Origin of the sequence: Stenotrophomonas sp. (assembly GCF_032056425.1) — a bacterium.
Taxonomy (GTDB): Bacteria; Pseudomonadota; Gammaproteobacteria; order Xanthomonadales; family Xanthomonadaceae; genus Stenotrophomonas.
This window is the reverse complement of the sequence record NZ_DAMBCN010000024.1, coordinates 1-56031: the sequence shown is the minus strand read 5'-3', so window position 1 is coordinate 56031 and position 56031 is coordinate 1. Positions and strand designations below refer to the sequence as shown.

Sequence of the window (56031 nt, the reverse complement as noted above, 5' to 3'; positions counted from 1 at the left end):
GTCCAATACCTTTGCCGCATCAGAGCGCTGCAGCAGCTGCAGCGCAGGTTGCCGCCGGTCGGGCAGGGCGGCCGTGGCCTCCCACGCAATGACGGTTTCGTACTCGCGGGAATTGGCATCCAACGCTGTGGCGAGCACGCAGGAATCCAGCGCCATTCCGGCGAGTACCACGCGGCGAACCTGCAGCTTGGCCAGCAACACCGGCAGCGGCGTCGCCAGAAACGCGGAATGCTTGGGCTTCAGAATGAAGTAATGGGACGGCTCCGGGGAAAGGGTCGAGGCAATCTGCGCGGCCGCGCCGCCTTGCTTGCGGCAGGCCGCCACAAGGCCGGGAAAATCACGCTTCCAATCACCGAAATTATCGTTCGCATGGATCACCGGCAAGCCGCGCTGGTCAAATGCAGCGCGCAGGGCAGACGCCTTCGCGGCAGCCTGTACGGCCAGCGGCGCCATCCGCCGCCCTTGCGGGAAGTCGAACAGGCTGAACAGGTCGATGATGATCAGCGCGCTGCGTGAGCTCATGGCGCCACCTCATTGCGGGGTAGGTTTCCACGTCGTTGCCGCCGGCGCCGCGCCATGACCTGGCCAACAAGCGCCGTGATCAACAGCAGCGCGTTGGTTACCACGAAAACGGTAGCGCCCAGCAGGGCACTGTAAATCGTGAAGAGCATCGAAGCGGTAATCTGGCCGAGGAACAGCCACTTCGAGACCGTTTCCGGGTGGGGTGATTGCCACTGCTTCACCATCTGGCGGATCAGCGTAGCCATCAGCACCGCGGTCGCCGCCCAGCCCAGTACATCCGGATACATGCAGATCTCCCTGGGGCGTAAGTCAGGCGCCGCCTTCAGCGGCGGCGCCGTGGAACGGAGGCAGCGTGCTCAGGCCGCCTGCGCCGCCTTGGCGTTGCCGCCCCCCTTGGCGAGCAGGGTCAGCTTTTCGTCGGTGGCCTTTTCCTCCTCCAGCGTTTCCAGCAGCAGCGGCAGGGCCTGCTTGTAACCCAGCTGCTTGGCCAAGGCCGCGATCGTGCCGTAGGAAGCAATTTCGTAATGCTCGACCTTCTGCGCGCCGCCAATCAGCGCAGCATCGCGCACCGGCCCTTTGTCGATGGCATCGATTACTTCCTTGCCTTCTTCCACCAGACCTTCCATGGCCGCGCACTTGATGCGCTTCAGGCGGATGCCCAGCACGTCCACCACCTGATCGATGCGCTCGATCTGGCCTTGGGTTTCCTCCAGATGCGTTTCGAAGGCCGCGGCCAGGTCGGGGTTCTCCGCCGCGCGGGCCAAGCGGGGCAGCGCCTTGGTCAGCTGCTTCTCGGCGCTGTAGATATCAGAGAGTTCGTGGATGAACAGGTCTTCTGCGGTCTTGATCGCCACGGGTGCGCTCCATCGTTGAGTGAGTGGCCAGCCTAGAAGGCCGACGGACAAACCGGTTCAAAGACCCAGTGAAGAAGCCATCCAGACTCTGCGCTTACCTCATCGCATGGGCTTAGCAACTACGTTAGCCCATCTCGCATTGAACACGCCCGTAGAGTCGAGCTTGCTCGACTGACCGCCTCTCGGCACACCCATCCCATTCTGGGCATTGGCAGCGTTCGCCCTTGCTTCACACAAACATCGCCCATCCCTTCACGCATGCGTCGCCCGGGCACCATGCCGCCGCCGATACGGGGTTCACCAACACGAAAGCGAGTGGAGCCATGGCGGAATTGAAAGAGAACCTGTTGGACTGGCTGCGCGATGCACATGCAATGGAGCAGCAGGCAGAGACAATGCTCAAGGGGCAGGCGTCCCGCATCGAGCACTATCCGGTCCTGAAGGCGCGCATTGAAGAACACGTTGAAGAGACGATCGGCCAGCGGGAACTGCTGGAGCGCTGTATCAAGCGCTTGGGCGGATCACCGTCCACTCTCAAGGACGTGATGGGCAAGATGACTGCGTGCGGATCGCGGGTATCAAAGCGGCCGTAGCGATGACTGGCGCAAGACCAAGCAGCTTGCCAGCGACGAATTCGCGGTGGTTGGTTACACAGCCCCAGAGGCAGCCGCAGCGGCTTTGGCTCGTTGCTGCTGGCCAAGCCAGACCCGACCCATGGTTGGCTCTACGTCGGGCGGGTGGGTACCGGATTTTCCGACACGCTGATCAAGGCGATCAGCAGAAAGATCCAGGGTGGGGGAACAACGCCCACGGCTCACGTCCCCGCCGAGGACACGGATCTGCGCACTGCGAAGTGGTTCGCACCGCGGTTCGTGGTGGAAGTGTTCTATCGGGGAAAAGGGGGCCAGCAGCTCCTGCGTCAAGCATCGCTGAAGGCCGTCCGGGCCGACAAGGACGTGGACGATCTGATCGACCCTGATCATGCCACCCAGGGAAATGACCCGCGCGGAAAGCGGTCGCGCGCGGCGCTTGCGGACTACAGCGCCGTAGCGTCCGAGGCCAGTCGTGCGCCCCCCCAGGCTGTCGTCTCCCAGCAAGGTGTTGTTCCCTGGCGACGGTTACACCAAGCAGGAGGTCTGGGACTATTATTCGGCAGTCATGGATCATCTGCTGCCCGAGGTGATCGACCGGCCCCTGTCGATCATTCGCTGCCCGGCCGGCGCGGGCAAACCCTGCTTCTTCCAGAAGCACCACACCGCTCGCCTGGAACGGGTGGACGCGGTCAAGTTGAAGGAGGAGCGCGGCATCCACGCCCACTACCTGGTGGTTCGCGATGCCGCCAGCGTTCTGGAACTGGTCCAGTTCAACGCGCTGGAGTTTCATCCCTGGGGCAGCCACGCCGAGGAGCCCGACTGGGCCGACCGGATGGTGTTCGACCTGGATCCGGGCCCGGACGTGCCCTTTGCTGAAATCAAAAGGGTCGCCACGGATATACGGAAACTTCTGGCCCAGCTGGAGCTGGAGTCGTTCCTGCGCGTGTCAGGCGGCAAAGGCCTGCACGTGGTAGTACCCCTCAATCCCGGCTGCGATTGGAGTCTGACAAAGCGCTTTGCCAAGGGCTTTGCACACGCGCTGGCGCAGTCGCAGCCACAACGGTTCCTGGCCACCGCCACAGAATCCCTGCGGAACAGGCGCATCTTTGTCGACTCCCTGCGCAACGGTCGGGGTGCCACGGCAGTGGCTTCGTATTCGCTGCGGGGCAGGGCTGGCGCACCGGTCGCCATGCCGCTGGCATGGAGCGACCTGGGCAAGCTGAGGCGCGCCGATGCATTCACGATCAAGAATGTGCCGGCCAAGCTGAAACGACGCCGCAGGGATCCTTGGGAAGGAATTGATGCCTTACGCCAGAACCTGGCCCGATGGGCTCGGGACGAGTGATGTTCCGAAGGCTGATGCTGACTGGTTAAGCCGGCGCAGTATCGTGGACGACCCGGCAGGCGATAGCCTGATGCCTGGTGAGGGAAGTCGGCAAGGATCGATGCGGTGTAGAGAGGATGGACAGTTGGACGCATTGTGCAGCGCCCTGGACGGGTTGCAGACAGAAGCCGAGCTTGCAGCGTTGACCGCCGAGAAGGGACTTCAGTGTGTCCCTTCGATTGAGGGGCCGTTGCGGATCTGGAAAGGTCGCTCGAAGGGAGCCGTCGTGGAGATCGCCATTGCGCCGTCTTCCTGCGCCCCTGGGAGGTGGGAGCTGCGCGTCCTGGTGACGTCCGGCCCGCGGGTTGAACATGTGCGGCGACGGCCGTGGAAGGTCTGACTGCCACACCGCAGAAAGCGCCCGCACGCCTTGCGGCCTGCGGGCGCTTGTGGGAAGGCCTCACATTGCGCAGCTGGCTGCGTTACGACTGTACTTCAGCGCGGAAGGCGATTTCGATCAGCTGTTCGGGGAAGGCGAGCGCGGAAACCCCGATCAGATTGCTGGCAACCTGTGGAATCCCCTGGCCGTAGACCGCGGGCCTGACCTTCCCACTGGCGGCAAAGGCAGCGGGCACATCAATGACGAACAGGGTTTCCTCCACCACATCCGCCAGCGATCCGCCCAGCTCAGCCAACAAGATCTGCGCGTTCTCATAGGTGCGCTTCATCTGCGCTTCCATGGTGTCGAAGTTGGCAGGCTTTCCATCTTCACCCAGCGCGGCCGGCGCAACCAGCTGCCCCTCCGGGGTGTGTGACAACTGACCCGATACAAAGATCGATTTGTTCACGCGTACCGCCTGTACATAGCCATAGGCCGATTCCCACGGCACGCCAAAGCTGGCCGTCTTGCGGTTGGATGTGCTCACTGCAGGTTCCTCTCCAAAGGTGAAGACCCCAGTGTGCCGCTAGGCGTGGCTGCCGGCCTGCCCCAAATGGGTAGGGCAGGCGGCAATCCCTACCGATCCTGCCTCAGCCACGCCACCAGCGCCGCAAACGCAGGCGAGGGCTGCCGGCGGTTGGGGTAGTACAGGTGGTAACCGGGGAAAGGAATCCACCACTTGTCCAGCGCGGCCACCAGCCTTCCCTGCGCGATGTGCTCGGCCACCATCGGCTCTGGCGCGTACGCCAGGCCCAGCCCGTCCAGTGCGGCATTGATGACGTGGATCATGCTGTTGAAGACCAGGGGTCCGTCGCCGCGCACGGTGAACTCTTTGCCCTTTTCCTCGAACTCCCAGGCATAGATGACACCGTTGGGCCGATGCCGGATATGCACGCAACGCTGCCGGGTGATGTCGGCAGGCTTGCGCGGCTTGGGATGTTTCCTGAAGTACTCCGGCGACCCGACCACCACCAGGCGCCAATCCGGCCCGACCCTGACAGCGATCATGTCCTTGCTCAGCGCCTCACCCAGCCTTATGCCTGCATCGAAGCGCTGCTCCACCACATTGGTGAAGCCGTAATCGACGTAGAACTCAAGTGTGATGTCCGGGTACTCGGCAAGGAACCCGGCAAGCCGCGGGCGGATGACGGTCTCCATCGAATCATCCGTACAGGAGATCCGCAGCGTTCCGGCCGGGCGGTCGCGCAGATCGCCCAGCGCTTCCACGCTGGCGCCGATGGTCTCGAAGTGCGGCGCAATGGAGCGCATCAGGCGCTCGCCGGCTTCGGTGGGGGAGACGTTGCGCGTGGTCCGCGCCAGCAGGCGGATGCCCAGCCGCTCTTCCAGCAGCCGCATGGAATCCCTCAGCGCCGAGGGTGTGACCCCGAGGCGAACGGCCGCCTTGGTGAAACTCTGCTCCTGCGCCACCACCAGGAACGCCTGCAGATCATGGGTCTTTACGGACCTGCGCACCCACCTCTTCGGCGACATCTTCGAGCGCGACAATCTGGACTAGAAGAGCCGCGAGCTGGGAACCGTCAGCATGCTGGCCGCCATGTCGGGGGTGGAATCCCAGTTGATGTCCCACATTGGCATCAGCATGAACACTGGCCTGCGGCGCGAGCAGCTGCCCAGGCTGGCCGACGTCCTCGAAGCCCGCGTCAGCCGGAAGGCGGTCGAACGTGTTCGCGCCGCCGTCCACCCGTAGATCCGAGCTTGCTCGACTGAACCACCTACCGAAGCGCAGCATCAAACAGCGATCGGGCCTCCTCGATCGCTGCCCGGTGCGTACCTGCCTTATCCGCCTTCACCTCACATAACGCTCCTACGACGTTACGCCCCAGTTCTGTGCACTCCGCCAGAAAATCGTAGTGCCCCACCAGGGACAGCACCTGCACTCGCGCGTTGTCATTCGCCTCGGCAATCACCTTGCTGTTCGTGGCCGGCGAGGCAATCGCATCAGCCTCTCCTACCACCACCGATAGCGGCGCGTGCAGCTGCGCGAGCTCAGCCGGTTCGAACGCCTGCACCATCGCCGGCGCCATCAGGAACACCGCACGAACGCCGGGAATACGGCGGTCCGCACCCGACTTGGCCACCCACGGCGTCAGTTCCGGAGTTGCGGCCGCGGCCATCCGCCGCTCAAAGGTCAGCTCCGGGTTCTCCGCCTGTGGCAGGCAGACCCCATCCTTCGGCGACGCCTTGCAGTACGCGGCCAGCCTGGACATGTCCGGCCGCGCGCCGGCCGCCACCAGCGCGGTGAACCCGCCGGCAGAGTAACCCACCAGGCCCACCCGCCCGGCGTCCAGATGCGGCGCCAGCGTAGGGTCGGCCTGCACCGCCGCCCAGGCCACGGCAAGGTCATCGGCGCGGTTCCACATCAGAATGCTGCCGGCCTCGGTCATCGCGTCCACGCCGTTGTTGCCGGGGTGGTCAACCGCCACCACCACGTAGCCCGCGCGCGCCAAGGCCGTGCCGAACCAGCCCATCATTCGGGCACTGCCGCCATTGCCGTGCGACAGCAGCAGCACCGGCCAGCGGCCCGGCCTTGCGGGGGCATCGACGGCGGAAGTTCCGGCCACGAACAGAACCTCACCCGGCGGACCGATGGCCAGCGGCTGATCTTCAACACCGGGTTGCGCTGGATACCATACGGTATACCGCACGGCGTCGCTGTGCCCGGCATCGCGCACTGCAGCGCTGGGGGTGTGCGCCACGCCGTGGGTCTCGCCCACCGCGGGTGATGGCGCCGACGCCCAAGCCTGCGGGGCGAACAAGCACGACAGCAGAAGGCAGGCGTAGGGCAGGGCTCGCACGGAAGAAGTTCCATGGTTCATGTCGGGTCGGACAGCGGCAGCCAGATTTCCACGCCGCCGTTGCCGGTGCGGTCATCGAAGCGGGCGTCGTAGCGTTCGAAGTCCGGGGCGTCGGCCAGGCTCAGGCCGGAGCGGGGCAGGTAGTCGTTCAACAGCCAGTACCAGGTGGAGCGGATGGCCGAAATGTGCCCCGCATGCCACGCCACCAGGTAGTCGCGGGCCGGGATGGAAACGGCCTGCCAGGCCGAAGGCAGCGCGGCGGTCGCGCCGATCTCCATGCCGGCGATGTAGTCGAAAGCACCCTCGCCATCACGATTGCAGCAGACCCCGAAGGCGATGTCCTTGCCCAGTTCGTGGGTCAGCGCCAGCTGCTGCCATTGCGACGGAATGGACGCCACGGTCGCCGCGGTATGACGGGCGCAGACACCGGCCACCCGTAGCGGGCCCTGCCGGCGGCGTACCGGCTCCACCGCGCAGGGCAGGGGTGGGGCGTCGAGCTTGATCGCATCCACCAGCGCCAGGCCATGCAGGCCCTTGCGGCGCACCTGTTCCGGCGGCAGCTGGAACTGCTCGGTGAAGGCATGGGTAAAGGCCGCATGCGAGGCGTAGCCAGCCGCCAGGGCGACATCCAGGATGGGCGCATTGCCCGCAGCCAGGGTGCGGGCCGCTTCGGTCAGCCGGCGCGCGCGCAGGTAGCGCGCCATCGACGTGCCGGTGCTGACCTGGAACAGCCGGGAGAGGTGGAACGGTGAGAGGTCGACCGCCTCGGCAATCTGCGCCAGCGAGGGGTTCTCGGCAAAGTGGCTTTCGATGTACCACAATGCCTTGCGTGCCGCTCCCATGGCGCCTGTTCCGTGTCGGTGACTGGGTGGAAGCGTAGCGCAGGGCGGGGGAGGTCGTTTGCGGAATCTTGCTATGGGTGCGGATGCTTACGCCAACCGCTTGCTCATCAATACCGGCTCGCGCCCCAGTAGAGTCGAGCTTGCTCGACTGGGCCGCCGACACCCCATCCGACGCACCCAGATCGTTGCTTTGGTCAAGCTGTATGCGCGTAGCCGCGCAAAGAAGCGCGCGCAGGCGCGGCAGGAGGCAGTCCCGCCGCGCCGCGCAAGCGGTTACTTCGGCATCAGAACAGTATCCACCACGTGCACCACACCGTTGGACTGCTTTACGTCTGCCGTGGTTACCGATGCCTTGCCGCCCTTGGCATCGATCACCCACACCTTGCCGTCCTGCAGCTTCACGGTCAGCGGCTCACCCTGCACCGTCTTCAGCGTGCTGCTGCCACCGTTACCGCGCGCGGCCGCGGTCAGCTGCGCGGCCGTATAGGTGCCCGATACCACGTGATAGGTCAGCACCTTGGTCAGCTTGGCCTTGTTTTCCGGCTTCAGCAGCGTGTCGACCGTGCCGGCGGGCAGCTTTTCAAACGCCTGGTTGGTGGGCGCAAATACGGTGAACGGACCCTTGCCGCTGAGGGTTTCCACCAGGCCGGCGGCCTTTACCGCAGCTACCAGCGTGCTGAGGTCCTTGGCGGTGGACGCGTTTTCCACGATCGTCTTGTTCGCATACATCGGCACGCCTCCCACCATCGGGTTATCGGCGGCGAACGCGGTGGGTACCGCACAGGCAACTGCAATACCGGCGGCAATGGCAAGACGCTGAATCTGGGTACGCATGTGTGTGTCCTCGCTTGCAGAGGCCATCAGGCCCCTGGATGGGTGCAGGCAATCCTGCGGATCACGCGCCAGAGCGAACAGCCCTGGTGCGTTGTCCACCTGCCTACGTGCCAGTAGCCGAGGTTGGATGCGCCCAACATGAGCTATCTTCTGAATGGTTCAACCACATTGGCATAGCGTGACGAATGGGCGCGGCTCTTCACGGACTGCCGTGCCTCGACCGCGAGCATGCGCGCGGTGCGTGGCCGGAGCGTTCATCCGGCATATCGGCTCAGGTAGCATGAAGCAGAGGGGCGCTCTCTGGTCGATGTGTTCAGAGGAACCTCGACAAATCTTGTCTCCACAATCAGGTCACGCCGGAAATATGAAGAAGATGATGTCTATTTCGGTATACGGTGAGCCGGGAAACAACGCGACCGTGCATTTTCCTGGCCGCAGGAATCCTGCAGTTGCGATGCAGTCAGACACTCTGCAGGGGCTGATTGCCGATCTGAAGCACGCAAGACAGTCGTTGGCCAACGGCAATAGTGCTGAGGCCATGGATGAGCTGGGTGGTGTACTCGAGCGCTTGATGGAGATGCACACAGGCATGATCAATGACGTGCGCCGGGAAGGTGGCCCTGACGGAACCGATTGGCCTGCTGCGTAGGGAAGGGACGGATATCCCAGCGCCGCTTGTTATGGACGTATCCGCCGTGCAAGAAATGACATCCGCATCGCACCCTCCAGGCCTTATCCATGCCGAATAGCTTCCGGGCAGAGATATTTCTCAGCGTCAGCCGTGCACTGATCGGCGAAGTGTTTCCTTCACTTGTGGCGGTATGTGCCCTCGTGACGGGGCCGGACAATTTCACTCTGCACTTTTTCCTGGATCGGGACGTTGACGATCATCTTGAAGATGCTATCTCCTGCATTGAAACCGAGGTGATTGCAGACTTCGCTCGGCAAATCAACATAGAGGCCGAGATCCGAACCGCACAGCGTCCGCAGCTTCCTGAAGAAGACGCATTCTGGATCTTCCATAGAAAGCTGGAATGATTCGTCGCGCCATGAGTAGAGTCGAGCTTGCTCGACTAATCCCCTCAGCACCCCATCACCAGAACCGATTCCGCTCCACCAACGCTCACAACACCGAACGCAGGGTGCGGTACCAGTCAATCAACCGGCCACCAGATGGCGGCGCACACCGCTCATTCCTGGGCACCACGGGCCCGGCCCGCCACCACGGCCGGGCTCGCCCATCGGGAACGCTGACACCCTCAATCTGGTTGAACGCCATCAGCTGCTGCAGATCCAGGTACAGCGCCTCAGTTTCAGGCGCACGCTGGAGAGCGTCTGCCGGCAGACGCAGCGCGACCGTCGGTTTTGTGCGCTCCACCCGCAGCACGGGAAAGCCTTTGCAGCGCACCTGGAAAGAGCGCGCAACGGCATCCGCCGGGTAGATCGTGAAGCCCGTTGCTCGGCGCTCGGAAGCAAATCCGTGCGCACTGCCATAGAGCTTCTCGAACTCCGCGAATCCCACCTTCGGATAGACCCACGTCTCTTCGGCTGCGCTCTGCGGCCAGGGCAACAAGGCAATAGCGGCCAGCCCGGCGATGACCATCAGGCCAGACGAGACGAACGACCTCACTTACGAACCTACGCCGAGCGGCCGCACGCGTTCCTGAATGAAGACATTGAGCGCCAGGCAGGCCATGGCCAGGCCTTCCATTACGCGGTCGCCCACGTCCTGGTCGGGGTCTCCGTTCTGGCGGGCGCGCTCGGCGGCCAGCAGCAATTCCTGCACCACGCGCTGGCCAGCCAGGGCGCAATCGCCGTCGGCCAGCGCAATCTGTCGGCTGCGTAGCGGGTGGCGTTCGGGCCAGGGTTGGCCATCGGCGGCGGCACCAGCACCGATGTTGCGCAGCAACTGCGTAAGGGTGTTGGGGTCTGGTGCAGGATCGGCTGCCGGCGGTTCCTGGATGGAATGCGGGGCAGGGGAGTAGGGTGCGGTCATGGCGGGCTCCTTGCGTGCAGGCAGAAGCCGCCACCGATAAAGGTGGCGGACGATGCGTGGCTCGAAAATCCGGTGTGCAACTAAGCCCGGGCGGGCACGAAGCCCCCACGCACCGCCCGCCATAGCCGGCAGACGGATTGCCAGCCGACACCACGCGCAGGTGGTGCCGACTGGCAAGCGTAAACATCAGTTGCACAACCGGGATTTTCGAGACCCCGACCACCCGTTTTCGGTGGCCCGGCAAGGAATACGCCCGGTTGCGCTCAATGCCAAGGCAGTAGGGCCGATGCCGTCACTGCTTTCAACATTTTCAGAATCGTTGCAAATTTCGCGGCATTGCTGATGCCTTGGCACACAAGGCTTCCGGCGGCATTGGCGGTTCAGGCGAGTGCGTTGTCGCGAACCGACTGCAGCGACCTCGGGCAGGGCAGATGCGACATGCCGATGCTCTCGGCGAGCGGCGGTTATCGGGCCTTCATCGCCACCTTGGTCCGCTCTAGCCACGCGGCATTGTGGCTGCGCGCGTGGCGCGACCAGTGCTTGGCGTCGTCCAGGATGCTGTCGAACAAGCTGCGGGCCTGATCCCGATCGGCCGGCTGCGGCTGTGCCATCAACCATTCGGCATACAGGCAACGTGCGGCGGCATCGTTCCCGCAGTCCACTGCGCGCTCGAATGCCGCGCGGGCGTCGGGCGACTGGGTTTCGGCCAGTGCCTGCGCGTAGAGCAGGGTCTGCACCGGCTTGCGGCGGGTATCCGGGTGGCGGGCGAACAGGCCGTCCAGCGTCTCCACGGCCAGCGCGGCGTGGCCGGAATCCAGGCGAGCGCGGGCCAGGCCGGTCAGGATGTAAGGATCGTCGCCCAGCGGCGAGCTGGCGGCGTGCTCCAGCAGGTCTCGGGCTTCCTCGGCCTGGCCAGCATCGAGCAGCGTCATGCCCAGACGAACCCGGTTCTGCACGGTGGGCGTGCGCGCCAGCTCGGCCCGCGCGTTGCGCAGATCCTGGCCGGGGTTCACCAGCTGCTTGGCAGAGCGGATGGCCTGCCGGGCCCCGCGAGAGTGGCGGGCTTCCGGAAAGTAGATCGCCAGGAAGCAGACGACGCTGCCGAGTAGCGGGAATGAGAAGAGCAGGAGGAGCCAGTAGAGGCTCTGGCCTGAGCGGATGGCGTGGACTGCGAAGAAGATGGCGGCCAGTACGTGGAGTCCGATTCCGATATAGGGCATGTGGGTGCCTGGTCCTTGTGGGGGCAGGCACTATAGTGGGAGTGGGGTGGGGCGCCAATGGGGTGGTGATCGGGCGTGACGCGTCACGTTAATAGGACTGATTCCCGTCGCATGACTCAATGGCCTCCTGCGTCGGCAGGAAAATAGCGCTTGCCCAGCCGCAGCGCGACATGCACCAACAGAATCAGCACCGGCACTTCCACCAAGGGGCCGATAACCGCGGCGAAGGCGACCGGCGAGGCCAGGCCAAACGCGGCGATGGCAACGGCAATGGCCAGCTCGAAGTTGTTGCCTGCTGCAGTGAAAGCGATTGCGGTCGTGCGCGGGTAGTCCTTGGCAATGAACCTGCCCATGAAGAAGCTCAGCACGAACTGGATAATGAAATAGAGCGTGAGCGGGATCGCGATGCGCACTGCATCCATCGGGATGCGCAGCACGTCGCCGCCTTTCAGGCTGAACATGGCAACGATCGTGAACAACAGCGCCGCCAGCGTGATGGGACTGATCGCCGGCAGGAACGTCTCTTCATACCAACGCACGCCCTTGCGCGCCTTGAGCAAACGGCGGGTAACGAACCCTGCCAGGAAGGGGATGCCCAGATAGATCAGCACCGCCTCGGCAATGGTCCAGAAACTGACGTCGATCACGCTGCCCTGCAGCCCGAACACCGGCGGCAGCCACGACAGGAAGAACCACGCATACACACTGAACAGCGCGATCTGGAAGATCGAATTGAATGCCACCAGGCCCGCCACATACTGCCCATCGCCGCGGGCGAGCTGGTTCCAGACCAGCACCATGGCAATGCAGCGTGCCAACCCCATCAGAATCAGGCCGGTCATGTATTCGGGGTAGTCGCGCAGGAACAGCACCGCCAGGCCGAACATCAGGAACGGGCCGAAGATCCAGTTCTGCACCAGCGACAGCATAAGTACACGCTTGTCGGCGAACACCTTGGGTAGCTCTTCGTACTTCACCTTGGCCAGCGGCGGATACATCATCAGGATCAGGCCAATGGCAATCGGGATGTTCGTCGATCCAATCGACAGGCTGTGGAGCGCGCTGGGCACGCCTTCGAACATCGCGCCCACGCCGACGCCCAAGGCCATTGCCAGGAAAATCCAGAGCGTAAGGTGCCGGTCCAGGAAGGACAGGCGGGGCGTATCAGTCGTCATGGCAGGTCTCGCAGGGAGCGGTTAGTCGATCTGTGCGATCTCGAAGGGGCGAAACGTCAGCAACCCGCAGGGCGGTCGCAGGCCTGATCGCCAGCGCAGCAGTTTTCGGTCAGGTAGGCCACCAGCGCGCTCATCGCCTGGAACTCGGCCCGGTAGCAGATGGTGCGACCGCGCTGCTCGGCGGTGGCCAGGCCAGCGGCCAGCAGCTCCTTCAGGTGGAAGGAGAGGGTGGCGCCGGGAAGGGAAAGCGACTGTGCGATGTCACCGGCCAGCTTGCCGCCACTTCCGGCCTGGACCAGGAGGCGGAAGATGGAAAGCCGGGTGGTGTGGCCCAGGGCTGCCAAGGCATGGGTTGCAGTCTTATGTTCCATGTTTCTAGAATAGTCGAATCGAATCCGCCGGACAACCCGCATGCAGCAGCTTCCCAATGTCGTCCCTGGCGCCTTGAGCCCTCCGGCTGCCGAAAAGCTGAGCGCGCCGAATGCATCGCCACACCGGCCCCGCATCCTGATCCTGTACGGCTCCCTGCGCCCGCAGTCCTTCAGCCGCAAGCTGGCGCTGGAGGCGCAGCGGTTGTTGGAGCACTTGGGTGCAGAGACCCGACTGTTCGATCCGCACGACCTGCCGATGCTCGACTCCGTGCCCGCCTCGCACCCCAAGGTGCAGGAGCTGCGCCAGGCCTCGCTGTGGTCTGAAGGGCACGTGTGGGTCAGCCCGGAACGCCACGGCACCCTGACGGCAGTGTTCAAGAACCAGATCGACTGGCTGCCGTTGGAGGAGGGGAGCGTGCGCCCGACCCAAGGTCGCACACTGGCGGTGATGCAGGTCTGCGGAGGCTCCCAGTCCTTCAACGTGGTCAACGCGCTACGCGTTCTTGGTCGCTGGATGCGGATGGTGACGATTCCAAATCAGTCCTCGGTGGCCAAGGCCTGGCAGGAGTTCGATGACGAAGGGCGCATGAAACCGTCTGCGTACTACGATCGCGTCGTGGATGTGATGGAAGAGCTGGTCAAGTTCACCCTGCTGGTGCGTGGTCGCAGTGACTACCTGGTTGACCGCTACAGCGAGCGAAAGGGCGCAGTCGAAGCGGACGCGCTTGCCGCCGCGGCCGGCGTGGTCGAGGCCACGCTGAACGAAAAGGAGAGCGCATGAACGCTGTCATCTACCACAACCCAAAGTGCGGCACGTCGCGAAACACCTTGGCGTTGATTCGTCACGCCGGCATTGAGCCTGAGGTGATTGAGTACCTGGCCAACCCACCCAGCCGAGCGCAGCTGGTCGCGCTGATTGCCGCGGCCGGATTGGATGTTCGCGGCGCGATTCGACAGAAGGGCACGCCGTATCTGGAGCTGGGGCTGGACGATCCCGCGCTGAGCGAGAGCGCACTGCTGGATGCCATGCTGGCCAATCCTGTTCTCATCAATCGGCCCTTCGTGCAGACGGACATGGGCACGCGCCTGTGCCGACCGTCCGAGGTGGTTCTGGATATCCTGCCGGCGGTGCGAGAGCCCTTTACCAAGGAAGATGGCGAAGTGGTGATTGATCAAGATGGCAGGCGCCTCCGTTGACATCGGGCAGTTCTAGAGCATTGCGACCGCCCTCGGTGCATTCGTGGAATGCGGCCTCAAGATGTCGAGATGTCGACCGATCTAGGCCTTTCTACTTTCAGAAGTATGCGCGAATGGGAAAGAGGAAGGCGGCGACGCATCGGCCAAAGAGTGAACCCGCAAGAAATCGAGGCGACAACGCCAGCATCTCAATCGCAGTGAATGCCAGGGATGATGCCTTCCAAAAAGAATTGAGGGACTTCTTGGAGTTGATGAAAGGCCTGACGCTTGGTCTTGCAATCGCTGGAGCAGCGTTCATCGTCATGCGCAGTCCCCTTCCCACGGCCGCGCTCTGGACCGGCCAGACTTCCGTAGACACTCATGAGCCGCTTTGCGCGTAGCGCCTTTCAAACTCTACAGGGGCTAGGCCGCCAGCGGAACCATGCCGGCGGACCGGGTTGTAGAACATCTCGATGTAATTAAACACGTCAGAGTGTGCTTCGTCCCGGGTTGGGTAGATCCGTCGCTTGATCCGCTCCTTCTTGAGCGCACTGAAGAAGCTCTCAGCCACCGCATTGTCGTTGCAGTTTCCTCGCCGGCTCATGCTCGGAACTATGCCGTGCTGCTTCAGCAGCGATAGCCAATCGCTGCTTGTGAACTGACTGCCCTGGTCGGAGTGAATGATCAAGCCCGGACCGGGCTTCCGCTTCCAGATCGCCGATACGAGCGCCCCCAGCACAAGATCGGTGGTCATCTGAGACTGTGTCGCCCAGCCAACCACTTGCCGTGAATAAAGGTCGACGATCACTGCCAGGAACAGCCAGCCTTCATACGTGCGGATGTACGTGATGTCGGTGACCCACACCTTGTTGAGCCCAGAGGGTGAGAAGTCACGATTGACGACGTTTTCAACCACTCCGGGTGGTCCGCCTCGATGCCGCGGCTTCCTTCCGTAGCCAATCTCCGCCCGTATGCCTTCTGCCCTCATCAGGCGTCGAACACGGTGGCGACTGCAGCGCTCGCCACTCTCCCGAAGTTCACGCGTGATCTTGCGGTAGCCATAGACCGTACCGCTCGCCAGCCACGCGTGCTTGATGAGGCCCCGAAGGCGATCATCTTCACGACGCCGCGGCCCGTCTGGATTGCCCGCCCATGCGTAGTACCCGCTGCGGTTAACACCAAGGACTCGACACATTGCGGTCAGCCTGAATTGCTCCAGATGCTCACGCATGAACGCGTACTTCGCCGTTATCCCTTGGCGAAGTACGCCGCGGCTTTTTTTAGTATGTCGCGCTCCTCGGTCAGGCGTTTGACCTCGGCCTTCAAGCGCCGGACCTCGGCTGAATCCTTGGACGATGGGAGCATAGCCCCCTCGGGTGTGCCCGCCAGCGCCTTGCCTTTGGCCTTACGGAGCCATTGGTACAGGCTATGGGAAGAGACCCCAAGCCGCTTGGCAACCTCCGCGACAGCGAAGCCCCTTTCGGTCACCTGCTTGACCGCCTCGGCCTTGAACTCATCCGTGTACTGCTTGCTCGCCATAGACACCTCTCTCGTTACCATTGATTATGGCTCTGAGTTGTCTACGAAATCCTGGCCGGTCCAGAATGCCGGCATGGAGGTATGAGTTCAGTCCTCCATACACGTTTTCCCGGACCCTACCCAGAAGTTGCGACGCTCCCCGCGGACCTGACGTCTCGAGCTTTTTGAGCATCTCTTGAACGCCAGGAAGCTTTTTGGCTTCCTGTTGACTATGTAGACTCAGGGGGCTCAGCAACCGTTCTAGGTCTTGGGGGCTCGCGGCATGAAACACCCAAGTCGCACGAACCAGCGCCTCATATTGTGGCCGGACCAGAGAAATTGCCGACTGCGGCAGGGTGCAGATCAGGGCTTGGACGGCCGAGGCGTGGTCTAGCGACATTTGGCACAATGCCATCGCGGCTCTGCATCGAGGATCCGACCCGGCGGCCACATCTCCCCAGGCACCTCGGATTTCGCTCAACAGTTCTGCCGAGCTCGAAAGCGTTGATGCTAATCCTTCGCCCGCCAGTTCAGACACGAAGCCCCCTCTAAAGGATGATCCAGCCTCAAGAATACAGAGTCCACTGGCTCACCCGTCAGAGAGAACGTCCGCAAAAGCTAGCCGATACGCGCCGCCTTAGGGGTGACGATCTGACTCGGCTCTTGGCCGAGACGAAACGCCACGACGTACAGGCAAGTAGCGCTCATTGGCAGACCCGAACCCATCCGGAGGGCCACCCCCCGTTGACCGTAAGTCAACGACACGCCTAACACCCTCAGCGTGTCGATGTGCCGCTGCAGGTCGTCGTAGATCTCAAGCTTATCGGTTTCAGAGTACAGGTCGTGGCACTCGCGATACTCTCGGTAGTAGTCGACGAGCGAAGCAAACTCGGCTGCCGCCTCGCGCGGTAGCTCGATGGCTGGCTCGGACAGGTCCATCTCGCAGGAGGTGACCAAGCTGGCCAGCTGGCGGCCCGTAGTCAGGGGCGTCACAGCCAGGGTGACGTGGTCACGCTCGAACTGCTCTTGCGCTGCCTTCAGCTCCTCGTCCGTAGGCAATGAGAAGGGCTTGTTAAGCGCATCGATGTCATTGAGCTCAAAGGCACGGGCCAAGGCGCGACGGGTGTCGAAACTGGCCGAATCGCCCTGTTCAACCCGCTGAACAGTCCGCACGTTAAGGCCCGAGATCTCCGCCAGCTGCTCTTGCGACCAATGGCGCATTTGGCGGAACTGACGGATGCAGGCGCCAACCTCATCAGGCGTCAACAGCCGGGGCGGGTTCGCGGTAGTCATGGAAGGTCACTCCGTCAGGGTAGGTAACCCAGAGTAAGAGGGCGGCGGGCTTGGCAACACGACAGTGACACGACAGGTGTCCGACAGGGAGTTAAATGTCCAGATGCTTATCGGGACAGAATTTGCCCTCCTTTTCAGGAAACTGCCGAACGCGAGGCCACATACGCTAATCGGGCAGCCTGAGGAGTGCGCCGCAAGCCATCCATTGCCGCCACGCTGGCTCGCGCCTATGCGCAGACCTCGGATGCATGGGGCAGGGTGCCAAGATCATGGATAAGCCTGGATTTACTGACCAAACGAACACAACGCAGCATCTCGACTGGATACAGATCAAGTCGAACCATTACGTCAGAGCCAAAATCGATGTACACCGGCTTGGTCGCATTCAGCCAAGTGGTATGCGGCCTCATCCAACAGAAATTGCGATAACCGACGTCGGCCGCTTCGAACTTGGCGCGATCATCTACAAAAAAATAGACGCGATGCATGCTGCTGTTGGGCGAGCGCTTTCGGTCCTCCACAACTTCTGAAAGCTTGTGGTACATCCCTTGCGTGGTTCCGCGATGTGTCCGATGGGCGATGGGAAACCACCGGCAGTCCTGGGCCCAGGGTAGGGAGGGATCGGGGAGTATGTGGTGGATGGTGAAGTTCTTCTGGAACCGCCTGCCGTCAATGATCCACACGAGGTTTTGATAGAAGTCCTCGCGTGACTGGCGCTCTGCATCCGTCATCGCAGAATGCTGCACCTCCACGTAAATGCCACTGGGCGTCTTGACATCCGCCCGATGAATCTCGCCATCTGGCGCAACATGATTGATCTCATGGCACTCGACGGGCCAATGGGCCTTCCACTCCCGATGCCACTCTGTCTCATTCTCCCACCACGGATCACAGTTTCGCCGTCCGGCGTGGGCCCAGTGGTGGATGAGCTTTTCGCCACATCTGGCAATCATCGCCGCGCCACATGTGGGACAAGTGCCCCTGAGCCCGACGCTCGGAAGCGTCCGCTGCCCTTGTACCAATGCGATTTCCATTCCCTGATCGCCTCCTACCCAAGCTTCGCCTAGTGTACGGATGAGGCAAGAATATCTGCAATGAACACGCCGTCGGACTCTTGCCGATTCCGGCTGAAACCAATGACTCAGGGTTTGAACTGCGCCCAATTACTCTGGCTGGACCTGCGTCGGCGAATCGCCTTCCAGCAATCGGGCAGCCGGGTTGATTTCTGCCGCGCCCGCATTGTAATAGCCAATCACGCTCACGACCGACCGATGATCGGTCATGGCCATGATCGCCGGAAGTGCGATGCCTTGACGAGCGCCCTCGGTGACGAAACCAGAACGCAGGCTGTGCCCGCCATAGTCACCGGCCAAGCCTGCGGCCTTAGCCCGATTCTGGATGATCGTGGCCACGGACTTTGGCGAGAGTGCGCCGCCGACCCGGCCGTGCGCCAACTGGCGGAAGAGGGGGCCTTGTTGGATACCGGCAGCATGCAGCCAAGCACGCAGCGCCTGAGCGGGCTCGCCAATGATCGGCTTGTCAGGTGAGCCGCCCGTTTTCACGCCATCTTGGAGGGTCTTGCCCACATCCAAGCGGTACAGGTAACCATCCTCAATATGAGTCAGGTTCTCAACCCGGGCACTGGCAGTCTCGCTTCGTCGACGCCCCCCGCTAGCGAACGAGAAAAAGAGCAGGGCACGGTCGCGCATGCCTACAAGGTCTTCATCGCAGGTCTTGATCATGGCCCTAAGTTCGTGCGCGGTAATGGCCGTCTTCTTGCTAGGTCGCTCGCCACGCTTATGCGCCGCGCGCCGAGCTTTGGCCAACAGCTGGCGAACTTCTGTGGTGTCACATGGGTTGGACACCTTGAGCAACTGGTGAGCACTGGAGAGGACCGCCACGCGATGCACGATGGTCGGCAGCTTCAACGGCCCCGGACGTTGCTTGAGCTTGGACGCCACCAGCGCGGCATCCAGGGCCGGCGGCAGCTCCCAGACCAGCGTCTCACCGGAACGCCGGGCCAAATGGTCGACGATGAACTGGATTACGCACGACGGAGGCAGCGGCATCTCGATTGGCTGACCGTAACGCCCCACGTGCCAGCCCGCCCAGTAGCGCAGTGCGGTGGCGTAACTGCGGGTCGTGTTGGCCGACGCCGCTTCAGCGAACACCTCGCGTACGGCGTCCTAGCCAAGTCCACTTGGGCATGGATCAATCAACGCCTGTAGTTCAGATGCAACAAGGCGTGGTGTCACTTTGGCACCACGTCTGCGAGAAACCCAACTAGCTAGCGCCGGATAAGAGCCCTTTCATTGGCAATGCTCCATGTTGGCTGCGTTGCGCTGATGGAAGGACCATCTTCGTTGCACCGGCCAATCATCGCGCCGAAGTGCCTGGGACTACCCGACAACCGTTCACCTACTTGAGTTTCTTTGAATCTTTCATCGATTCTGCACTCAGACATCCACTCATCAGCAGTTGTGGGTGCATCCAGTTCGCTGCATACCGTTGGGAGTGCACCACCTTGCGATGGCGAGATACGCACTCCGTCGCTAAGCCTTCTTGTTGTCCAATCAACCAAGTCCAACGAAGCGTGCTAGGCTCGATTTCCATGATTCCTTGCGATGACTGGTTGAGCTCTTGATCGTTGCGATAGGGTGTTGGCTTCCGGGCTCCGATCGCCATGCACGAGCGCTCTTTGCACCATTGGCAATGTGCCAGAAAAGCTGCATAGGTTAGGCAATGCACCAAGTTCGCTGCAGGCTGTTGTGGATGCACCCGGTTCGCTGCAGATCATTGGCGATGACCGCCTCGGGTGCATGAAATGCTTCAAGTTGCTGCAGGAAGCACCCCAACTACGCTGCGCTCAACACATCCTTGTCTGAGGGCCGCTTTCAATCCTGGGTGGCGGCGGGAACCCGAGGCGAGTCTAGCGGGAATTGGGGAGGTCTAGAGGCTGTTCCGTACCAACATGCCATTGCGCATAATGTATATTATGTTACGAAAGGATATGCCCATACCGCCCGAGCCCTACAGCCGCTCAATCCGCTCCACATAGATCACATCCTCCTTGATCTCCCACCAGATCACGTCGTCCATCCGTGGCCGGAACTGCATGGATCCCGCAATCATCACGCGTTTCCCGAACCAGCGCAGACTGCGCCTCAAAACATGCGTGGGAAGTGCCAGGACCGCCCGGGTAAACCTCCAGCGTGCCGGTGACTTCCATCATGGCGTCGGCCACGGCCGGTTCTGGTTCGGGTTCTGCGGCTGAAACGAATCCCACAGCCCACGCCGTGGTGACCAATCCCAAGACCCAGGCCAGGCTGCAGAGCAATCGATTCGAAGGTGGCACGGTCCAGTTCCTGGGTTGCACATGGCCGGCCCAGACTCTACGCCGGCATCACTGCGCCTGGAACTGGAATGGGGTCGGAGCCTTTCGCGTTGCGAAACGATCCGACCCAATAGCGGGCAGGGGTTCCCTCCCCGGCCCACCCTGCCCCCTTGGTCAGTAGTCGTAGCTCACGCTGACCCGCAGCGATCGCGGCGCCTGCCGCACGGTGGCGGCACCGTACAGCGGGTCTGGCTGGCCGGGGTCCAGTTCCGAGTACGGCGATTTCCACAGCGCGGTCTGGCTGTTGAATACGTTGAACACGTCCAGATTGAAGCCCAGTCGACCCTCTGCAGCCGCTGGGCGGTAGGATACGCCCAGATCAAGCTGCTTCAACCACGGCAGGCGGCCCTGGCTGCCGGGAGGCGCCGGCTGGCCGTTGTAGAAGTGGTAGGCAATGCCGTAGCCGGACGGATCCTCGAAGTTCGGGCCGTAGGAGCCCAGCGCACTGAACGGCGTGCCCGACAGCGCCTTGATGTTCGCCGACACCAGCCATTCCGGGGTGATCTGGTAGTAACCGTGCAGCTTGATCTGATGGGTGTGGTCGTTGCTCTGCGGGCCGTTGGTGTGCTCCATCAACTGCGCGTAATCCCACGCTTGTGTGGTGGATACAGCGGTCTGGCCGATGCCGGACAGCAACTGGCCTTCAGTGGTGCCATAGCTGCGCGACCAGGTGTAATCGGCGCGGGCGTACCAGCGGCCATCGAACGGACGTTCCAGCGACAGGTTCACCGCGTAGTAATTGCGCTTGAAACGCGGGAAGCCCATCTCCGCGTTGCTGAGCGGCACGGACACGTAATTGCCGCTGGTATCGACCAGGTTGAAGGTGTTCGCCCGGCCCGGATTGATCAGCCAGCAGCTGACCGGATTGCTGTCCTTGGTCACGTTGTAGCCCAGGCTGCTGGCCTTGCCCAGTACGGCGTCGATATCGCAGTAGTCATCCACGCCGCTGCGCAGCACGCGGTACGTGGCCTTGGCGCCGTACACCCAGTTCTGGCCCAGTGCCTTGCTGAAGCCCAGGATGAACTCATCCTGGTAGGACGGTTCAATGCCCGAGGTCGCCACGGTCCTTGCATCCGGCAGCAGGCCGTAATTGTTGTTGGACGACACTGCGCCAGAGAACTGGGTCAGATCGGTCGGGTAGCCATTGCTGTCGATGCCGCCGTAGGTGTAGTACGTCGACGTTGCAAGGGTGGCGCCGGCGGCATTGAAGGCAGGGTTCAGTGGCAGCGCCAGGTAGTAGCGGCCCACGTTGCCAAACACCTTGAAGCGTCCGTCCCCGCCCACGTCCCAGCTGAAGCCCAGGCGCGGCGCCCACTGCCCGCTGGTCTGCTTTATGTACGCGTCGCCATCGCGGTTGAAATTGGTGAACTGGTCCAGGCGCAGGCCCAGGTTCAACAGCAGGCGATCAGTCACCTGCCAATTGTCCTCAATGTACTGCGCCCGCTGCGAGGCGCGCACCGAGGCCAGCGCACTGTAGATGTACTGGCGCACGTAATAGCCATCTTCGCCATTGCGGATACCGCTCGTGGCCGGCACGCCCAGGCCCGTATTGATCGCTACGTTCGGGTTGGACTGGCCGTAGATCCAGTAGTAACCATCGGCCGACGCCACCGAGCCACGGTTCAGTGCGCGGGCATTCTGGTTATCGATGCCCACGGTGATGCTGTGGTTGCCCCAGACATAGTTCGCGTCCAGCCGCAGATTGTTGCTGCGGTTGCCACGGGCCGGATTCACCAGCAGCGACGTGGTCTGCGCATTGGTGATCGGCGTTCCGCCGGTGATCGCCGGATTCTGCAGCGAGGCGCTGTTGATGTAAGTCAGGCTGCCGTCGTAGGCCGGATTGCCGATGTAGTCATCGGTCTTCATCTCGCCGTACTGCGCGCTCACCGTCAGGCGGTCGGTCAGGTAGCCGGTGTACTTGGCTGTCCACAGGTCGCCACCGGTCTTGGTGGTGTCTTCCTTGCCGCGCCGCTCGCCCCGGCTCAGCGTGTCGTAGTCATAGGCGAAGATGTCGCCGCGGAACACGTTGCGGCTGGACGCACCGGTCAGTTCAAGCAGGTGGTTGTCGGTGATGTTCCAGTCCAGCTTGGCGTACCAGCGCGGCCGGTTGTACTCATACTTCGAATAGGAATTGGTGGCTTCGACGTTCTTTACATCGGTGCCCTCGCGGCGCTCCAGTTCATAGGAGCCGAAGAAGAACAGCCGGTCTTCAATCAGCGGGACGCCGGCATAGACGCTCTGCGTGGTCACCCACTCGCGGTCCTTGCTTTCCGGGGCGTACAGCGCGCCGTCACCCGGGTAGCGCACGTCGTCCTTGTCCAAGCGCGCCGAGGCCGGCTCCCAGGTCACCTGGCCGCCGAAGTGCCAGTCGTTGGTGCCGCGCTTTCCGACGGCGTTGATCACCCCACCATCGGAACGGCCGTACTTGGCACTGTAGCCGCCGGTGTAGATCTCCTGCTGGTCGATGCTGCCGTACGGCAGTGTCAGGCCGCCCAGGCCGCGCAAGGGGTCTGTCGTGTTGAAGCCGTTGATGTAGTACGCGTTCTCGGCCGCCGACGAACCGCCGAAGCTGACCAGCTGTGCGCCGGTCGGGCCGGCATAGCTGCCGTTGCCGCTGTTGCCGATCACCCCGGGCGCCAGCTGGGCGATGGCCTCGGCCGAGCGCCCCAGCGGCAGACGCTGCAGTTGCTCGGCGGTGATGACCGTGCGCGAATCCACGCTGCTGACATCGATCGCCGCGGCAGCACGATCAGCGCTGACCTGCACGCCATCCAGCCGGGTGATGCTGGCGAAAGACACTTCGGTGCTGGCACCGACGGTCAGTGCCACATCCTGGCGCGACTCCAGCACCTTGCCATCGGCATCGCGCGCTTCCACCGTGTAGCGGCCCAGCGGCAGTTGGCTGACGCTGAAGCGTCCGCGTGCATCGACCGCCACCTCGCGGCTGAGGCCGGTGTCACTGCGAACGAAGATGCGTTGCGTGGACGGTGGCGCCTGGCCGGCAATGGCACCTGTGGTGGACTGCGCATGCAGCGCGGGAGACGCGGTGGCAAGCGCCACTGCCAACGCCAGCAGACGCGGGCGCAGCGAAGAACGAACTGTCGTCATCGTGTATCGGTACGGGTAGTGGGGGAAGCGCTGTCGATGCGCCGCAAGCGACGCGCCAGACATTGCACATTCATTAACCCCGCTCGCGCCCCAATGCAGAAATGCCGAGTCGTTATCTGCTGCTTGCCGATGGCGATAGGGCGCCCTCCCCCTCCCCGCAAGCGCCCCGCTCGCCCGTGACGCGTCACGTTAATTGCGCCGCGCGCCATGCGCGTACGTCCATGACGCGTACGGCGCGAAATAAGAATAATCGTAAAAATCGAACGAATTCGATGCCTGCGCCGATCACAGCGCCAGAATGGGCCCCACGCCCCACCGGCGACGATCACCCTCAGCGCATGAACGGATTCCCTGCACCGCGCCGCTTACGCTTGGCCCTGCTGGATGACCATGACGTCGTCCGCCGCGGCACCGCCCTGCATCTTGGCACCGACTTCCGCTTCCAGATCGTGGCCAGCCATCCGAGCAGTGACGGATTCGCCCGCGCCCTGCAGAAACACCGGGTTGATGTTGCCATTGTTGATATCACGCTGGCGCCAGGTGACCTGAGCGGCGTGGCCCTGATCGAACATCTGCGCGAGCGCGCGCCGCGCACCCCGCTGCTGGCCTTTGCCGGGCAAGCTTCGGCGGCAGCCATCGCCCACCTGCTGGCTGCTGGCATCAGTGGGTATGTGGGCAAGTCAGAGCCGTTGACCGAGTTGGCCGAAGCTGTGGTCAGGGTGTCGCAGGGGCTGTATCGGGTTCCAGTGGCATGCAGGCAGAGGCCAGGGCAGGAGCCGCTCAGCCGGAATGAGCGCGAGGTGCTGCGGCTGCTGCTTGCCGGACTGACCGTGTCCGAGATCGCGCAACGCCGGCACCGCAGCGTCAAGACGGTAAGCACGCAGAAGGTCGCTGCGCTGCGCAAGCTGGGGCTGCGCAACGACGCGGAAATCTACTCCCTGCGCCGCCAGTTGGAGGCGCTATGAGCGGCAGGTTGGCCGTCTGCTTCTGCATTGCCATCGCAACGGTGCTTGGGCTGCTCCCCCGCACCCGCGCGGACGAGACGCAAACTGGGGCATGGGCGCAGGGGCAGCAGGTCAGGGTTGCGACTTATCCGACCCTGCATCCCCTGCCGGATGCGCCCGGAAGCCGCCCGGCGTTGCCCACCATTGCACACGGATACGCCGAGCTGGTGGCGCACCATGCCGGGCTGGCGTTCATCGAAGCGCGCTTCGGGAGCCTGCAGCAGGCACTTGCCGCAGTGTGCGCAGGCGATGCCGACTTGATCCTTGTCCAGGGGGGCGCGGACGACCACCCCACCCCGTGCCCGATGCAGACCAGCCATCGCGGCTTTCCCGGTGCAGCTACAACGCTTGCCGGGCTTCGATGGAAACGTCTGCCGCGGGATGTGGGCCAATTGCATACGGTTTCGCTGGTCGCGATCGAGGGTGATGCCTACCCCGCATGGTTGGCAGAACAGGCGACCTCGATCCAGGTGTTGCCGGTGCCCAATGTGTACGCGGCATTGGCCGCCGTCGAAGCCGGCGCGGCGGACGCCGCCATTGGCATGGATGCTTCGCTGCGACCCATTGCCCGCCGTCATTTTGGCGGCAGCCTGAAGCTGCAGAAGATTCGCTCCGGCTTCCCCGAGCAGTTGCATCTGCTGGTGCGGCACGGTAATCGACCGTTGTTGGCGCACATTGAACACGCGCTGGACAGGATCACCATGGAGGAGCATGCGACGTTGGGCCATCGCTGGGCGGTGCAGACCCTGCCCTCTTCGCTGGCCGATGCGCTTGAAAGGATCGGGGCGCGCGCCGCACCGTGGCTGCTGCCGTTTGCCGCATTGGCGCTGGCGGTGGTGCTACTGCGTCGTCATCTGCTGGCGGCGTGGCATCGCCGCTCGCGCTCACATGCGCAGGCGGTCGGCATGCTCAGTCACGAAGTGCGCAACTCTGCGCAACTGATGCTCTCTTCGCTGGATCTGCTGCGCCAGCTCAGCCTGCCGGGGGCGGCCCGCGAGCTGGTTGCTGCGGCCAATCGCGCTGGCCTGGACCTGCGCACCCGGCTCACCCGCGCGCTCGACTTCTCGCGTTTGGCTACGGGTCATTTCACCCCCACCCTCGCGCCCTGCAATGTGGTTGCGGTGTGCGAGCAGGCATTGCAGGCAATGGAGCCTGCAGCACGCGGCAAAGGGCTCAACCTGCAGCTGCAGGTCCAGCCATCGATGCCAGGCCTGTTGCTGGACCCGCACTGCTTGCGGCAATTGCTGGACAACCTGCTCGGCAATGCCGTGAAGTTCACCGAGCGGGGTGGCATAGAAGTGCGCATTGAGCTGGAGCGCGGCACGGACGCCGTTCATGTGTTGCTGGACGTGATCGACAGCGGCATAGGCATTGCGCCGGCGCAGATGAAGGTGCTGTTTCAGCCATTCCAAGCCAGCACTGAAGGCCAGGCGCGCGGTGGCAGCGGGCTTGGGCTGTCAATCTGCAGCGAGCTGGCGCGCTCCATGGGGGGCGCGCTGGTCGCGCACAGCGTGCACGGCCGCGGCAGTCGCTTCAGCCTGCGCCTGCCAACCCGCGTGGTCGACCTGCCGAACGAGGCCGACGCGCCCTGCGCGCCACCCCTCGGTGAGCCCGTCCTGGCAGGCACGGATATCCTGCTGGTGGAGGATCATGCGCTGTCGCGACGTGCGATGGCGGCACAGTTGCGCCAGCGCGGCGCCGCGGTTCGGGAGGCCTCCAGCGCGGAGCAGGCACTGCTGCACCAGCGCGCCTCGCCGCATGCGGTGGTGCTGCTGGATATCGAGCTCGGCCAAAGCAGTGGCTATGAGTTGGCGCCTCAATTGAGGAGCGCCGGGGATGCACATGCCGCGGATGTATTGATCTTCGCGTTGTCGGCACATACCGGGCCGGCGCACCAGCAGCGCTGCCGACGCGCCGGATTCGACGCGGTGCTGAGCAAGCCCCTGCGCATGGAGGCACTGCTGCAGGTACTGGGTCGCGCACCCGTGGACGCGGGCGGGGTCTCGGGCGTGGATGCCGGGTGGCAGCAGGCGCTGCAGCAGGACCTGCTGCACGAGCTCGCTGCCGTGAACCGGGCGCTCCGCGATCGCGATGCCACGGCGCTGGCCCATCATGCGCACCGCCTGCACGGCGCGCTGCAGATGCAGGGTCGGCAGGTATTGGCGGATGCGGCGGCCGAGCTTGCGGGGTTGGGGCGGCTAGCGGAGCCGGACTGGCATGCTGCGGGGCAACTCGCCGCGCAGCTACGGGCGCTGCACGACCCCGGGGACCCCGAGGCCGTGCAGGCGCCTTGAATCAGGCGGCGCGCGCGACCTGGCGGCGGGTCAGGTCGTTGAAGCGACCCAGCGACATCAGGTGCTGATGGATCAGCGCCAGCCACCCGTTGCGGTGCCACTCAACCACGGTCGCTTCCGGCAGCGCGACGAACTTTTCGACGTCCACGACGTGGAAGCCATTGAGGTTGAACTCACGACCGTCGGGCAGGCGCACATTGGCATTGCGCTCCACCAGCAGATCATTGTCCACCAGCGCCTTGGAGAAGGCCTGGGTCTGATCGTGTTCGCGGGTGAACTGGCCGCAGAAATCCAGCGCCTGCTGCACCAGGTCGGTCGCCTTGCCGTCGGCGAACAGCGGCTGGCCTTCCTCGCCGCCACGCGCAATGCGCGGGCTGTCTTCATCGATGCCCAGCAGGAAGTCGTTGCCTTCGCCGGTGTCGATGAAGATGAAGGGGTGGCGGCGCAGATACGCCGGAATGTACGCTTCTTCCGCCCATGCCCCATCGGTGATGAACAGGTTGTCGGTGGTGAGGCCCACGGCAGCCATCGGCACTGCGGTCGGGCCAGCGAACAGGATCGGGAAGTGGTGCAGCGCCAGCGAGAACTCGCCCAGCACCAGCGGGATGGAGTTGCTGCTCGCTGCGAATTCGAGCTTGCCCGGCAGGATGCGCACGTCGGCATGCTTGTCGGCCTGCAGCGGCACCGGACGGGTGTAGAACAGGGGCGCGTTGCTCGGTGCAGCTTCAGTGGTGGTGTCGCTGGTAGTGGTCATCGTAAAACCATGTCGATCATGCGCGCCTGCCATCCCGGGCGCGCCAGCGGGAACAACCTGAACCCCGCATTATCAACAAGGAGGGTGGCCACGGCCACCCCGACCACGAATTATTTCAGCTGCAGCGGGTAGCGCTGCCACAGCACATGCACCAGGAAGCCGGCCAGTTCGGTGTCGCGTGCGCTGACCGCCGCGCGGATCTTGTCCAGCAGCACCATGTCGCTGCACGAACGCACATCGGCGTGGTTGGCCTGCCCTGCCCTGCGCGCGCGGTAGCGCGCCGCCCGCTGTGCATCGCTCATGGCGTACCCGAACTTGGGCGGCCGACCGCGCTTGCGCGGCAGGGTCAACTCCAGGGTTCCGGGGTCATTGTCATCACGCATGGCGGGTGCGGTCGGCGGCAAATCAACAGGGGGTGCGCAATTTATCGTGAGGCATCACTTTAATCCAGCTTTTTCTTTGGTTTTGTTGCGATGCAGCGAGCAAGTGGACGCACCCACGCCATGCGAGGATGTTCCGCCCATACCCGGGTCGGGCATCCAACAAAAAAAGGGAGCCCGCGAACGAGCTCCCCTGCCTTGCCTGCTATGCCGCGCGCACCGGCTCGTAACCGTGCAGGTGCGCTTCGCTGCTGGCGCGCCCCTGGCTGAGCGAGCGCAGTGCGGTGGTGTAGCCCACCAGGCCGGCCAGCGGCGCAAACCCGCTGACCTCCGCGCGACCGTCCTGGTCGTCGATGCGGGCAATGCGCCCGTGGCGGCGATTCAGATCGCCCACCACGTCACCCACTGCAGCAGACGGCGCGTGCACCGTCACTTCCATCACCGGCTCCAGCACCTGGGTACCCGTGCCGGCCAGGGCCGCGCGCACCGCTTCCAGCCCGGCGCGATGGAAAGCCAGTTCCGAGGAATCCTTGGCGTGGGTCTCACCATCGACCAGGGTCACCTCGACACCGACCACCGGGTAGCCATGCGGGCCATCAGACAGCGCCGCGCGCACACCCTTCTCCACCGCCGCGATGAAGCCGCGGGGCACCACGCCACCAACGATGCGGTCGTTGAAGACGACCTCACCATCCTCGCGCGGCGCCACATCCAGCACCACGTGGGCGAACTGACCCTGCCCGCCATTCTGCTTGGACACCCGCCCCACCACACCCGACACAGGCCGCACGGGTGTTTCCTGGTAGGCCACGCGGGGCGATCCCACGCCCACGTCCACCTTCCATTCGCTGCGCAGGCGCTCGACCATCACTTCCAGGTGCAATTCGCCCATCCCCCAGACCAGGGTTTCACCACTGTCGCGATCCGTTTCCACCCGGAACGACGGGTCTTCCTGGGCCAGGCTGGCCAGGCCCTGCGCGATGCGGATCAGGTCCGTCGCCCGCGCCGGGCTCAACCGCCATGCCAGTACCGGTGCTTGCGCCTGGATGTTTTCCAGTTGCAGCGGTTGCGCCCGGCTGCTCAGCGTTTCACCGCTGACGGCATCCTTCCAGCCCAGCACCGCCACGATGTCGCCGGCCACCGCCTGTTCGATGTCGTGGGTCTGGTCGGCCTGCACCCGTACCAGGCGGCTGACGCGCCGCCCCTGCATATGCTGCGAACTGGCCACGGCATCGCCCACCTTCAAGGTGCCCGAGTACAGCCGCACGAAGCTGAGCGCACCGTGCTGCTGGTGGGTGATCTTGAACAACAGGCCCGCCAGCGGGCCGCCCGGATCCGGCGGCAGCGCGATGTCACCGTGCTCGCTTGCGGCGGTCACGGCAGGGCGATCCAGCGGCGACGGCAGGTAATCGACCACCGCATCCAGCAGCGTTTCGATGCCCTTGTCCTTGAACGCCGCACCGGCCAGCACCGGCACGCCGGCACCGGTCAGGGTGGCCCGGCGCAGCGCGGCACGCAGTTGGTCGGCGTCGATCTCACGCCCTTCCAGCCACGCATCGGCCAGCGCTTCGTCATGGTCGGCCACCGCCTCGATCAACGCCTGGCGATGCGCCTGCCATTGCGTGCGTGCGGCATCGTCCCATGCCGACACCATGGTCGTGCCATCGTCGTGCCACTGCAGCACCCGTTCCTCCACCAGGTCCACCCAGCCGTTGAACGCGCTTTCGCTGCCCAGCGGCACACCCAGCGCCCACGGCCGCGCCTGCAGCTTGTCCTGCATCTGCTCAAGCACACGCCCGAAGTCGGCGCCCACGCGGTCCATCTTGTTCACGAAAGCAATGGACGGCACACCATGCCGGCGCGCCTGGCGCCACACGGTTTCCGACTGCGGCTGCACGCCATCCACGGCCGAGAACACGGCCACGGCGCCGTCGAGCACGCGCAGTGAACGTTCCACTTCAATGGCGAAGTCGATGTGGCCGGGGGTGTCGATCAGCGTCAGCCGGTGCGGCGGCAGATCACGCGGCGCCCATTGCGCCTGCACGGCCGCTGCGCCGATGGTGATGCCACGCTCGCGCTCAATGGCCGAAAAGTCGGTGGTCGCATTGCCGTCGTGCACTTCGCCGACGCGATGGATCTCGCCGCTTTTCCACAGCAGGCGTTCGGTCAACGTGGTCTTGCCGGCGTCGATGTGGGCAATGATGCCCAGGTTGCGGCGACGGGAAAGGGTCTGGGTGTTCATGAGATAGGTTCCTGCAAAGCCAACTTCAGGGGCCGCACGCCCCGGTTGGCGACAGGGCGTGCGGCTAGCGTTCGGTCTCGGCGATCTGGTGCATGGCACGTTCTCCTTGCGGTGGGCCGGCGCGGCCGGCAGCGTTCAAAAGCGGGATGGCAGAAACGAAAAGAGCGCCCCGAAGGGCGCTCTGTGGATGGTCCAGCGACGGCCGCATCAGCGGCGTCGTGGCACTCCAGGCAGACACGCCCGTTCCGCGCTTGCGCGGGTCAGGGTGGAAAACTTCAGGAGCGGCATCCGGTTCATGGTGCGCATTCTAGACCTGTGATTCCTGCGTGCAAGTGGCAATTGCACGCATGGATGGAACGATGAGACCTGGTGGGGCCAGAGCCTTCCGCTGCGCGCAAGGATCCGACCCCGGGGCGGCCAAGGGGTCGGATCCCTTGGCGCAGCCAAGGGCTCTGACCCCAGCAACAGCCGATCACTCGCAGCCGTTGATCCGCCGCGCTTCGCCCACGTTGGCAGCGCTGTCACCGGTCACCGACACCCAGCCCTTCAGCGAATACGCGGGGTCCACTTCGCCACGGCGCGGCGTGGTGTGGAAGGTGACTTCGGTCCAGCTGCCGACGGCGCCCAGCTCACTCAGGCGTGCGTCCTGGTCTTCGTCCGTGCTGAAGATGTCGCCGGGCTTGGAGCGCTTGGCCGTGTTCACCGTGGCGGTCTTGAGCGCACGCACGCGCAGCGCGCCGTTGGGCAGGCGCTGGCTGATCACGTCGTAGCGCTCGGTGCCATACGCCCACGGGCGTTCCGCCTGGCTGCGCACCTCGCTGCCGTCGTCGGCTACGGCCACCGAGCCATCCACCAACTCGGCAATGGCCGCATAGCTGGTGTAGCCCGCCATCATCGCTTGTGCGCCGATCATCTGCCGCTGCTCCAGTGGCAGTTCGCTGGCAGCGGGCTTCATGCCCGGCAGCTTCAGATAGGCGGACTTCTTGCATAGCACCAGCACCTGCTGATCTGCCCACGCCATCATCATCTCGCCGCCCGCGTAGTAGTGCGTGGTGAACAGGTCTGGCGTGGCACCGTTGCCCTTGGCGCTGCGCGTTTCGATCGAGGCGGCCTGATCGGCCGCCTTGCTCAACGACACCGAGGTAGTGCCGGCGGCATGTGCGGCGTACACCGAAGCCACCAGCGAAGCGGCAAGCGCCGTGCGCGCGAACGGGGATTTCATGGGGTCATTCCGTTGAAGAAATACGAACCACCCATGGTACGTCGCGACGCAAGCGGAAGCTTTGCGGCTTGGGGTCAGAGCCTTTCGCTGGGCGAAAGGATCTGACCCCGTGGACTCAGGTCACCACGACCAGCGGGACACCACGCTTCGGGTGCTGCAGCACCACCACCTCCTGTTGGTACACGCGCTGCAGGTTCGCCTCGGTAAGCACCTGCGCAGGCGTGCCGTCAGCGGCCACCTTGCCCTGCTCCAGCAGCACGATGCGATCGGCGTAACCGGCGGCAAGGTTCAGATCGTGCAGCACCACGATCACGCACGCGCCGGCTTCGGCGCAGGCGCGCACGCTGCGCAGTGTGCGCTCCTGGTGGCGCAGGTCGAGCGCTGCGGTGGGTTCGTCCAACAGCAGCAGCGGCGTATCCTGCGCCAGCACGCGGGCGAAGGTGGTACGTGCCGACTCGCCACCGGATAACTGCTGCACTTCGCGCAGGCGCAGCGCCTGCAGTTCGGCCGCATCGATGGAGGCCTCCACCCGCGCATCGTCCACGGCCGGATCCGGCGGATGCGGCAGGCGCCCCATCGCTACCACTTCCTCCACGCTGAAGGCGAACCGCACACCATGTTCCTGCGGCATCACCGCGCGCTCGCGCGCCAGCGGACCGGCCTTGTACGCACGCAGCGGGCGGCCCTTCAATGCGACGTCGCCTGCATCGGCATGCAGGTCCCCGGCGGCCACCGCCAACAAGGTGGATTTGCCGGCACCATTGGGGCCCACCAGCGCCGTCACCGTGCCCGGCGCAAAGTCCAGGCTGATGCCGTGCAGGATCTCGCGCTGCTGGCGGCGCACCACCACGTCGCGCAGGTGCAGCAGGGCGCTCATGCCGCCACCTTGCGACGTTGCTGGAGCACCAGCCACAGGAAGAACGGCGCACCCAGCGCCGCCGAGAACAGGCCCAGCGGAATCTCCGCCGGCGGGTCCAGCGTACGCGCGGCGGTGTCGGCCACCACGATCAACAGCGCACCCAGCAGGCCGGACACCGGCAGCAGCCAACGGTGCCCCGGTCCGACCAGCAGCCGCGCCACATGCGGCACCACCAGGCCCACGAAGCTGATCGATCCGGCAAACGCGACCGCCGCGCCCACCAGCAATGCACTGAAGGCCACCAGGCGACGGCGCGTGCGCGCCACGTCCAGGCCCAGGTGCTGTGCCTGGCGCTCACCCAGTGCCAGCATGTCCAACGGCGTGGCCAGGCGCAGCAGCGCGAACACGCCGATGGCGAACAGCGGCAGCACCGCTGCCACGTCCGACCAGTTGGCGCGCGCCAGCGAACCCATCTGCCAGAACACCAGCGACTGCAGTTCGCTTTCGCTGGCGATGTAGGTCAGGAAGCCGATCAACGCCGAACAGAACGCGGCCATGGCAATGCCCACCAGAAGCAGCGTGGCATTGCCGGTGCCCTTGCCGGGCCGCGCCAGCGCATAGGTCAGGCCGATGGCCGCGGCGCCACCGCCGAAGGCCGCCACGGGCACCAGCCAGCCCGCGGCCCCGGCCGCGCCCAGCACGATGGCCGCCACGGCGCCCAGCGCCGCCCCCTGGCTGACACCGACGATGCCAGGATCTGCCAGCGGGTTGCCGAACAGTCCCTGCAGGCTGGCACCGGCCATGGCCAGTGCAGCACCCACCATCGCGCCCAACAGGGCGCGCGGAATGCGTAGCTGCCACACCACCGCCAGGTCGCGGCTGCTGACCGCCTGCGGATCGACCAGGCCCAACTTCACCGCCAGCGCCTGCAGCACCTCCAGCGGCGGCAGGCGCAGCGGGCCCACGGCGAACGACGCCAGCACTGCCCCCAGCAGCGCCAGCAACGCGACCAGCAACATCACCCGCCCGCGACGGCGGCGCCGATCCGCAGGGCTCATGCCGGCGGCAGCGCCGCGAAGGCCTTGGCCAGCGCCAGCGCGCCCGCACCCGAGCCCACGCTGGTGTACTTCAGCTGCACATCCGGCAGCACCCAGACCCGGTTGGCCGCACCGGCCGGCGTCTGCTTCAGCGTCGGGTAGGCCTTCCACAGGCCATCGGCACCGCCGAACTGCTGCAGGTCGTGTTCAGTCACCAGAATCACCTCCGGCGCCGCGGCAACCACACCCTCGTTGCTCAGCTGCGAATAGTTCTTCACCCCCGCCTCGGTGCCGATGTTCACGCCACCGGCCAGCGCGATCAGCTGCGCCGAAGCGCTGTCGGCGCCCGCCACGGTGGGCAGGCCGCCGGCACCGGTCGCCGACACGTGGATCACGCGGGGCGTAAGGGCCAGGGCCTTGCCGATGGCGGCGGCCTCGTCCAGCTGGCGCTGCACTTGGGTGGCCAGGGTCTGGCCAGCATCAGCCAGGCCGATCGCAGCCGCGATCTTGCGCACCTTGTCCGGCGCCGGCTGCAGGTCGTCCACCACCACGGCCGGCTCGCCCACCTCACGCAGCTTTTTCGACAACTCCGTGTGGCGGCGCAGGCTGTTGCCCAGGAACAGCGAGCCCTGCAGGCTCAACACACCTTCCACGCCGGTAGTGCGGTTGAACAGGAACTGATGCGGCGCTGCCAGGCCGGCCTGGGTGGTGGTGTTGGTGGGCGCGGCAAACACCTGCTTGCCCGCGCCCAGCGCTTCCAGCACCGCAATGACATCGTCGCCACCGGCAATGATCCGGCTGGCATCCTTCACCTCTACCCGGGCACCGTCGTCACTGGCTACCGTGGTCGGCAGCGACGCCTTCAGGTCCTGCAGGGCCGGCACATCCACGCCGGCCACACGCTGCCAGCCGTCCGGCAGTGCCGCTTCATTCGCGGTGGGCGCAGCTGCCGGCGCAGCGGCATCTGTCGCGGCGGGCGGCGCGCTGCCACCGCAGGCGGCCAACACCAGCGAAACGGCCAACGGAAGCGCACACAGGCGCAGGTGGGAAGCGAAGTTCATGCAGATTCTCCTTGCTGGCCGGGCGAAGGCACTGCCCTCGCCCGGCACGGGGGTTACGGCTGGCGCAGGCTGATGCGGGTGATGCGGTCACCCTTGGGGTCTTCGGCGCCACGCGACTTGTTCACGGCAAACACGTTGCCCTTGCCATCGGCGCGCACGTGGTTGGGCAGCGTGCCGCCATCCAGGTTGCCGACAACCTTGCCATCACGGTTGACCGCGGTAACCGTACCGGCACCGCGATTGGTGACGTAAGCCAGGCCGCTCTTGTCATCGAACGCAACGTTCAGCGCACCGGCGCCGACCGGCACATCGTGCACGACCTTGCCGCTGGCCACATCGACGATCAGCAGGTTGTCGGTGCCCTGCGAAGCCACGTACAGGCGGTTCTGCTGCGCATCGAAGGCCACGCCAGAGGCGCTGATCGAATTGCCCAGGTCGATTACCTTGTCCACCTTGCCACTGGCCACGTCGATCACCGCCGCTTCCGGGGTGCCGATGCTGACGGTGAACAGCTTGCCGGCCTTTTCATCCAGCACCAGGCTCATCGGGGTGAACTTGCCTTCGTCCACGCCCGATTCCAGGGTGATCGATTCCAGCGGCTTCAGGGTCTTGGCATCGAACACCGACAGGTGGTCTTCGCCGGTAGCCGAAGCGAACACCTTGCCGTGGGTGCCATCGACCACCACGTCACGTGCGTGCGGCACGGCATCGACCGGGAACTGATGGACCAGCGACAGGTCCTTCTGGCGGTACACGGCCACGGTGTTCTGGCGGGTGTTGGTGACCCACACGTTGCCGTTGGTGTCGTCCACGCCAACGCCGTACACCGCGTAGACGGCGCCGTTGGTACTGCCCGGCACCTGCGCCGGGGTGATCGCCTTGGTCACCTTCAGGCTCTTGGGGTCCAGCTTCAGCAGCTGCGACTGGGTGACCGGCGGGCGGCCCACGGCCGAGGTGACGAACACCGCATTGCTGGCGGCGCTGTAGGCGGACTGGTACAGGCCCGGCACCAGCTTGTTGGACTGGGTGGTGAACTGCTGCTGGCCCGACAGCGGCAGCTGCGGCGAGATGCGCAGTTTAAGCACGGTGGCGGCCGCCGGCTGGCTGGCGCGTACCACCACCGGATGGGTGCCCGGCACCGCATCGGCCGGAATGGCCAGCTGGGTCTTGAAGTTGCCATCGGCATCGACCACCACCGGCTGGCTGTTCAGCACGGTATCGCCGCGCACCAGGCTGATCTGCTGGCCGGGCACGAAGCCGCGACCGGTGACATCAGCAGTGCTGCCCGGCACCACGTTCTCGCCACGCGAGACTACCTGGCCCTTGAAGGTGGCATTGGCCGGCTGGTCGAACACCGGCTGCGCCGATGCGGTAACGGCCAGCAACAGGCCGGCGGCCAGGGAAGAAAGACGGAGGGGCGAACGGGACGACATGGAAGGCTCCTTGCACACGTAGGCCGCGCCGCGTGGCGCGGGATTCATCGGTTGCCTGGGCCGCTGCACATCGACAGCCAAGCCTGGGTAGTGGGGTCGCACGGGTTGGCCGTGCGGGGTTGTCATTCGGTAGCGTTGGCGGCGGCCGGCGCCTTGCCGTCCGCTTCGCTGCGATCGGCCACGCCGTAGAGTTCATGCAGAGCGGCATGGAACGAGGCCGGCAGCATCGGGCCATGGCCCAGCCCCGGGAACTCGCGGTACTGCACCTGCAGCGCCGGCACCTTGGCCAGGCGCGTGGACAGCTGCAGGGCTGCATCCGGGGTGGCACCGCCAATGCGGCGCAGGTGCGCGACCACCCGCGGGTTGTTCATATCGCGCTTGCCGCGGTCACCCACGCGCTCGGCACCGCCCAGCATCAACCAGACCTTGGCCGGCTGGCCGTGCACGTTCTGCACGAACTGCTGCTCCGGGTCGCCCAGCGCGGCGCCCTGCGCCCACCACAGCGACGGACTGGCGGCCAGGAAGTACTGGAAAGCCGCCGGCCGGGTGTACAGCGTGTTGAGCACGAACAGCCCGCCCAGCGAGTGACCCCACAGCGCCTGCTGCTGCGGATCGATATTTGCGCGGCGCTCGACCTCGGGCTTGATGCGGCGTTCGATCACATCCAGGAACGCGGCCGCGCCGCCACCGGTGGCCTGGGTGGTGCCGGCCTCGTCGTCGGCCCGATCGATCCAGGCGGTGTAATCGCGGGTGCGCGACGGCGAATCGATGCGCAGCTCGTTGTCATAACCGATCAGCACCAGCACCGGCGGCGCCTTGCGGGCGGCCAGCTCGTCCAGCAGCGGCTGGTCCAGCACCATCGCCACCGCATTGCCATCGAGCGCGTACAGCACCGGCGCAGGGGTCTTGCCAGTCTTGGCCGGGATCGCCACGTTCACCCGCCAGCGGCGCTGCTGGTCGGGGCTGTCGATCACGAAACGTTCGAACCGGTAGCTGGACGCGGGCTCGTCCAGTACGGTACGGCCCATCAGCTGCTGCGGGTTGCGCTGCTGCGCGTGGGCATAGGGAGCGGCCATCAGGCCCCCCATCATCAGGGCGGCCAGGCAGCCGACGGAGCGTACGGAAAACATCATGGGTGACGGACGCGGCGGGCCGGGCCGCCTCTTCATCAAGGGACCGCAGTCTACAATAAACGCGAATGATTATCACATCGATCAAACGTCACACTGTGTATCGCGCGGGCCAACCAACGCCGCCGGGCATGGCAGAAACTCAGCCGAACTCCGGCGGCACCGGGCCGTAGCGATTCTCCTGCGGCGTGCCTGGCAACAGCGCAAACACCAGGATCACCACGCCGCCACCGGGCACCAGCGCCAGCAGGTACAGCCAGCCGGACTGGTTGCAGTCGTGCAGGCGGCGCACGGTCACGGCAATCAGCGGCACGATGGTGACCAGCCACATCAGGCCGAGCAGCGCCATCAGGCCCATCACGATGGCCGCCAGCGCGCTCTCGTTGGAGTGCATGATGATGGCCAGCACGCCGGCCAGCAGGGATACGGCTGCGGTCGCCAACAGGAGGAACAACTGGAACATCCAGTACTCGCGGCGGTTGGCGCGACCCTCGAACTGGGCGTAGCGCTTCAACGGCAGAATCAGCTGTTCCATGGTATCGGTCCTTGATCAAGAAGCCGCGCAGTGTGCCAAATGCTGGCAGACGCGACAAACGCGGCGGCTTTTGTAGAGTCGAGCCATGCTCGACTGGGGTGCGAAAGCAGTCGAGCGCGCTGTTAAAGGCGGGATGGAAAGCATTGCCACGCGAGTACTCCCAATCCACCTTACTGGGCTTCCCCGAGGTCAACTGTGGCCAAGGGTGGCAGGCGGTCTGCTCATCCGGCTTCCGTAAAGGCGAGCAGGAGTTATTTCTCTGGCTTCATCCCACAGGCACCAACCTGATCCTAATCGGCGCAGATTGACGTATCTGCCACTCTTCGACATGCATCGCGCAATGAGCGCCGACTTCTTTGGGAGTCGAGCATGGCTCGGCTCTAAAGGAGCAGGTCAGCGGCCTTTTGCCGCCCTCGCCGCCTCACGCTCTGCGCGCAGGCGGTCCAGCTTTTCCTTCAACTTGATCTCCAGCCCACGCGGCACCGGGTTGTAGTACACCCGCTCGCCCATCGCATCAGGGAAGCCCGTCTGGTCCAGCGCAATGCCGCCTTCGGCGTCGTGGTCGTACTGATACTCGGCGCCGTAACCCAGCTGCTTCATCAGCTTGGTCGGTGCATTGCGCAGGTGCAGCGGCACTTCTTCGGTGCCGCTCTCGCGCACATCGGCCTTGGCCTGGTTGAAGGCCGCATAGCCGGCGTTCGACTTGGCGGTACTGGCCAGGTACAGCACCAGCTGCGCAAACGCGAGCTCGCCTTCCGGACTGCCCAGCCGCTCGTAGATGTCCCAGGCTTCCAGCGCCATGCTCTGCGCGCGCGGGTCGGCCAGGCCGATATCTTCGATGGCCATGCGGGTCAGGCGCCGCGCCAGGTAGGACGGATCGCAGCCGCCATCGAGCATGCGGGTCAGCCAGTACAGCGCGGCATCGGGGTTGGAGCTGCGCACGGATTTGTGCAGCGCCGAGATCTGGTCGTAGAACTGCTCGCCGCCCTTGTCGAAGCGGCGGGTGCGGTCAGCCAGCACCTGGGTCAGGGTCTGCGGGGTGATGCGACCGCCCTCCCCGCCCGCCAGCTCGGCGGCGATTTCCAGCAGGGTCAGCGCACGCCGCACGTCACCGTCGGCGGCGGTAGCGATTTCCAGCAGCAGCTCGGGGGCGACCTCGATGCGCTCCTCGCCCAGGCCGCGCTCGCGGTCCCCGAGTGCTCGTTCCAGCGCCTCGACAATATCCGTGGGCGACACCGCTTCCAGCACGTGCACGCGGCAGCGCGACAGCAGCGCGGAATTCAGTTCGAACGAAGGATTTTCGGTGGTGGCGCCGACAAACAGGATGGTGCCGCGCTCGATATGCGGCAGGAACGCATCCTGCTGCGCCTTGTTGAAGCGATGCACTTCGTCCACGAACAGCACGGTGCGTCGGCCTTCGGCGAACCGCTGCGCCGCCTCGGCCAGCACCTGGCGCACTTCCGGCAGGCCGGACAGCACGGCGGAGATGGCACGGAATTCGGCGTCGGAGTATTCGGCGAGCAGCAGCGCCAACGTGGTCTTGCCGCAGCCCGGCGGGCCCCACAGGATCATCGAATGCACGCGTCCGGATTCGACCGCACGGCGCAGCGCGCTTTCCGGCGTCAGCAGGCGCTTCTGCCCGACCATTTCGTCGAGGGTGCGCGGGCGCATGCGCTCGGCCAGCGGGCGCAGGTGATCCCGATCAACGCTCAGCAGATCGGGGCCGGGGAAGGAGGTGGAACGATGTCTTGGCACCGGGGCATTGTACCGCGAGAGCGTGCCAACCAAGGTTGGCACCTACCAGAGCGGTTGCCGCCTCAATTGCCGATGACGTCGGTGCCCTTCGGCGGGGTGAAGCTGAAGGTGCCGGCGGCGAAACCGGGGTTGCGCTTCCAGCCGCTGAAGGTGATCACGGTGCGCTGGCCGACGGCATCGGTGATTTCCATCTTGGCCAGGCCCTGGGCGTTGAAGCCCAGTGCGGCGTACTGGAAGCTGGCTTCGGTATCGCGCTTGGGCGACAGCGACAGCCACTGCAGGCCGTCACGCTTGGCCGCTTCTTCGCTCAGGTCGTACTGCTGTTCCAGCAGCGCCGGGTTGATCAGTGCAGTCAGCGGGCTGTTCTGCTCTTCCTTGCCCTGCTCGCGCACGGTAGCCTGCTCCAGGTCCGGCTCGTACATCCAGACCTTCTTGCCGTCGGCCACGATCAGCTGTTCGTGCGGGCGCACGTATTCCCAGCGGAACAGGCGCGGTGCCGACAGCGCAACGCGGCCACTGGTCGATTCCTTCACGTTGCCGCGGCTGTCGAACACCTGCTGGCTGAACTGCCCATCCAGGCCCTTCAGGCCACTGGTGAAGGTCTTCAGGTCATCGCGGGCACCGGCCCAGGCGCTGCCGGCAGCGGCACACGCTACGGCCAGGGTGGTGGTGGCGAGGAAACGACGGAAGCGGATGTTCATGCAGGAATCCTGTGGGCGCACGCGCCAGGAAAGTTGGGAGCCAGTGTGCCCGGGCAAAGATGAATGGGCGATCAGGGCCACATTATGCCGCCCCGTTCGTGCATCGGCGATTCAGCGAGCAGGGTCCGGCAATCTGCCGTACAGGACCTGCCCGCGGAAGCCGCGCCGCACTTCACGGTACAGCGCCCGGAATGCCGGGTAATCCTGTGGCTGGCACAGGGCATCGGCGCCGCGCACGGCATTCTGCTGCAGGCGGTGGTGGACGATCACTTCCTGGTCGTCCCGCGTCCAGTCCACGCGGTAGTCACCTGCCGCATTGCTGAAATGCTGGCTCTGCGGGATGGCGATGATCGGCACGCTGCCCGGAAACTGCAGGCGGTAGGTCTCTTCACGCAGGCTGGCGTTGCAGTAGAACGGCGTCTCATTGGCAGGCGCCGACGCCGTGGCGTACAGCCCACGCACCGATTCACCGCCCGGCGGATCCGGCACGGCCATGCCGCCGGCCACGCTGAAGTCCACATAGTCCTCGGCCTGGAAGGCCATGCGGTAGCCGAACGGATGGGTCAGGTCGACCGGCACGCCCTGCAGCTGCAGCTGGCCGCGCCCGTCGAAACCGGACGCCGCCATGATCGATTCCTCCGCCCGTGCGCGGTTCTGCGCGTTGAGCTGGGCAAACTGCGCGCGCATGCCGATCTCGGCGTTGTCGCCCAACTGGGGGACGGTCTCACCACGCAGGTTGCCCTGCGCATCGAAGGTGAATCGCACATCCATCACCGTGGCGTTGCGCTCCGGGCCGTTCGCCGGCGTGCGCGCCAGGCTGGCCGTGCGCGTGTGCAGCACCGGCGCGCCCAGGTCGCCGTCGGGCAGCTGGCCAAAGCGGGCCCAGGCGCTGGTCGAATCCAGATACAGGTCGAACTCGGGCACGTAGGTGATGGCGTGGTTGAACCGCCCCAGCACCGGAATCTTCGGCAGCGTCGGCCCGCCACCGGCACCGATCAGCACCGGCGAGCTGGCAATGCCCTTGGCCGCCAGCAGTGCTTCCAGGATCGCCACGTGGTCCTTGCAGTCGCCGTAGTGGTTGTCGAGGATGCTCTGCGCGCTGTTGGGCTCCAGCCCGCCATTGCCAAGGTAGACCGCCACGTAGCGGATGTTCTGCGCCACCCAGCGGTACAGCGCATCGGCCTGCGCCTTGCGGTCGCTGATGCCGGCGGTCACTTCGTCGGCCAGCGCCTGGATCTGCGGGGTGACCTGCGCGGCCTCGCCCGCCTTGCGCTGGTAAGCACGCCCCATCTGCGCCCAATCCTTGTAGGTGCTGGCCATGATGTTCGGGCCGAACTCCCACACCGCCGCCGACCAGTTCTGCGCCTGCATCGGCTCGCGCCGCTGGTAGCGCCAGCGCCACTGCGCCTGGCCGTTCTTCACCTGCGGGCGGTCGCTGCCCTGCACGCCCCGGCTGTCCACGTACATGGGCAGGTTGGCCGGCGCGCTCAGGGTCACTTCGGCATCATCGTACTGGGTAAACACATTGAAGGTTTCCCACAGCCCGAAGTAGCCCGGGAAATACGGCGTCAGCTGGGTGCGCCGCACCTGGTAGAGCAGCCGCGTGCCCGGCGCCAGGTTGGGGAACACGATCACCCGCACCTTGCGGTCGGCATACATGGCGGCCGCGGCGCTGGAATAGCTTTCCTGGGTATAGATGCGGTCGGCCGGCACGTCGCGGCGCTGGCCGTCAGCGGTCAGCGTGTAGGCGCTCACCACCTCCAGCGTTTCCATCTTTTCGCTGTAGCTCAGCCGCACCTGGCTGAACTGCTCCACCGCGGCCTTTGTCTTCAACAGGATTTCGTAGGTTTCGGTCTGGATGTTGCCGGCATCGGCGCGCACTTGGTAATCCGCGCGATAGCGCACGAAGCTGAAATTGTTGGCCGCTTCGGCGTCACTGCTGGTGGAAGGCGGCGCCGGCTGCGGTACGCCGGCGTCGGCCAGCACAGGGCCGGCCGCCAGGGTGCAGGCCAGCGCCAGCACGCGGGGAAGAAGTCGATGCATGCGTCGGTTCCTTGGACGTGGTGGCGGTGGCAGGGCTTACTTCGGTGGCGGCGGTGCCAGCACCGTGCGGTCGCCGTTGTGTTCAGGCGCGCTGACCACGCCGGCCGCTTCCATGGCCTCGATCAGGCGGGCCGCGCGGTTGTAACCGATCTTCAGGCGCCGCTGCACACCGGAAATGGAGGCGCGACGGGTTTCGGTCACCACGCGCAGGGCCTCGTCGTACAGCGGGTCGGATTCGTCGCCGGCGGCGCTGGTTTCCGGCAGGCCGGTAGCACCCACCACCACGCCATCACCCAGCGTCTGCACCTCGTCCAGCACGCCGTCGATGTAATCGGCCGGGCCCATCGCCTTCAGGTGCTCGACCACGCGGTGCACTTCATCGTCGGACACGAACGCGCCGTGCACGCGCTCGGGCATGGCCGTGCCCGGCGGCAGGTACAGCATGTCGCCGTGGCCGAGCAGGGTTTCGGCGCCGGACTGGTCCAGGATGGTGCGCGAATCGATCTTCGAGCTGACCTGGAAGGCAATGCGGGTGGGGATGTTGGCCTTGATCAGGCCGGTGATCACGTCCACCGACGGGCGCTGGGTGGCCAGGATCAGGTGGATGCCGGCCGCACGCGCCTTCTGTGCCAGGCGGGCGATCAGCTCTTCCACCTTCTTGCCGACGATCATCATCATGTCGGCGAATTCGTCGATGAAGATGACGATGAACGGCAGCGTTTCCAGCGGGCGCGGCGCCTCGCCCAGTTCCGGGTTGGGCTTGAACAGCGGGTCCATCAACGGCTGGCCGGCGTCCTCGGCGTCCTTCACCTTCTTGTTGAAGCCAGCCAGGTTGCGCACGCCCACTGCGCTCATCAGCTTGTAGCGGCGCTCCATCTCGGCCACGCACCAGCGCAGGCCGTTGGCGGCCTCCTTCATGTCGGTGACCACCGGCGCCAGCAGATGCGGAATGCCCTGGTAGACGCTCAGTTCCAGCATCTTCGGGTCGATCATCAGCATGCGCAGGTCTTTCGGCGAGCCCTTATACAGCAGGCTGAGCACCATGGCGTTGACCGCCACCGACTTGCCCGAGCCGGTGGTACCGGCCACCAGCAGGTGCGGCATGCGCGCCAGGTCGGCTACGGTCGGCCGGCCGGCAATGTCCTTGCCCAGCGCCAGGGTCAGCACGCTGGCCGCCTTGTCGTATTCCTTCGAGCGCAGCAGCTCGGACAGGAAGATCATTTCGCGGGTGACGTTGGGGATTTCCAGGCCGATCACCGACTTGCCCGGAATCACATCGACCACGCGCACCGACTTCACCGACAGGCCGCGGGCGATGTCCTTGTCCAGCGAGCTGATCTGGCTGACCTTGATGCCCGGCGCCGGCTCGATCTCGAAGCGGGTGATGACCGGGCCGGGATAGGCGCCGACCACCTGCGCATCGATGCGGAAGTCCTTCAGCTTGAACTCGATCTGCCGCGACAGGGTTTCCAGCGTTTCCTCGTCGTAGCCCTTGGGCTGCGGCTTGGGATCGTCCAGCAGGGCCAGCGGCGGCAGGTCCGAGCCGTCACCATTGACGCCGCGGAACATCGGAATCTGGTTGTCGCGCTTGGCCCGGTCACTTTTCTCGATCACCGGTTCCGGGCGCGGCTCGATCTTTACCGGCTCGCGCTTGGCACGCACTTCGGCATCGGCCTTGCGCACTTCCTGGCGCTCTTCACGCAGGGCGCGGGTCTGCTTCCATTCGGTCGCCTGCTCCCTCTTGCGTTCCAGCAGCGGCGCCAGTGACATCACGCCACGGCCGATCTTTTCCATGACCGCAAACCAGGACAACCCCGTGGCCAGGGTGATCGAGGCCAACAGCAGCACCAGCACGAACAGATTGGCGCCCAGCGCACCGAAGCCCACGGCGAGCGAATTGCCCACCAGCTTGCCCAGGATGCCGCCGGCACTGGAGACATCGCCACTGAACAGGCGTACATGGAGGAAACCGGTACCGGCAATCAGGAAGCCGACCAGGCCGACCAGGCGCAAGGCAGGGTCCAGATCGTTCTCGCCCTTGGCCTCGCGCTTGAGCCCGAACATGGCGATCCAGGACAACGCGCCCAGCACCACCGGCAGCAGGAAGGCAATGTAGCCAAACAGCTGCAGCAGCACGTCTGCAATCCAGGCGCCGGCACGGCCGCCCATGTTGTGCACGGGGGCCACCACACTGCCGGTATGCGACCAACCGGGATCGCTGGCTGAATACGTAAAGAGACTGGCGGCCAGGTAAAGCAGCGCCGGCGCGATTGCGATCAGCCCCAGGTCACGCCACAGGCGCTGGCGCCGTGGATTGTCGGTCGTTGCCGCGGCCGCCGTGCGACGCGACGCCTTGCTGTCGTCGGACTTGGAGCGTTCGGGCACCTGCTTCGCCACCTTAGACCATACCTTTGGAATGCGCTGTTAGTGTTTGATAATAAACGAGACGGCGTCAGTTTTCAGTCACTGCAGCCGAAAGGGCGTCAGAACGGCGGTCATTCACCCGTGGGCGACCGCGTTCTGTACATCGGCTTGAATCGCCCTGCCCCAGCCGCCACTCTATGACCAGCCAAGGTTGCCGCGCAAACCGTGCCGCGCCTTGTCCCATCTACCTTTTCGCGAGTCTACATGAGCACCAGCCTGCCCTCCCGCCATCAGCGCCTCGTCATCCTCGGTTCCGGCCCGGCCGGTTGGACCGCCGCGGTCTATGCCGCCCGCGCCAACCTGAAGCCGGTGGTCATCACCGGCCTGCAGCAGGGCGGCCAGCTGATGACCACCACCGAAGTAGACAACTGGCCGGGCGACGCCCACGGCCTGATGGGTCCGGACCTGATGGCACGCATGCAGGCCCACGCCGAGCGCTTCGAGACCGAGGTCATTTTCGACCACATCCACACAGCCGACCTGTCGCAGCGCCCGTTCAAGCTGATCGGTGACAGCCACGAGTACACCTGCGATGCGCTGATCATCTCCACCGGCGCGACCGCCAAGTACCTGGGCATTCCGACCGAGGAAACCTTCAAGGGCCGCGGCGTGTCCGCCTGCGCCACCTGCGACGGCTTCTTCTACCGCGACCAGGACGTGGTGGTGGTTGGCGGCGGCAACACCGCCGTGGAAGAGGCCCTGTACCTGTCCAACATCGCCCGCAAGGTCTACCTGGTCCACCGCCGCGACACCCTGAAGGCGGAAAAGATCATGCAGGACAAGCTGTTCGCCAAGGTCGCCGCCGGCAAGATCGAGACCGTCTGGCACCACCAGGTGGAAGAAGTGCTGGGCAACGACGCCGGCGTGACCGGTGTGCGCGTGAAGTCGACCCTGGACGGCAGTACCCGCGACATCGAGGCCCACGGCTTCTTCGTGGCCATCGGCCACCACCCGAACACCCAGCTGTTCGACGGCCAGCTGGCCATGAACAACGGCTACCTGGAAATCCGCTCGGGCCTGGGCGGCAACGCCACCCAGACCTCGGTGGAAGGCGTGTTCGCCGCTGGCGACGTGGCCGACCAGCACTACCGCCAGGCGATCACCTCGGCCGGCTTCGGCTGCATGGCCGCACTGGATGCAGAGCGATACCTGGACGCACAGGGCAAGGCCAGCTGACCGGCCAGGTGTAGAGTCGAGCCATGCTCGACCAAGGAAAACGGGCGCGAAAGCGCCCGTTTTTTTAACCTGCAGTCGCAGCATCAACCCCGGCCGGGACACCGGGACTTGCGACTGCACCACCCGGGCCGCGGACGCACTGAACCCAGTGGCGTACCGGCGGAGACTTGACGCCATCATCGTCGACCACCTGAGTGTTCCAGAAGATGGGCGCGCTTCCCGCGTTCTCGCATCGCAAAGTGACTTGGCTTGGTTTCGCATCCGGGGACTCAATACGAACCCTTCCATCGGTACAGGTCCAGTTTGGCGGACAGCCAACGTTTGTGGTGACCAGTTCGATCGGATATTGAGGGTAGCCTTCAAATACGACATCGACCTGCTGCGAGCCCCCTGCTGAAAGGTGAATGCCGTCGATTGGCTGGGCCTTGAGCGGGACGCAGCCCTTTCCTTGGCGGAACAGCCGATAGCCCTTTTCAACGCCTTTCATGGACGCTGTACGGAAGGCGGGATCCTGCAGGGCTGCGGCGTCCTCGGGATTCGTATGGAAGCCCATTTCGACTATCACCGATGGCATTCTGGACAGGCGATTCTCGCCCTTGTCCTCCTGGAACGGCTCTTCAACCACAGGAAACTCGCCGTATCCCTCTGAGCTTTGTATCAACTCCCTCATGTAGCACAGGACGTTACGCCCCAGAAGCAAATCGTCCCCTCGGCCAGGCTAGACAACGGCACGCGTGCCTGAGACCGCAGCATTGTCCACCCCATTGGTGTGAAGATGGAATGCCACGTCTGCGCCCAAGTGATTTGCCAGGAGCGGACGACTGTTGATGTCCTCATCGTAATCCCTACGGGGATAGATGCGATCACCCTTCGAGTTCCAGATGTCCGGATTCTCCGTGAGCCTTTCCTTGATTGCGTACCGCGCAGCCATTTGCCACCACGGCTGCATGGCTTCTGGATGCTGAATTTCGGTGAGGAGCGACCTTGGGCGGGTCGTCGCTATACTCGGCCCGCGCCGTGCAAGCCACATCTGTAGTTCATCGGCATACCCCGGAGTGATGAGGTCCTCCTGAACGCCGTTATACGCGTCGCGCTGCAGCACCCATCTCTTCCAGCCATGATGGTAGTAATAGCCGTGGGATGCCGATACGAAGGCATGACCATTTCGCGATCTTGCGTCGCGCGCTTTACGAGCATCTTCATCCTCCTGCCTTACTTCAGGGAAATACGCCTCCAACCCGCGACCGTCGTAACGGAATGCTATTCCCTTTACTGATGCGGCCTTTTGCGCGATATGAGTCAATTCATGACGGAAAGCGTCGTGCTGATCTTCGAAGCTGGCGCCGTAGTCGTTCGGCAGCATCCCCGGGCCAAAGTGTACCTGGACTACCCCCACGCTGAAGTCGAAGACAACCCGCACGCGAATGTCCATTGACTGTCCCTCGAGACGATCCATCCGATCCAGAATTTCCTGTGCACGCAGGGTCAATAGGCCGTCAAGCTGTGCATCGCTCTGCACCGCGCCTGTCGTCGCAGTGCGTGAGCCGGCTATCGAACTCGCTGTTGGCACCGCACCTTTTCCGGCCTCGGACGCACGGATGACCGACGCAAAGGTCAGCCCAATGGCAATTGCCAGCACTGCCAGTCTCGTTACCTTCATTTTCTGGTACTCCCTGTAGTTGAGCGCGGACCGCTCATGCGGCCTACGCACACCTTGCTCCGCTGCAGGCATGGAATCCTCCGAGCAGAGAGAAATTCAACTTTCCTCACTCGGCAGCGAGGGTCGACCCGACCAATTCCGTCAATATCACTCGTACTTCGCTTGGCTTACCCTTCCCTCCCATGCCCTCCTCCCGCTTCCTGACCTCCCTGCAGGCCATTCCCGCCACCGATTGGGATGCACTGCACGACGGTCGCAACCCCTTCGTCAGCCATGCCTTCCTGTCCGGACTGGAAGCCCACGGCTGCCTGCGCGAAGACTGGGGCTGGCAGCCGCAGCACTTCACCCTGTGGGATGGCGACACGGTGGTCGGGGCCATTCCCGGCTACCTGAAGACCAACTCGCACGGCGAGTTCGTGTTCGACCATGCCTGGGCCGATGCCTATGACCGGCATGGTCGCGATTACTACCCGAAATGGCTGGGCGCGGTGCCGTACTCCCCTGTGACCGGCCCGCGCCTGCTGGCCCGTCACGATTCGCGGCGCGGCGAACTGCTGGCATCACTGCGCGCGCAGCTGGTGGCACTGGATGTCTCGTCGGCGCATATCAATTTCCACACGGCCAGTGATGAGGCCGCCTTCGGCAACGATTGGCTGCTGCGCGAGGACATCCAGTTCCAATGGCAGAACCCCGGCGACTGGACGACCTTCGAGCAGTTCCTGGGCGCGATGAACCACAAGCACCGCAAGAACATCCGCCAGGAGCGGGCAAAAGTCGTCCGCCAGGGCATCAGCTTCCGGGTGGTGCATGGCGATGAGGCCAGCCGCACCGATCTGCAGGCGATGTACCGCTTCTACCTGCAGACCTTCTTGGAGTACGGCAACGCACCGGCGCTGACCGAGGCGTTCCTGCGTCATCTGGCGATTTCGCTGGGGCGCGGACTGGTGCTGTTCCTGGCCGAGCACGAGGGCGAGCCGATTGCCGGTGCCCTGTGCCTGCGCGGAGGCGACACGCTGTACGGCCGCTACTGGGGCGGCGCCACCCTGCCCGGCCTGCACTTCGAGGCCTGTTACTACCAGGGCATCGAGTACTGCCTGCGCGAGGGACTGGCGCGCTTCGAGCCGGGCGCACAGGGCGAGCACAAACTGGCGCGGGGATTCCTGCCGACGCTGGTGCGCAGCCGGCATTGGGTGGCCGATGCGGATTTTGCCGAGGCACTGCAGGAGTGGTGCCGACAGGAACGGCGCGACGTGCGTCGGTACCGGCAGGAGTTGATGGGGCACAGCCCGTTCCGCGCGGACGGATGACGCGCCAACCAAGGTTGGCATCTACCAAGCGCCCGTCAACCGTGGCATTCGTGCGGGGCCGCGACGACTACAATGCCCGCATGACCCGCCAGCTGCCCTGGCGCCTGGCCGATGCGCCGGACGCGCCCTTCCCGCCCGCTGAAACTGCGCTGCGCCAGCCCGACGGGCTGCTGGCGGTGGGCGGCGACCTGCACCCGCTGCGACTGCTGAATGCCTACGCGGGCGGCATCTTTCCGTGGTTCAGTGAAGGTGAGCCGATCCTGTGGTGGTCGCCCGATCCGCGCATGGTGTTTCGCACCGATGGCGTGCATCTGTCCAGCCGCTTCCGTCGCCAACTGCGCGCCAGCCATTGGGAGGTGACCGCGGACACAGCGTTCACCCAGGTGATGCGCGCCTGCGCCGGGGCGCCCCGCGCCGGGCAAGACGGCACGTGGATCAGTCCCGCCATGGTGGATGCCTACAGCCATCTGCACGACCTGGGCTTTGCCCACTCGTTCGAGGTCTGGGACCGGCAGGATCTGGTCGGCGGCATCTATGGCGTTGCCATTGGCCAGATGTTCTTCGGCGAGAGCATGTTCAGCGGTGCCAGCGGCGGCTCCAAGGTGGCGCTGGCGGCACTGGCGGCTACCCTGAACGATTGGGGCTGGCCGCTGATCGATGCCCAGGTAGAGAACCCGCACCTGCTGCGGATGGGGGCCATCCACCTGCCCCGGCAGGACTTCCTGCAGCACGTGCGCCATGCCGTGCAGCAGCCGGGGCGCGAGCGCCCCTGGACCGCGGCACTGGGGCGCCTGCCTGCGCGGGCCCTGGCCGGGGGTTAACACAAACTTTGCAAGCTGGCGCGAGTGCGCGTAAAATACTGCGCCTTAGGCCCAGCGTGGCCGTTTTCTGAACCGCACAGGACTACATGTCGAAAGACGATTCCATCGAGTTCGAGGGCACCGTCAGCGAGACGCTGCCGAACACCACTTTCCGCGTTCGCCTGGAAAATGGGCACGAAATCATCGCCCACATCTCCGGCCGCATGCGCAAGAACTACATCCGCATCCTCACCGGTGACCGGGTCAAGGTTGAAATGACCCCGTACGACCTGACCAAGGGTCGTATCACCTACCGCATGAAGTAAGCGGTCGGCGCGCTGCGCCACCCCGACAAGGCCAGCCTTGGTTGCTGGCCTTTTGTCATGCCCGGAATCCGGCCCTGCCGGAGGTCATCGTGACCGAACTCACCGTGGCGTCGGTCAGCCCTGCTTGCGGCAGATTCGCCTTTGACCTGCCAGCGGCATCGTGGGATCCGATCCAGTCCGGATCGCCACCCCCGCCCGACCATGAACGCCCTGCTCCCGCATGTCCTGCTGCCGGCGGTCCTGCTGGTCAGCTCCCCCTTGGTGGCACGCGCCGCCGAACCCGCCCGGCCCACGGCCCCGACCGAATGCGTCGCCGTCGGCGCCGATAGTGATGTCCGCGCGTCCAGCACCGAACGTGAAGTGCTGCTGCGCGACGGTAACAGCCATTATCGGGTGCACCTGCAGAAGCGCTGCCTCGGCGCCGCTGCCTCGGCCCGCTACGTGTTCTTCACGCCCAGCACACCCCAGCGGATCTGTGGCGAGGCCCGCAGCACGTTGCGCACCGACAGCAACCATTGTGGCGTGGCCCGGATCGAGCCGATCAATGCGGCAACCTTCAAGCGGCTGGCCCAGCAGGGGCGCTGAGCGGCGGAAACAACAAGGGCGGCCGAAGCCGCCCTTGTCCTGCAATGCCACCACCCTCGCCGTTACTCCACCGTTGCCGGCAGCAGGCGCTCCGGTTCGGCATGGGTTTCCACCACCAGTTCGTCGTCGCGCACGTCGATGCTGACCTTGCCGCCGTTCACCAGCTTGCCGAACAGCAGCTCGTCGGCCAGCGGACGCTTGATCTTGTCCTGGATGACGCGGGCCATCGGCCGCGCACCCATCAGCGGGTCGAAGCCGTGGTGGGCCAGCCAGTCGCGCGCGGTCGGGGTGGCCGACAGGCTGACGTGCTTTTCCTGCAGGCGCATTTCCAGCTCGATCAGGAACTTGTCGACCACGCGCAGGATGTGCTCGAAGCCCAGCGCCTGGAACTGCACCACCGCATCGAGGCGGTTGCGGAATTCCGGGGTGAACGCCCGGCGGATGGTTTCCATCGCGTCGGTGGCATGGTCCTGCTTGGTGAAGCCGATCGAACGCCGGGAAGCCTGCGCCGCACCGGCATTGGTGGTCATCACCAGCACCACGTTCTTGAAGTTGGCTTCGCGGCCGTTGGTGTCGGTCAGCACGCCGCGGTCCATCACCTGCAGCAGGATGTTGAAGATGTCCGGGTGCGCCTTCTCGATTTCATCCAGCAGCAGCACGCAGTGCGGCGTCTTGACGATCTTCTCGGTCAGCAGGCCGCCCTGGTCGAAGCCGACGTAGCCCGGAGGCGCGCCGATCAGGCGGCTGATCGAATGCGGCTCCATGTACTCGGACATGTCGAAGCGGACCAGCTCGATGCCCAGCTGCAGGGCCAACTGCTTGGTCACTTCGGTCTTGCCCACGCCAGTGGGGCCGGCGAACAGGAAGTTGCCGATCGGCTTTTCCGGGTTGCCCAGGCCCGAGCGGGCCAGCTTGATGGCAGAGGCCAGGGTGTCGATGGCCGGGTCCTGGCCGAAGATCACCATCTTCAGGTTGCGCTCCAGGTGCTGCAGCACATCCTTGTCGGTGGCGCTGACCTGCTTGGCCGGGATGCGCGCCATCTTGGCCACGATCGATTCGACTTCCTCGACGTCGATCAGCTCCTTGCGCTGGCCTTGAGGCATCAGCCGCTGGCGCGCGCCGGCCTCGTCGATCACATCGATCGCCTTGTCGGGCAACAGGCGGTCACCGATGTGCTTGACCGACAGGTCCACGGCCGCCTGCAGGGCCTCGTCGGAATACGTGACCCCGTGGTGGACTTCGTACTTGGCCTTCAGGCCCTGCAGGATCTCGTAGGTCTCGCCCACGGTCGGTTCCACGATGTCGATCTTCTGGAAGCGACGGGCCAGCGCCCGATCCTTCTCGAAGATGCCGCGGTATTCCTGGAACGTGGTCGAGCCGATGCAGCGCAGCTCACCCGACGCCAGGGCCGGCTTGATCAGGTTGGAGGCATCCATGGTGCCGCCCGACGCCGAACCGGCACCGATGATGGTGTGGATCTCGTCGATGAACAGCACCGCGTTGGGCACCTTCTTCAGCGCGGTCAGCACGCCCTTCAGGCGCTTCTCGAAATCACCGCGGTACTTGGTGCCTGCGACCAGCGCGCCCAGGTCAAGCGAATAGATGACCGCGTCAGCCAGCACATCCGGCACCGAGCCTTCCACGATGCGGCGGGCCAGGCCCTCGGCAATCGCGGTCTTGCCCACGCCTGCCTCACCCACATACAGCGGGTTGTTCTTGCGGCGGCGGCACAGGACCTGGATGGTGCGCTCGATCTCGTCGGCACGGCCTACCAGCGGGTCGATGCGGCCGGCCCGGGCCTGCTCGTTCAAATTGCTGGCGAACTCGGTCAGGGCGTCGCCCTTGGGTTCACCATCACCGCCCTCCATGCGCCCTTCGCTTTCCGGGGAAGACGGCTGCTCGCCCTCCTCGCCCAGCTTGGCGATGCCATGGGACAGGTAGTTGACCACGTCCAGCCGGGTGACGTCCTGCTGGTTGAGGTAGTAGACCGCGTGGGAGTCCTTTTCGCCGAAAATCGCGACCAACACATTGGCGCCGGTCACCTCCTTCTTGCCCGAGGACTGCACGTGGTACACGGCGCGCTGAAGCACGCGCTGGAAGCCCAGGGTCGGCTGGGTATCGCGGCCATCATCTTCGGCCAGGCGGGACACCGAGGCTTCGATGGCCTGTTCCAGCTCCTGGCGCAGGCGTTCGGCGTCGGCGCCACAGGCCTTCAGGACCGCCTGGGCGGACGGGTTGTCGAGCAGTGCCAACAGCAGGTGTTCGACCGTCATGAACTCATGCCGGGCCTCACGGGCGCGCTTGTAGCACTGGCCGATGGTGTGTTCGAGGTCTTTGCTGAACATGGATTACTCCGGCGGCAGATGGGGACAATATGCGGCCTGACTACGCGATTTCCATCACCCTAGCGGATTGCTGCGTTCAGATGGCGTTAGCAGTGCGGATTGCTTGATCATCGTTCACGCCCGGGAAGCCCACCGGCGCGTCTGCGAACCCTACCCGAGCCACCAGCGATTGCCACGTGATGACCCGCAACGCGCTCCGCCCGGGATCTTTGCGGGCAAGGCAGGCGGATTGAACGTGAGCACGCAGACGGGGCCAGAGAACGGCCATGGCTGGAACAGTGCGGATTACCGGCGATGCGCCGGGGTCAGGCCTTTTCCATCGTGCACAGCAGCGGATGCTGGTTCATGCGCGAGTACTCGTTGACCTGGGCGACCTTGGTCTCGGCCACTTCGCGGGTGAAGACCCCGCAGACACCGCGGCCGCGGGTATGGACGTGCAGCATCACCTGCGTGGCCTTGTCCAGGTCCATGCTGAAGAACTGCTGCAGGACGTCCACCACGAAATCCATCGGGGTGTAGTCGTCGTTGAGGATCATGACCTGGTAGAACGGCGGCGGCGCCACTTCCGGGCGCGCGGGCTCCACGGCAATACCGTGATCGTGGTGGGATTCGGGGGAAGACTCGCGGGGCATCTGGACATTATAGAGGGTGTGACGGTCCTGCGTCGGCCCGCCGCGGAATGGACGGCACGCACGGCCGCCGTCACAATCAACGCCTGCCCCCCACGTTTCACAGGATTTTCATGAAAAGGACCCTTCTGCCTGCCCTGCTGTTCGCCCTGGCCGCCGCCGGCAGTGCCGGTGCCGCGACCGCCGCAGAGAGCAGCAAGGCCGACGCCGCCATCGCCCGCCACCTGGAAAAGCTGGGCTACACCTTCGAGGTGGACGAGGACGGCGATTACCAGATGGTGTTCGACGTGGAAGGCGATCGCACCCAGATCGTCTACGTGCGTTCGGCCGTGGAGGACTTCGGCAGCCACAACATCCGTGAGATCTGGTCGCCGGGCTATGTGTCCAAGACCGCGCAGTTCCCCGAAGCTGTGGCCAACCGGCTGCTGGAAGATTCGCAGGACGCCAAGATGGGCGGCTGGGTGAAGCAGAACAGCACCGCGATGTTCGTGGTGAAGATCGATGCCGATGCCAGCACCGAACAGTTGAGCGATGCCATCGACGCGGCGATCCGTACCGCCGATGCGATGGAACTGGAACTGACCAAGAAGGACGATCTCTGAGTTGAATACCCCGCAGGACATGCGCTGGGCACCGCACGCCACCGTCGCCACCGTGGTGGTCGATGGCGGCCGCGTGCTGCTGGTGGAAGAAACCATTGACGGCCGCGCGGTGCTGAACCAGCCGGCGGGCCACCTGGAGCCGGGCGAGAGCCTGGCCCAGGCAGCGCTGCGCGAAACCCGCGAAGAAACCGGCTGGACGGTGGAACTGACCGATTTCATCGGCTGCTACCAGTGGACTGCCGGCGACGGCACCGCATTCCTGCGCTTCTGCTATGCCGCCCGTCCGCTCAGCCATGACCCGGCACAACCGCTGGATACGGGCATTGACCGTGCGCTGTGGATGACCCCGGGCGAGCTGCAGGCCGCCAGCGAGCGCCTGCGCAGCCCGCTGGTGTGGCGTGTGCTGGCCGACTATCTGGCCGGCCAGCGCCACCCGCTGCACCTGGTTCAGGAGGTCGCATGAGCAGCCCACGGGTGATGGTGGGGGTGTCCGGCGGCGTCGATTCGTCGGTGGCCGCCTGGCGCCTGGTACAGCAGGGCGAGGCCGTGGCCGGCCTGTTCATGCAGAACTGGGCCGACGATGGCAGCGGCGACTGCCGCGCCGAGGATGACCGTCGCGACGCCGTGGCGGTCTGTGGACTGCTGGGTATACCGTTCCACTTCCGCGATTTTTCCAGTGAGTACTGGCAGGGCGTGTTCGAGCACTTCCTGGCCGAGTACGCGGCCGGCCGCACGCCCAATCCGGACGTGCTGTGCAACCGCGAGGTGAAGTTCAAGCACTTCCTGGACGCTGCCCGTGAACTGGGCGCCGAGCGCATTGCCACCGGCCATTACGCCCGCGTGGCCCAGCGTGGGCAGCAGTGGCTGCTGCTGCGCGGCGCCGACCGTTCCAAGGACCAGAGCTACTTCCTGCACCAGCTGGGGCAGGCGCAGCTGGCCGCGACCCTGTTTCCCATTGGCGACCTGGAAAAGAGCGATCTGCGCCGCATTGCGCGCGACGTTGCCCTGCCCACCCACGCCAAGAAGGATTCCACCGGCATCTGCTTCATTGGCGAGCGCGATTTCCGCGAATTCCTGGGCCGTTACCTGCCCGCCCGGCCCGGCCAGATTCTGGACCCGGCCGACGGCAGCGTGATTGCCGAACACCCCGGCGTGTTCTATTTCACCCTGGGCCAGCGCGAAGGCCTGAACATCGGCGGCGTACGGGGCCGCCCCGCTGCCCCGTGGTATGTGGTGGGCAAGGACGTGGCCAGCAACGTGCTGTACGTGGACCAGGACCGCGAAAGCCCGTGGATGCTGTCCAACCGCCTGCGCTCGGAAACCGCGCACTGGATAGCCGGTGCGCCGCCGGCGCGGCGCTTCGCGTGCACCGCACAGACCCGCTACCGCCAGCCGGACGAGCCGTGCACGGTGGACGTGCTGGACGACGGCAGCGTGCGGGTCACCTTCGCCCGCCCGCAGCGCGCCGTCACCCCTGGCCAGTCGCTGGTGCTGTACGACGGCGAGGTCTGCCTGGGCGGTGCGGTCATCGCCGCCACTGACGCGCCGCTGGAAGAGCGCCTGCGCACCACCCCTTCTCCTTTCGAGGTAATTGCTGCATGAGTTTCACTGTGGACGACCGCGTACTGGCCCTGGCCGGCATTGCCCAGGCCCTGCAGCAGGTCCGCCGTATCGCCGATACCGGCCATTCCGACGCCTCTGCCGTGCGTACCGCGGTGGACAGTGTGTTCCGCATCGATGCCGGCTCGCCGCAGGAGGTCTTTGGTGACCGCCATGCGCTGAAGAGTGGCCTGCGCCTGCTGCACAACTACTTCCGCAACCAGGGCCAGGACCCGGTGCTGCCCAAGCTGGCCCTGTCGGTGCTGCAGCTGGAGCGCCGCTTCGTGCAGGACGGGGCCACCGTGAACAAGGTGGCTTCGGGCATCGAGCGTGCCCAGCAGCAGGCCGCCGAGCTGGGCGACAGCGGGCACCCGGACGTGCTGGCCAACCTGGGCGGCCTGTACGCGGACACCATCAGCCACCTCAAGCCGCGCGTGATGGTGCAGGGCAACCCGCATTACCTGGCCCAGGCCGGGGTGGTGGCGGAGATCCGCGCCCTGCTGCTGGCTGCCGTGCGCGCCGCGGTGCTATGGCGGCAGGTGGGCGGCAGCTACTGGGACTTCCTGATCGGGCGCAAGGCCATGATCGAGGCGGTGGACCGGCTGTTGGCCTGAGGGCAGCGCCCGCCGGGCATGGCCCGGCGCTACCAATCA

52 protein-coding genes and 2 pseudogenes (1 of these 54 only partly in view) are annotated in these 56031 nt (G+C 64.9%); 18 read left to right on the top strand and 36 right to left on the bottom strand.

The window, feature by feature from the left end; genetic code table 11:
• The 3 genes from RTY46_RS15325 to RTY46_RS15315 all read right to left on the bottom strand — a co-directional run.
• Nucleotides 1–522, bottom strand: the 5' portion of a protein-coding gene (locus RTY46_RS15325) for an isochorismatase family cysteine hydrolase (protein WP_312709431.1). The gene continues 45 nt to the left of window position 1, outside the view; only the first 522 of its 567 coding nucleotides appear in the window; the start codon lies at nucleotides 520–522; its stop codon lies beyond the left edge, outside the window.
• Nucleotides 519–809: a hypothetical protein gene (locus RTY46_RS15320; protein WP_312709429.1), complete on the bottom strand. Its 291-nt coding sequence runs from the start codon at nucleotides 807–809 to the stop codon at nucleotides 519–521. Before RTY46_RS15320 ends, RTY46_RS15325 begins: the two co-directional genes overlap by 4 nt.
• 69 nt (nucleotides 810–878) lie before the next feature.
• On the bottom strand, nucleotides 879–1376 hold the full coding sequence (locus RTY46_RS15315; protein ID WP_108753124.1) for a DUF892 family protein: 498 nt from the start codon (nucleotides 1374–1376) through the stop codon (nucleotides 879–881).
• Nucleotides 1377–1699: 323 nt separating this feature from the next.
• Between RTY46_RS15315 and RTY46_RS15310 the strand changes: the two are divergent.
• Nucleotides 1700–1933: pseudogene (locus RTY46_RS15310) on the top strand (DUF892 family protein); the annotation flags it as partial.
• A 4-nt stretch (nucleotides 1934–1937) separates the two neighbouring features.
• Nucleotides 1938–3314, top strand: a pseudogene (gene ligD / locus RTY46_RS15305) (DNA ligase D); the annotation flags it as partial.
• 461 nt (nucleotides 3315–3775) lie between these two features.
• Here the strand turns inward: ligD and RTY46_RS15300 are convergent.
• Together RTY46_RS15300 and RTY46_RS15295 are read right to left on the bottom strand one after the other, a co-directional pair.
• A complete protein-coding gene (locus tag RTY46_RS15300; protein WP_312709427.1) occupies nucleotides 3776–4219 on the bottom strand; it encodes a Rid family hydrolase in 444 nt (147 codons plus the stop codon).
• A gap of 89 nt (nucleotides 4220–4308) precedes the next feature.
• Nucleotides 4309–5223: a LysR family transcriptional regulator gene (locus tag RTY46_RS15295; protein WP_312709468.1), complete on the bottom strand. Its 915-nt coding sequence runs from the start codon at nucleotides 5221–5223 to the stop codon at nucleotides 4309–4311.
• 52 nt (nucleotides 5224–5275) lie between these two features.
• Between RTY46_RS15295 and RTY46_RS15290 the strand changes: the two genes are divergently transcribed.
• Nucleotides 5276–5440: a hypothetical protein gene (locus RTY46_RS15290; RefSeq protein WP_312709425.1), complete on the top strand. Its 165-nt coding sequence runs from the start codon at nucleotides 5276–5278 to the stop codon at nucleotides 5438–5440.
• 25 nt (nucleotides 5441–5465) lie between these two features.
• On the opposite strand, the gene RTY46_RS15285 is transcribed toward RTY46_RS15290, so the two are convergent.
• The 3 genes from RTY46_RS15285 to RTY46_RS15275 form a co-directional block, all read right to left on the bottom strand.
• Nucleotides 5466–6548, bottom strand: coding sequence for an alpha/beta fold hydrolase (locus RTY46_RS15285; protein WP_312709423.1), 1083 nt, complete (start codon nucleotides 6546–6548; stop codon nucleotides 5466–5468).
• A 17-nt stretch (nucleotides 6549–6565) separates the two neighbouring features.
• Nucleotides 6566–7390, bottom strand: a complete 825-nt coding sequence (locus RTY46_RS15280; protein WP_312709421.1) for an AraC family transcriptional regulator — start codon at nucleotides 7388–7390, stop codon at nucleotides 6566–6568.
• A gap of 273 nt (nucleotides 7391–7663) precedes the next feature.
• Nucleotides 7664–8224 (bottom strand): fasciclin domain-containing protein, encoded by a 561-nt coding sequence (locus RTY46_RS15275; RefSeq protein ID WP_108753113.1) that lies wholly within the window; start codon nucleotides 8222–8224, stop codon nucleotides 7664–7666.
• 364 nt (nucleotides 8225–8588) lie between these two features.
• On the opposite strand from RTY46_RS15275, the gene RTY46_RS15270 reads away from it, so the two are divergent.
• Together RTY46_RS15270 and RTY46_RS15265 are read left to right on the top strand one after the other, a co-directional pair.
• Nucleotides 8589–8873: a hypothetical protein gene (locus RTY46_RS15270; protein WP_312709420.1), complete on the top strand. Its 285-nt coding sequence runs from the start codon at nucleotides 8589–8591 to the stop codon at nucleotides 8871–8873.
• 89 nt (nucleotides 8874–8962) lie between these two features.
• Complete coding sequence (locus tag RTY46_RS15265; protein ID WP_312709419.1) at nucleotides 8963–9262, top strand: hypothetical protein; 300 nt, start codon at nucleotides 8963–8965, stop codon at nucleotides 9260–9262.
• Between the two features lie 85 nt (nucleotides 9263–9347).
• Here the strand turns inward: RTY46_RS15265 and RTY46_RS15260 are convergent, their stop codons facing one another.
• The 5 genes from RTY46_RS15260 to RTY46_RS15240 all read right to left on the bottom strand — a co-directional run bounded on the left by RTY46_RS15260 (nucleotide 9348) and on the right by RTY46_RS15240 (nucleotide 12986).
• Nucleotides 9348–9854 carry a hypothetical protein gene (locus RTY46_RS15260; protein ID WP_312709417.1) on the bottom strand — a complete coding sequence of 169 codons (507 nt, stop codon included), beginning with the start codon at nucleotides 9852–9854 and terminating at the stop codon, nucleotides 9348–9350.
• Nucleotides 9855–10220, bottom strand: coding sequence for a hypothetical protein (locus RTY46_RS15255; RefSeq protein WP_312709415.1), 366 nt, complete (start codon nucleotides 10218–10220; stop codon nucleotides 9855–9857).
• Between the two features lie 464 nt (nucleotides 10221–10684).
• Complete coding sequence (locus RTY46_RS15250) at nucleotides 10685–11440, bottom strand: tetratricopeptide repeat protein (protein WP_312709412.1); 756 nt, start codon at nucleotides 11438–11440, stop codon at nucleotides 10685–10687.
• 116 nt (nucleotides 11441–11556) lie between these two features.
• Nucleotides 11557–12615 (bottom strand): ACR3 family arsenite efflux transporter, encoded by a 1059-nt coding sequence (arsB, locus tag RTY46_RS15245; protein WP_312709410.1) that lies wholly within the window; start codon nucleotides 12613–12615, stop codon nucleotides 11557–11559.
• Nucleotides 12616–12671: 56 nt separating this feature from the next.
• Nucleotides 12672–12986: a metalloregulator ArsR/SmtB family transcription factor gene (locus RTY46_RS15240; protein WP_312709408.1), complete on the bottom strand. Its 315-nt coding sequence runs from the start codon at nucleotides 12984–12986 to the stop codon at nucleotides 12672–12674.
• A gap of 40 nt (nucleotides 12987–13026) precedes the next feature.
• Between RTY46_RS15240 and arsH the strand changes: the two genes are divergently transcribed.
• Together arsH and arsC are read left to right on the top strand one after the other, a co-directional pair.
• The gene (arsH, locus tag RTY46_RS15235) at nucleotides 13027–13767 is read left to right on the top strand and encodes an arsenical resistance protein ArsH (protein WP_312709406.1); all 741 of its coding nucleotides are present in this window, start codon (nucleotides 13027–13029) and stop codon (nucleotides 13765–13767) included.
• Nucleotides 13764–14183, top strand: coding sequence for an arsenate reductase (glutaredoxin) (arsC, locus tag RTY46_RS15230; protein ID WP_312709405.1), 420 nt, complete (start codon nucleotides 13764–13766; stop codon nucleotides 14181–14183). Before arsH ends, arsC begins: the two co-directional genes overlap by 4 nt.
• Nucleotides 14184–14541: 358 nt before the next feature.
• Here the strand turns inward: arsC and RTY46_RS15225 are convergent.
• From RTY46_RS15225 to RTY46_RS15205, 5 genes are all read right to left on the bottom strand, one after another.
• A protein-coding gene (locus RTY46_RS15225) for an IS3 family transposase (protein ID WP_312709404.1) occupies nucleotides 14542–15701 on the bottom strand; the annotation gives its coding sequence in 2 pieces (ribosomal slippage) (nucleotides 14542–15446 and nucleotides 15446–15701; 1161 coding nt in all).
• Nucleotides 15702–16298: 597 nt separating this feature from the next.
• A complete protein-coding gene (locus RTY46_RS15220) occupies nucleotides 16299–16973 on the bottom strand; it encodes a helix-turn-helix transcriptional regulator (RefSeq protein ID WP_312709402.1) in 675 nt (224 codons plus the stop codon).
• Nucleotides 16974–17200: 227 nt separating this feature from the next.
• The gene (locus RTY46_RS15215; protein WP_312709400.1) at nucleotides 17201–18007 is read right to left on the bottom strand and encodes a competence protein CoiA family protein; all 807 of its coding nucleotides are present in this window, start codon (nucleotides 18005–18007) and stop codon (nucleotides 17201–17203) included.
• A gap of 129 nt (nucleotides 18008–18136) precedes the next feature.
• A complete protein-coding gene (locus tag RTY46_RS15210) occupies nucleotides 18137–19144 on the bottom strand; it encodes a site-specific integrase (RefSeq protein WP_312709399.1) in 1008 nt (335 codons plus the stop codon).
• A 1337-nt stretch (nucleotides 19145–20481) separates the two neighbouring features.
• A complete protein-coding gene (locus RTY46_RS15205; RefSeq protein ID WP_312709397.1) occupies nucleotides 20482–23475 on the bottom strand; it encodes a TonB-dependent receptor in 2994 nt (997 codons plus the stop codon).
• A gap of 338 nt (nucleotides 23476–23813) precedes the next feature.
• Here RTY46_RS15205 and RTY46_RS15200 point away from each other — a divergent pair, with 338 nt between their 5' ends.
• Together RTY46_RS15200 and RTY46_RS15195 are read left to right on the top strand one after the other, a co-directional pair.
• On the top strand, nucleotides 23814–24440 hold the full coding sequence (locus RTY46_RS15200; protein WP_312709395.1) for a response regulator transcription factor: 627 nt from the start codon (nucleotides 23814–23816) through the stop codon (nucleotides 24438–24440).
• Entirely contained in the window at nucleotides 24437–26773 is a 2337-nt protein-coding gene (locus RTY46_RS15195) for an ATP-binding protein (RefSeq protein ID WP_312709394.1), read from the top strand. The genes RTY46_RS15200 and RTY46_RS15195 overlap by 4 nt, the downstream gene beginning before the upstream one ends.
• 1 nt (nucleotide 26774) lies before the next feature.
• On the opposite strand, the gene RTY46_RS15190 is transcribed toward RTY46_RS15195, so the two are convergent.
• From RTY46_RS15190 to RTY46_RS15125, 14 genes are all read right to left on the bottom strand, one after another.
• Entirely contained in the window at nucleotides 26775–27527 is a 753-nt protein-coding gene (locus RTY46_RS15190; RefSeq protein ID WP_312709393.1) for a SapC family protein, read from the bottom strand.
• 110 nt (nucleotides 27528–27637) lie between these two features.
• Nucleotides 27638–27910 (bottom strand): hypothetical protein, encoded by a 273-nt coding sequence (locus RTY46_RS15185; protein WP_079221882.1) that lies wholly within the window; start codon nucleotides 27908–27910, stop codon nucleotides 27638–27640.
• Nucleotides 27911–28112: 202 nt separating this feature from the next.
• Nucleotides 28113–30149: an elongation factor G gene (gene fusA, locus RTY46_RS15180; protein WP_312709392.1), complete on the bottom strand. Its 2037-nt coding sequence runs from the start codon at nucleotides 30147–30149 to the stop codon at nucleotides 28113–28115.
• Nucleotides 30150–30621: 472 nt separating this feature from the next.
• Nucleotides 30622–31371, bottom strand: coding sequence for a hypothetical protein (locus RTY46_RS15175; protein WP_312709391.1), 750 nt, complete (start codon nucleotides 31369–31371; stop codon nucleotides 30622–30624).
• Between the two features lie 115 nt (nucleotides 31372–31486).
• Nucleotides 31487–32248, bottom strand: coding sequence for a heme ABC transporter ATP-binding protein (locus tag RTY46_RS15170; RefSeq protein WP_312709390.1), 762 nt, complete (start codon nucleotides 32246–32248; stop codon nucleotides 31487–31489).
• Nucleotides 32245–33288, bottom strand: coding sequence for an iron ABC transporter permease (locus tag RTY46_RS15165; protein ID WP_312709388.1), 1044 nt, complete (start codon nucleotides 33286–33288; stop codon nucleotides 32245–32247). The genes RTY46_RS15170 and RTY46_RS15165 overlap by 4 nt, the downstream gene beginning before the upstream one ends.
• The gene (locus tag RTY46_RS15160) at nucleotides 33285–34328 is read right to left on the bottom strand and encodes an ABC transporter substrate-binding protein (RefSeq protein ID WP_312709387.1); all 1044 of its coding nucleotides are present in this window, start codon (nucleotides 34326–34328) and stop codon (nucleotides 33285–33287) included. The genes RTY46_RS15165 and RTY46_RS15160 overlap by 4 nt, the downstream gene beginning before the upstream one ends.
• Nucleotides 34329–34381: 53 nt before the next feature.
• On the bottom strand, nucleotides 34382–35761 hold the full coding sequence (locus RTY46_RS15155) for a YncE family protein (protein WP_312709386.1): 1380 nt from the start codon (nucleotides 35759–35761) through the stop codon (nucleotides 34382–34384).
• Nucleotides 35762–35883: 122 nt separating this feature from the next.
• Entirely contained in the window at nucleotides 35884–36894 is a 1011-nt protein-coding gene (locus tag RTY46_RS15150) for an alpha/beta hydrolase-fold protein (RefSeq protein ID WP_312709385.1), read from the bottom strand.
• A 139-nt stretch (nucleotides 36895–37033) separates the two neighbouring features.
• A complete protein-coding gene (locus RTY46_RS15145) occupies nucleotides 37034–37426 on the bottom strand; it encodes a DUF805 domain-containing protein (RefSeq protein ID WP_312709383.1) in 393 nt (130 codons plus the stop codon).
• A 393-nt stretch (nucleotides 37427–37819) separates the two neighbouring features.
• On the bottom strand, nucleotides 37820–39097 hold the full coding sequence (locus RTY46_RS15140) for a replication-associated recombination protein A (RefSeq protein ID WP_312709467.1): 1278 nt from the start codon (nucleotides 39095–39097) through the stop codon (nucleotides 37820–37822).
• Between the two features lie 146 nt (nucleotides 39098–39243).
• Nucleotides 39244–39882: an outer membrane lipoprotein chaperone LolA gene (lolA, locus tag RTY46_RS15135; RefSeq protein WP_312709382.1), complete on the bottom strand. Its 639-nt coding sequence runs from the start codon at nucleotides 39880–39882 to the stop codon at nucleotides 39244–39246.
• Nucleotides 39883–39993: 111 nt separating this feature from the next.
• A complete protein-coding gene (locus RTY46_RS15130) occupies nucleotides 39994–41925 on the bottom strand; it encodes a DUF3857 domain-containing protein (RefSeq protein WP_312709381.1) in 1932 nt (643 codons plus the stop codon).
• A 36-nt stretch (nucleotides 41926–41961) separates the two neighbouring features.
• The gene (locus RTY46_RS15125; RefSeq protein WP_312709380.1) at nucleotides 41962–44322 is read right to left on the bottom strand and encodes a DNA translocase FtsK 4TM domain-containing protein; all 2361 of its coding nucleotides are present in this window, start codon (nucleotides 44320–44322) and stop codon (nucleotides 41962–41964) included.
• Between the two features lie 231 nt (nucleotides 44323–44553).
• On the opposite strand from RTY46_RS15125, the gene trxB reads away from it, so the two are divergent.
• Nucleotides 44554–45525: a thioredoxin-disulfide reductase gene (gene trxB / locus RTY46_RS15120; protein WP_108749607.1), complete on the top strand. Its 972-nt coding sequence runs from the start codon at nucleotides 44554–44556 to the stop codon at nucleotides 45523–45525.
• A 64-nt stretch (nucleotides 45526–45589) separates the two neighbouring features.
• On the opposite strand, the gene RTY46_RS15115 is transcribed toward trxB, so the two are convergent.
• Together RTY46_RS15115 and RTY46_RS15110 are read right to left on the bottom strand one after the other, a co-directional pair.
• The gene (locus RTY46_RS15115; RefSeq protein WP_312709379.1) at nucleotides 45590–46195 is read right to left on the bottom strand and encodes a hypothetical protein; all 606 of its coding nucleotides are present in this window, start codon (nucleotides 46193–46195) and stop codon (nucleotides 45590–45592) included.
• Nucleotides 46196–46243: 48 nt separating this feature from the next.
• A complete protein-coding gene (locus RTY46_RS15110; RefSeq protein WP_312709377.1) occupies nucleotides 46244–47257 on the bottom strand; it encodes a hypothetical protein in 1014 nt (337 codons plus the stop codon).
• 110 nt (nucleotides 47258–47367) lie between these two features.
• Between RTY46_RS15110 and RTY46_RS15105 the strand changes: the two genes are divergently transcribed.
• From RTY46_RS15105 to RTY46_RS15090, 4 genes are all read left to right on the top strand, one after another.
• Nucleotides 47368–48492, top strand: coding sequence for a GNAT family N-acetyltransferase (locus RTY46_RS15105; RefSeq protein ID WP_312709376.1), 1125 nt, complete (start codon nucleotides 47368–47370; stop codon nucleotides 48490–48492).
• 80 nt (nucleotides 48493–48572) lie between these two features.
• Entirely contained in the window at nucleotides 48573–49313 is a 741-nt protein-coding gene (gene aat, locus RTY46_RS15100; protein WP_312709374.1) for a leucyl/phenylalanyl-tRNA--protein transferase, read from the top strand.
• An 86-nt stretch (nucleotides 49314–49399) separates the two neighbouring features.
• Nucleotides 49400–49618, top strand: coding sequence for a translation initiation factor IF-1 (infA, locus tag RTY46_RS15095; protein WP_005409596.1), 219 nt, complete (start codon nucleotides 49400–49402; stop codon nucleotides 49616–49618).
• Nucleotides 49619–49819: 201 nt separating this feature from the next.
• Nucleotides 49820–50203 (top strand): hypothetical protein, encoded by a 384-nt coding sequence (locus RTY46_RS15090; RefSeq protein ID WP_312709373.1) that lies wholly within the window; start codon nucleotides 49820–49822, stop codon nucleotides 50201–50203.
• 62 nt (nucleotides 50204–50265) lie between these two features.
• On the opposite strand, the gene clpA is transcribed toward RTY46_RS15090, so the two are convergent.
• Together clpA and clpS are read right to left on the bottom strand one after the other, a co-directional pair.
• Nucleotides 50266–52548: an ATP-dependent Clp protease ATP-binding subunit ClpA gene (clpA, locus tag RTY46_RS15085; protein WP_312709371.1), complete on the bottom strand. Its 2283-nt coding sequence runs from the start codon at nucleotides 52546–52548 to the stop codon at nucleotides 50266–50268.
• Between the two features lie 305 nt (nucleotides 52549–52853).
• The gene (clpS, locus tag RTY46_RS15080; RefSeq protein ID WP_079221861.1) at nucleotides 52854–53180 is read right to left on the bottom strand and encodes an ATP-dependent Clp protease adapter ClpS; all 327 of its coding nucleotides are present in this window, start codon (nucleotides 53178–53180) and stop codon (nucleotides 52854–52856) included.
• A 110-nt stretch (nucleotides 53181–53290) separates the two neighbouring features.
• Between clpS and RTY46_RS15075 the strand changes: the two genes are divergently transcribed.
• The 4 genes from RTY46_RS15075 to hflD are packed head-to-tail and all read left to right on the top strand — an operon-like array spanning nucleotide 53291 to nucleotide 55992.
• Complete coding sequence (locus RTY46_RS15075) at nucleotides 53291–53779, top strand: hypothetical protein (protein ID WP_312709369.1); 489 nt, start codon at nucleotides 53291–53293, stop codon at nucleotides 53777–53779.
• Between the two features lie 19 nt (nucleotides 53780–53798).
• A complete protein-coding gene (locus RTY46_RS15070; protein ID WP_312709465.1) occupies nucleotides 53799–54242 on the top strand; it encodes an NUDIX hydrolase in 444 nt (147 codons plus the stop codon).
• Nucleotides 54239–55381, top strand: coding sequence for a tRNA 2-thiouridine(34) synthase MnmA (gene mnmA / locus RTY46_RS15065; RefSeq protein ID WP_312709367.1), 1143 nt, complete (start codon nucleotides 54239–54241; stop codon nucleotides 55379–55381). The genes RTY46_RS15070 and mnmA overlap by 4 nt, the downstream gene beginning before the upstream one ends.
• Nucleotides 55378–55992: a high frequency lysogenization protein HflD gene (gene hflD / locus RTY46_RS15060; RefSeq protein WP_199933043.1), complete on the top strand. Its 615-nt coding sequence runs from the start codon at nucleotides 55378–55380 to the stop codon at nucleotides 55990–55992. The genes mnmA and hflD overlap by 4 nt, the downstream gene beginning before the upstream one ends.
• Nucleotides 55993–56031: the final 39 nt, after the last annotated feature.

Excerpts from the sequence above, each read along its gene's own strand:
- fusA (WP_312709392.1), bottom strand. The coding sequence starts at position 30,149 with ATGAACACCCAGACCCTTTCCCGTCGCCGCAACCTGGGCATCATTGCC.
- RTY46_RS15265 (WP_312709419.1), top strand. The coding sequence starts at position 8,963 with ATGCCGAATAGCTTCCGGGCAGAGATATTTCTCAGCGTCAGCCGTGCA.
- RTY46_RS15155 (WP_312709386.1), bottom strand. The coding sequence starts at position 35,761 with ATGTCGTCCCGTTCGCCCCTCCGTCTTTCTTCCCTGGCCGCCGGCCTG.
- RTY46_RS15320 (WP_312709429.1), bottom strand. The coding sequence starts at position 809 with ATGTATCCGGATGTACTGGGCTGGGCGGCGACCGCGGTGCTGATGGCT.
- RTY46_RS15295 (WP_312709468.1), bottom strand. The coding sequence starts at position 5,223 with ATGTCGCCGAAGAGGTGGGTGCGCAGGTCCGTAAAGACCCATGATCTG.
- aat (WP_312709374.1), top strand. The coding sequence starts at position 48,573 with ATGACCCGCCAGCTGCCCTGGCGCCTGGCCGATGCGCCGGACGCGCCC.
- RTY46_RS15270 (WP_312709420.1), top strand. The coding sequence starts at position 8,589 with ATGAAGAAGATGATGTCTATTTCGGTATACGGTGAGCCGGGAAACAAC.
- RTY46_RS15075 (WP_312709369.1), top strand. The coding sequence starts at position 53,291 with ATGAAAAGGACCCTTCTGCCTGCCCTGCTGTTCGCCCTGGCCGCCGCC.
- hflD (WP_199933043.1), top strand. The coding sequence starts at position 55,378 with ATGAGTTTCACTGTGGACGACCGCGTACTGGCCCTGGCCGGCATTGCC.
- mnmA (WP_312709367.1), top strand. The coding sequence starts at position 54,239 with ATGAGCAGCCCACGGGTGATGGTGGGGGTGTCCGGCGGCGTCGATTCG.
- RTY46_RS15140 (WP_312709467.1), bottom strand. The coding sequence starts at position 39,097 with ATGCGCCCGCGCACCCTCGACGAAATGGTCGGGCAGAAGCGCCTGCTG.
- RTY46_RS15220 (WP_312709402.1), bottom strand. The coding sequence starts at position 16,973 with ATGACTACCGCGAACCCGCCCCGGCTGTTGACGCCTGATGAGGTTGGC.
- RTY46_RS15145 (WP_312709383.1), bottom strand. The coding sequence starts at position 37,426 with ATGGAACAGCTGATTCTGCCGTTGAAGCGCTACGCCCAGTTCGAGGGT.
- RTY46_RS15215 (WP_312709400.1), bottom strand. The coding sequence starts at position 18,007 with ATGGAAATCGCATTGGTACAAGGGCAGCGGACGCTTCCGAGCGTCGGG.
- RTY46_RS15070 (WP_312709465.1), top strand. The coding sequence starts at position 53,799 with ATGCGCTGGGCACCGCACGCCACCGTCGCCACCGTGGTGGTCGATGGC.
- RTY46_RS15165 (WP_312709388.1), bottom strand. The coding sequence starts at position 33,288 with ATGAGCCCTGCGGATCGGCGCCGCCGTCGCGGGCGGGTGATGTTGCTG.
- RTY46_RS15110 (WP_312709377.1), bottom strand. The coding sequence starts at position 47,257 with ATGCCTGCAGCGGAGCAAGGTGTGCGTAGGCCGCATGAGCGGTCCGCG.
- RTY46_RS15280 (WP_312709421.1), bottom strand. The coding sequence starts at position 7,390 with ATGGGAGCGGCACGCAAGGCATTGTGGTACATCGAAAGCCACTTTGCC.
- arsB (WP_312709410.1), bottom strand. The coding sequence starts at position 12,615 with ATGACGACTGATACGCCCCGCCTGTCCTTCCTGGACCGGCACCTTACG.
- RTY46_RS15290 (WP_312709425.1), top strand. The coding sequence starts at position 5,276 with ATGCTGGCCGCCATGTCGGGGGTGGAATCCCAGTTGATGTCCCACATT.
- lolA (WP_312709382.1), bottom strand. The coding sequence starts at position 39,882 with ATGAACATCCGCTTCCGTCGTTTCCTCGCCACCACCACCCTGGCCGTA.
- RTY46_RS15090 (WP_312709373.1), top strand. The coding sequence starts at position 49,820 with ATGAACGCCCTGCTCCCGCATGTCCTGCTGCCGGCGGTCCTGCTGGTC.
- RTY46_RS15170 (WP_312709390.1), bottom strand. The coding sequence starts at position 32,248 with ATGAGCGCCCTGCTGCACCTGCGCGACGTGGTGGTGCGCCGCCAGCAG.
- RTY46_RS15250 (WP_312709412.1), bottom strand. The coding sequence starts at position 11,440 with ATGCCCTATATCGGAATCGGACTCCACGTACTGGCCGCCATCTTCTTC.
- clpA (WP_312709371.1), bottom strand. The coding sequence starts at position 52,548 with ATGTTCAGCAAAGACCTCGAACACACCATCGGCCAGTGCTACAAGCGC.
- RTY46_RS15205 (WP_312709397.1), bottom strand. The coding sequence starts at position 23,475 with ATGACGACAGTTCGTTCTTCGCTGCGCCCGCGTCTGCTGGCGTTGGCA.
- RTY46_RS15175 (WP_312709391.1), bottom strand. The coding sequence starts at position 31,371 with ATGAAATCCCCGTTCGCGCGCACGGCGCTTGCCGCTTCGCTGGTGGCT.
- RTY46_RS15275 (WP_108753113.1), bottom strand. The coding sequence starts at position 8,224 with ATGCGTACCCAGATTCAGCGTCTTGCCATTGCCGCCGGTATTGCAGTT.
- RTY46_RS15115 (WP_312709379.1), bottom strand. The coding sequence starts at position 46,195 with ATGAGGGAGTTGATACAAAGCTCAGAGGGATACGGCGAGTTTCCTGTG.
- RTY46_RS15105 (WP_312709376.1), top strand. The coding sequence starts at position 47,368 with ATGCCCTCCTCCCGCTTCCTGACCTCCCTGCAGGCCATTCCCGCCACC.
- RTY46_RS15185 (WP_079221882.1), bottom strand. The coding sequence starts at position 27,910 with ATGCGTGATGACAATGACCCCGGAACCCTGGAGTTGACCCTGCCGCGC.
- RTY46_RS15150 (WP_312709385.1), bottom strand. The coding sequence starts at position 36,894 with ATGATGTTTTCCGTACGCTCCGTCGGCTGCCTGGCCGCCCTGATGATG.
- RTY46_RS15190 (WP_312709393.1), bottom strand. The coding sequence starts at position 27,527 with ATGACCACTACCAGCGACACCACCACTGAAGCTGCACCGAGCAACGCG.
- RTY46_RS15255 (WP_312709415.1), bottom strand. The coding sequence starts at position 10,220 with ATGACCGCACCCTACTCCCCTGCCCCGCATTCCATCCAGGAACCGCCG.
- arsC (WP_312709405.1), top strand. The coding sequence starts at position 13,764 with ATGAACGCTGTCATCTACCACAACCCAAAGTGCGGCACGTCGCGAAAC.
- RTY46_RS15200 (WP_312709395.1), top strand. The coding sequence starts at position 23,814 with ATGAACGGATTCCCTGCACCGCGCCGCTTACGCTTGGCCCTGCTGGAT.
- RTY46_RS15130 (WP_312709381.1), bottom strand. The coding sequence starts at position 41,925 with ATGCATCGACTTCTTCCCCGCGTGCTGGCGCTGGCCTGCACCCTGGCG.
- RTY46_RS15195 (WP_312709394.1), top strand. The coding sequence starts at position 24,437 with ATGAGCGGCAGGTTGGCCGTCTGCTTCTGCATTGCCATCGCAACGGTG.
- infA (WP_005409596.1), top strand. The coding sequence starts at position 49,400 with ATGTCGAAAGACGATTCCATCGAGTTCGAGGGCACCGTCAGCGAGACG.
- clpS (WP_079221861.1), bottom strand. The coding sequence starts at position 53,180 with ATGCCCCGCGAGTCTTCCCCCGAATCCCACCACGATCACGGTATTGCC.
- RTY46_RS15160 (WP_312709387.1), bottom strand. The coding sequence starts at position 34,328 with ATGAACTTCGCTTCCCACCTGCGCCTGTGTGCGCTTCCGTTGGCCGTT.
- arsH (WP_312709406.1), top strand. The coding sequence starts at position 13,027 with ATGCAGCAGCTTCCCAATGTCGTCCCTGGCGCCTTGAGCCCTCCGGCT.
- trxB (WP_108749607.1), top strand. The coding sequence starts at position 44,554 with ATGAGCACCAGCCTGCCCTCCCGCCATCAGCGCCTCGTCATCCTCGGT.
- RTY46_RS15240 (WP_312709408.1), bottom strand. The coding sequence starts at position 12,986 with ATGGAACATAAGACTGCAACCCATGCCTTGGCAGCCCTGGGCCACACC.